The following is a 55830-nucleotide window of genomic DNA, read 5'->3' on the forward strand; positions in this document are numbered from 1 at the left end:
GTTTGCCGTCGCGAAGGCGACAGCACCGCCAGAACCGCCCTCGCCGATCACGACAGAGATCAGCGGAACTTTGAGCGACAGGCACTTTTCGGTTGAACGGGCGATAGCTTCGGACTGGCCGCGCTCTTCGGCACCTTTGCCAGGGTAAGCGCCTGGGGTGTCGACGAGCGTGATCACCGGAATGCCAAAACGGTCGGCAAGGTCCATAAGACGGATCGCTTTGCGATATCCTTCGGGGCGTGCCATGCCGAAATTGTGTTCAATGCGGCTCTTGGTGTCGCTACCTTTTTCATGACCGATCACCATCACCGAACGACCGTTGATGCGCGCGAGACCACCCAAAACAGCATTGTCTTCGGCAAAGTTACGGTCACCCGCCAGCGGGGTGTAATCGGTGAAAAGCGTCTCAATATAATCGCGGCAATGCGGGCGTTCCGCATGGCGGGCGACCTGACATTTACGCCAAGGTGTCAGCGAGCCATACAGCTGGCTCAGCATGTCTTCGGCCTTTTTTTGAAGGCCCGCAGCTTCTTTTTCGACGTCCATCTCTGGATTTGCACGGGCAAGGGCGCGCAATTCTTCGACTTTGCCCTCAATCTCGGCGAGGGGTTTTTCGAACTCGAGGTAAATCGTCATCTCTTGCCTCTCGGGACGTTGCGTTTCGTCTGGATATAAGGCCGCATGGCGGTGCTTTGCAACTCGCCTTGTCGTGTTGAGGCTGTTTGTTGCGCCGAGCACGGGCATTTGCAAAGGTGAGTTGATTGATTTTGGAGATTCTCATGCGAGTAGTTTTAGCAGCAGCGATTGCACTTTTGGCCGCGAGCCCTCTGGCCGCGCAGACCATCAACTTTGGAGATGATGCCAGCCAGTGGTCGAATGATGGCGAATGTGATGACCCTCGGTTCCAGGGTAAGGGGATGACGACAACTCCACTTTTGGACTCGGACATCATGCACGACGCGAGTGACTGCGAGGCCGCGTTTAACGCAGGTACGATTGCGCTGTCGGCTTCTGCACAAGCAGGCGTGAAGGGCGGACACGTCACCGCGCCGGAACCCGTGATCGTCGATGGTATCAACTTTGGCGATGATAGCGGCGAATGGTCGATGGATGGCGAATGCGACGACCGTCGGTTCTATGGATCAGCGATGGCTAGTAGCGTGAGCTGGACCTACCTCGGCGCCGATGCGACCGATTGTTCGGTGGCGTATCTGAACGGTGACGTAAAGCTGTGGGATTACAATGACGCGAAGGCCATGACCAATTGCGCGGCGGTCGATTTTGGTGACGATAATGGCGAATATCCGCAAGACATGGAGTGTGATGACCCCCGCTTCGAAGGGCCAGCGTCTGCTATGTCAGTCGCGATTGAAAACCTCGGACACGATGCAAGCGATTGTGCGAAACTCTGCGCTTTTGGTGTGGTGTTCATGCGCGACTACTAATCGCCGCAAAGTTCAAACAAAAACGGCCGGCTTCATCAGAGCCGGCCGTTTGCATTTTGTAGGTCTGCCTTAGCTGCCCGAAATCATCTCGGACTGACGGACAATGACTTCGGCTTGTTTGATCGACGCGATGTCGACCAGACGGCCTTTGTAGACTGTCGCGCCTTCGCCGCGGGCTTTAGCCTCTTCCATAGCCGCGAGGATTTCGCGGGCTTCGGTCACTTTGGCTTCAGACGGAGTGAAGACCTCGTTGGCCAGTGCGATCTGTTTCGGGTGGATCGCCCATTTACCGACCATGCCGAGCGTCGCCGAGCGCTTGGACTGCGCGATATAGCCTTCGTCATCCGAGAAATCGCCGAACGGGCCGTCAACAGGCAACAGGCCATGGGTGCGGCAGGCGGCGACGATGGCGGTCTGGGCCCAGTGCCACGGGTCCGACCAGTATTTCGCACCGTCGCGGAGCATGTAGTAGTCTTCCTGAGTGCCGCCGATGCCCGTGGTCTGCATGCCCATCGAGGCAGCAAAGTCCGCTGCGCCAAGGCTGATTGCCTGCATACGCGGCGAGGAGGCCGCGATGGCCTCAACATGGGCGATGCCAGCAGCGGATTCGATAATCACCTCGAACGAGATCGGCTTGGTGCGGCCTTTTGCGCGTTCGATGGCGGTTACCAGTGCATCCACCGCGTAAACGTCTTCGGCGCAGCCAACCTTGGGGATCATGATCTGGTCTAGGCGGTCGCCAGCTTGTTCCAACAGGTCGACCACATCGCGATACCAGTACGGTGTGTCCAAGCCGTTGATACGGACGGAGAGGTATTTGTTGCCCCATTCAACGGTGTTGATGGCCTCGATCGCATTGGCTCGCGCCATATCTTTGTCGGTCGGAGCAACGGAATCTTCGAGGTCGATGTTGATTACGTCTGCGGCGCTGGCAGCCATTTTTGCAAAAAGTTTGGTGTTCGATGCGGGGCCAAACAACTGGCAACGGTTCGGGCGAGCTGGAGCAGCAGGCTGGATACGGAAGGACATCTCGATTCCTCTCGGTAATGAAATTACGTTTGTCTTGTTTGATTGGTTAGGAAATTGCGTGAGGGTCTGCAAGGATATTCTGCAGTTGCAGCATGCGACTTTAGGGCGTTTTTTCTGCATTGCGATGTAAATATGTGCTGCGGTGCGGCTGTGGACTTGACGTAACGCGGGGCATGACCCAAGACCAAATCGTCATTTTCTGGAGGATCCCACCATGACCCGCACTGTATACGTCAACGGCGACTACGTTCCCGAAACCGAAGCCAAGGTTTCTATTTTCGACCGTGGGTTCCTGATGGCGGACGGCGTCTATGAGGTGACCTCTGTCATCGGCGGAAAGCTGGTAGATTTCGCGGGCCACGCAAAGCGTCTGGAGCGTTCGCTAAGCGAACTCGAGATGGCGTCTCCGGTGACTATGGATGAACTACTTCAGATCCACCGTGACCTGATCGAAAAGAACGACCTCGTTGAGGGGGGTATCTATTTGCAGATCACACGTGGTGCGCCTTCCGACCGCGATTTCGCTTGGCCTGATCCAGCAAAGGTTCCGTCGGGCATCGTGCTGTTCACATTTGCGAAGAACCTCGTTGATATGCCGTCGATCAAAACGGGGATCAAGGTGATCTCTATTGAAGATATCCGCTGGGGCCGACGTGACATTAAAACCGTTCAGCTGCTCTACCCGTCGATGGGCAAGATGATGGCGAAAAAGGCAGGTTGTGATGACGCGTGGATGGTTGAGGACGGCTTTGTGACCGAAGGTACGTCGAACAACGCCTATATCGTCAAAGGTAATAAGATCATCACTCGCGGCCTGTCGAATGACATCCTCCACGGTATCACTCGTGCTGCTGTCCTGCGGTTCGCCGCAGAAGCACAGATGGAAGTCGAAGAGCGCAACTTTACGATCGCAGAAGCTCAGGATGCCGATGAGGCATTTATCACCTCCGCGACCACTTTTGTGCAGCCAGTTGTTGAGATCGACGGCGCAAAAATTGGTGAAGGCGTACCGGGCAAAATGGCGCTTCGTCTGCGCGAAATCTATATCGAAGAGAGCCTGAAAACGGCCGTCTGATTAGACAGCTTCAGTAAGTGGGGGCACTTCTACGATATTTAGGTCGGCAACCGTAAAGGTTGCCGGCCCCTGCACCAAAAGAATCTGAACAGAGTTCAGTTCGACCATCCAGCCATCGGCTGTTTCGGTGATGTTCAGTGAGATCGGCGTGCCTTCTTCGACTGTGATGATAATGGCGTCTTCTGTCGGGTCATAGTCCGCAATTCCGACAGGCTGGTTCAGCCAATCGACCTCGACGTTGAATTCATCAGCACCAGAGCCTCCTGCAGCGACCGCCCCTCGCATCATGTAAAAGACGTCGTCGCCGTCGTCGCCGAACATCGCAGTTGATCCTGCGCCCCGAAGGATATCGTTGCCGTCGCCGCCGTGAAGTGTGTTCGTGCCATAGGTGTCGATCAGTTTGTCGTCGCCCGCGCCACCCTCAATCAGGTCATCGCCGCCGCCGCCAAACATGACGTCGTTGCCGTTGCCGCCGTAGATCCGGTCGTTGCCATTGCCGCCGCGGATAAGATCGTTGTCGTCGTCGCCAAATAGGGTGTCAGCGCCGTCTTGGCCGTTGATCGTGTCGTCACCTGCGCCGCCAGAAACCCAGTCTTGGTCTTTTCCTGCGTGGATAAGATCGCTGTCGTCACCGCCGAGCAACACGTCATCACCCAGTCCACCAACGATGATGTCGCTCCCTGCGCCACCGTCCGCGAAATCGTCACCTTCGCCCATGAATAGGCTGTCGTTGCCGTTTTCACCCGTGATGCTGTCGTCGCCAGCCCAAGTGCGCACGATATCGTCGCCCTCGGCTCCTATGCCGAAGTCGTCGGTTGTGTTGGTTTCAGCATTGGGGATAGCCACCCCGCTCAGCAGGGCAGCGCCGACCGATGCGAGGAGGAGCGCCAGTAGCATTTTTGCAAGCCTAATTACACTTTCATTCCCTTTAACGGCACGAAAGCGGGCTATCTGAGTCTCTGGCAGAAATTTATTTGTTAGACTTTTGTACCGACGTTTTCGGCAAATGATTTCTCGAACGCCTTTTGAGTTTCGGCTGTGGCTTCGGTTTGGAATTGATCGCGCCACTCGTCGTAGGGCATGCCGTAGAAAATTTCGCGGGCTTCGTCTTTGGTCATGTCGATGCCGCGATCGTTTGCGGCTTCTTGGTACCAACGCGACAGGCAATTGCGACAGAATCCAGCGAGGTTCATCATGTCGATGTTTTGGACGTCTGTACGTTTTTCCATGAGGTGGTGACGCATGGCGCGGAAGGCTGCTGCTTCGAGTTCGATACGGGTTTGGTCATCCATCTTAGCCTCCAAAGTCGAATTACTCCGACAAATTGCCTACATTTCGCAGGAATGTCACCGTCCGTTGATGTGAATATCGCGTGATTGCCAACAGAATAGTTGAGGAATGGAATGAATTCGGTAATAAGGGACCGAAATGAGCGTTAGCGGTAACGGGCGCTCCAGATGTTTAGAATGAGGACTGCACCATGAGACGCCAACGCAACGTAAAAATCGTTGCTACGCTGGGCCCTGCTTCCAGCAGCTACGAGATGATCCGTGCTTTGCACGAGGCGGGGGCCGACGTATTTCGCCTGAACATGAGCCATGGTGAGCACGCTGAAATTCGTGAGCGTCACGAAATCATCCGTCAGGTAGAGAAAGATTGTAATAGCCCGATTGGCATCTTGGCTGACCTTCAAGGGCCGAAATTGCGGGTTGGCAAGTTCGCAAATGGTGAAGAGCTGCTCGTGGAAGGTCAGGACTTCCGTCTGGATCTGAGTGACGAAGAGGGTGACATCAATCGCGTTCAGCTTCCGCACAAAGAGATCTTTGATGCGTTGGAACCGGGTGCAAACCTTCTGGTGAACGACGGTAAAATTCGCCTCCGCGTCAAAGACTGTGGTCGTGATTTTGCAAACTGCGAAGTAACCGTTGGTGGCGTGATCTCGAACCGCAAGGGCGTGAACGTGCCTGACGTGGTACTGCCTGTTGCCGCTCTATCTGACAAAGACCGCAAAGACCTCGAATTCGTTTGTGAACTCGGTGTGGACTGGCTCGCTCTGTCGTTCGTCCAGCGTCCTGCTGACGTTGATGAGGCGCGTGCACTGGCAAAAGGCCGCGCTGCTGTTCTGGCGAAAATCGAAAAGCCTGCCGCAGTTAAAGCCTTCGACGATATCCTTGCTGTGTCTGACGGCATCATGGTTGCGCGTGGCGACTTGGGCGTTGAGCTACCTGTGTCGAGCGTTCCGCCGATCCAGAAGCGTTTGATCCGCAAGTGTCGTACCGCTGCGAAGCCTGTGATTGTTGCAACTCAGATGCTCGAATCGATGATCGAAAGCCCGATGCCAACCCGCGCTGAGGTCTCAGACGTTGCGAACGCGATTTATGAGGGAACCGACGCGATTATGCTGTCTGCCGAATCGGCTGCTGGTCAGTATCCAATCGAAGCCGTCCGCACGATGAACAATGTGGCGATGGAGGTCGAATGCGATCCTAACTACACCGAGATCATCGAAGCGTCGCGCCGTATCGATCACTCGACCGTTGCTGACGGTATCGTGTCCGCTGCGCGTGAGATTGCGGAAAAGACCGACGTGAAAGCAATCTGCTGCTACTCCGAATCTGGCACCACCGCGCTGCGCGTCGCCCGTGAACGTCCCCGCGTTCCGATCATTGCTCTGACCACAAAGCCCAAGACCGCAGGCCGTTTGTGCCTCAGCTGGGGTGTGAACACTGTGATGTCGGGCGAAGTTGACCGCTTTAAGACTGCAGTTATTTACGCCGTTCGCGCCGCGAAGGCCGAAGGTCTTGCGACTGAACAAGACATGGTTGTCGTGACTGCGGGTGTTCCGTTCAACACGCCCGGCTCGACGAACATCCTTCGCGTTGCGCCCTGCGAGGAACGTTTGATTCATAGCTCTGAAACAGAGTAACGTTTCCCCAAAGCGATTTGTGGGAGAGTGAAACATGGATGCAGACCTTTATCTAACGATAGGGTTGGTGCTGTTGGCTTTCGCTCTCCCGCCCATTCTGGGTGCATTGACAGAGGGACGTGCGCCCCGCGCTGCTGCCATCGTTGTTTTGGTTGGTGGCACCCTCGTGGTGATGGCGTTGAACGATCGCCAATATACGCTCGATGATATTCCACATGCTTTTGTCCGCGTTGTGGGAAGATTCATAAACTAGCGCTTGCCATCATTCAGGATCAGCCCTATACGGCGCGCTCTAACCGTGCGACCGGCCGACAGTGGCATGCCGAGTCGTGCGAAAACCAATCCTCTTAAAGGAGACGGAAATGCCCAAGATGAAGACCAAGTCGAGCGCCAAAAAGCGCTTCAAGATGACTGCATCCGGTAAGGTAAAATGCGGTCAGGCCGGTAAGCGCCACGGCATGATCAAGCGCACCACGAAGTTCATCCGCGATGCACGCGGGACCACGACTCTGTCCGCTCCGGACGCGAAGATCGTTAAGTCCTACATGCCGTACGACCGCTAAGGAGGCCTGAACAATGTCGCGCACCAAAGGTGGTACCGTTACCCATCGTCGTCACAAGAAAGTCCTTGACGCTGCTAAAGGTTATTACGACCGTCGCAGCCGGACCTTCAAAGTCGCTCGTCAGGCCGTAGACAAGGCCAACCAATACGCAACGCGTGACCGTAAGGCACGTAAGCGTAATTTCCGCGCACTGTGGATCCAGCGTATCAACGCTGCTGTCCGTGCGTTTGACGAATCGCTGACATACTCGAAATTCATCAACGGTCTGGCAAAAGCTGGCATCGAAGTTGACCGCAAAGTTCTGGCCGATCTGGCCGTTCACGAGCCGGAAGCTTTCAATGCTATCGCTGCTAAGGCACGTGAAGCTCTGGCATAAGCCTTAGCGAATGAATTACGAAGGGCCGCTCCGAAAGGGGCGGCCTTTTTCGTTTGGGCAATTGGGCGGCTAATCGGGCGTCCAACGCTTGCCCCTCGCTGCGTGTCGCGGTAATTGCGGGCAAGCAAGATGCAAAGGGCATGTGATGGACGACCTCAAAGCCAAATATCTGGACCTGATCGCCAAGGCCGCTGACGAAGCGGCCATCGAAGAGGTTCGCCTCGCCGCGCTCGGCAAGAAAGGCGAAATTAGCCTTCAGATGCGTGAATTGGGCAAAATGACCCCCGAAGAGCGTCAGGTCGCTGGCCCAGCACTGAATGCGCTCAAGGATGAGATCAACGATGCTATCGTTGCGAAAAAGACGGCTCTGGCAGATGCTGCCTTGGATGCACGCCTGAAAACAGAGTGGCTGGATGTGACGCTCCCGACGCGTCCGCGCCGCACAGGCACCATTCATCCGATCAGCCAAGTGACCGAAGAAGTTATGGCGATTTTTGCAGACATGGGTTTTGCCGTTGCCGAAGGTCCGCAGATCGAATCCGATTGGTATAACTTTGATGCGCTGAACATTCCGGGTCACCACCCTGCACGCGCTGAAATGGATACCTTTTACATGAAATCTGAAGGCGATGAGCGTCCTCCGGTGCTGCGTACGCACACGTCGCCTGTTCAGATTCGTGCGTTGGAAAAAGAAGGCGCGCCGATCCGTATCATCGCGCCGGGTCGCGTGTATCGGGCGGACTACGACCAGACCCACACACCGATGTTCAACCAAGTAGAAGGTCTTTGCATCGGCAAAGACGTCTCTATGGCGAACCTGAAGTGGGTGTTGGAAGAGTTTCTCTCGGCCTATTTCGGCAAACGCGTGAAGACCCGTTTCCGTGCATCGCACTTCCCGTTCACTGAGCCGTCGGCTGAAGTCGACGTGCAATGCCAATGGAACAACGGTTCGGTCACCGTGGGTGAGGGCGATGATTGGCTCGAAATCCTTGGGTCGGGCATGGTTCACCCGAAAGTTCTACAAAACGCTGGCGTTGATCCGCAGGAATATCAGGGCTTTGCCTTTGGAATCGGCATCGATCGCATTGCCATGCTGAAATACGGCATCCCTGACCTGCGTGCGTTCTTTGACAGTGATCTGCGTTGGCTGCGCCACTATGGCTTTACGCCGCTGGATGTGCCGACCTTGCACGGTGGTTTGAGCCGCTAAGTTGGTTCCTAAAATACAAAGGCCGCGCTCCTCTGCGCGGCCTTCGTCAATTCTGCTCTAGGTATCGAACGTTAGTTGCCGATTTTGATAAAGTTCATACGCGGTGTCTCTAGCATTGCGACGACCGCTCCTGTGTCGTTTTTGTGGATCTGAACTTCTACGCCTTTCAGTGCGAAGGGCGACAAAAGCAGGGTCAGACCCATAACCAACAACATTTCTCCACGAATATACATTTACTTGCCTCAACTGTTTACTGTTACGTGACTAATGGCACTCTAGGTTTCCATTCGGGCAACAATTAGGCGCGAGTAGGGTCTTTTGCGTTCGGACTGCTTTCCCCGCTGCCACAGATGCGGTAAGAGCGCCTCAAATGTAAACGACGGGTTAAAGCCATGAAATTCACGCTGTCCTGGCTCAAGGAACATCTTGAGACCACCGCCACGGTTGACGAAATCTCTGAAGCCCTGACCGACCTCGGTCTCGAGGTGGAAGGTATCGAAAATCCTGCTGACCGTTTGAATGCTTTTACCATCGGTAAAGTGGTCAGCGCCGTTCAGCACCCAGATGCCGATCGTCTGCGTCTGTGCAAAGTCGCGACCGACGAAGGTGAATTGCAAATCGTCTGCGGGGCACCCAACGCCCGTGAAGGCATCACGGTCGTTGTTGCGAAACCGGGTGATTACGTTCCTGGCATCGACGTGACCCTCTCTGTCGGTAAAATTCGTGGTGTCGAATCCCACGGCATGATGTGTTCCGAGCGCGAGCTGGAACTGTCGGACGAACACAACGGAATCATCGAACTGCCGTCTGGTGAAGTTGGAGAACGTTTTGTCGATTGGCTCGCAAAACAAGATGCGTCCAAAGTCGATCCAGTGATCGAAATTGCGATCACGCCAAACCGTGGCGATGCTTTGGGCGTTCGCGGTATCGCACGCGACCTAGCAGCGCGTGGTCTGGGCAAGCTCAAAGACCGCACCGTGGACCCAGTGCCAGCATCGTTCGAGTCTGAACTGACCGTGACCATTGATGACGACACATTGGATGGCTGCCCGCTGTTCTGTGGTCGCCTGATCAAAGGTGTGAAAAACGGTCCGTCGCCAGAATGGCTACAGACATGTCTAAAAGCGATCGGTCTGCGTCCGATTTCGTTCCTCGTCGATGTCACCAACTTCTTTACCTATGACCTGAACCGTCCGCTCCACGTGTTTGACGCGGATAAGGTCGCGGGTAATCTGCGTGTTCACCGTGCGGCTGGTGGCGAAACCATCGTGGCGCTGGATGAAAAGACATATACATTGCCGTCGGGCGCTATGGCGATTTCTGACGACAATGGCGTTGAGAGCATCGCCGGCATCATGGGTGGTGCGCACACTGGCTGCACCGATGAAACTGTGAACGTCTTTGTCGAATCTGCGTGGTGGGACCCGATCCAGATCGCAACCACAGGCCGCGCGCTCAAGATCAACTCGGATGCGCGTTATCGCTTTGAACGCACTGTTGATCCTGAATTCACTGCCGAAGGTCTGGAACATGCGGTTCGCATGATCGTTGACCATGCGGGCGGTGAGGCGTCTGAGGTTGTTGTGGCGGGCGCTGTGCCGAACTTCTCGCGCTCGTACAAGCTCGACGCAAAGCGTGTGCAGAGCCTTGTTGGTATGGACATTCCAGAGAGCGAGCAGCGTCAGACGCTGACCGCGCTGGGCTTCCGCATGGATGGCGATCAGGCGCACGTGCCGTCGTGGCGTTCTGACGTTCAGGGTGAGGCGGACCTCGTTGAGGAAGTCGCACGTATTGCATCTTTGACGAAGCTTGAGGGCAAACCGTTGCCCCGCGCCACCGCAGGCGTGCCGAAACCTGTCCTGACGCCGCTTCAGGTGCGTTCCTCGGCTGCGCGTCGCACCACCGCATCGCTCGGCTACAATGAATGTGTGACCTACACCTTTATCGACCGCGATGCGGCTGCGTTGTTTGGTGGTGGCACCGAGGCGACCGAGTTGGAAAACCCGATTTCGTCGGACATGAGCCACATGCGTCCTGACCTCCTGCCCGCGCTACTTCGCGCGGCAGCACGCAATCAGGCACGTGGCTTTGCTGATCTAGCGCTTTTTGAGGTCGGTCATGCCTTTGCTGGCGGTAAGCCGGGTGAACAGCAGCTGCAGGTAAGCGGTGTTCTAATTGGTCGGACGGGGCCAAAAGACGTGCATGGCGCATCGCGTGCGGTTGATGTCTATGACGCCAAAGCCGATGCCGAAGCGATCCTCGCTGCGATGGGTGCGCCCGCCAAAGTGCAGATCATGCGTGATGGCCCAGCGTGGTTCCACCCCGGTCGTCATGGTAAAATCTGTCTCGGCCCGAAAAAGGTCTTGGGTATCTTTGGCGAACTTCACCCGAAAATCCTGCGTGAGATGGACATCAAAGGTCCTGCCGTTGCGTTCACTCTCTTCCCCGAAGAGATCCCGCTGCCGAAAAATGCATCGGCGAGCCGTCCCGCAATGGATATCTCCGAATTGCAGGCGGTTGAGCGTGACTTTGCGTTCGTTGTCGATGCAGAGGTTGAGGCGCTGACCTTGGTTAACGCCGCTGCGGGCGCGGATAAGGCGCTGATCGACGATGTTCGTGTGTTCGACGAATTCTCGGGTGGTAGCTTGGGCGAGGGTAAGAAATCCCTCGCGATTACGGTTCGTTTGCAGCCCAAAGAGGACACTCTGAAAGACAAAGACATCGAGGCCGTGAGCGCCAAGATCGTCGAGAAAGTGACCAAGGCGACGGGCGGCACTCTTCGCGGATAACAGAAAAAGGCGGCCTTAGTGGCCGCCTTTTTTGTTTGCCATCTCAGATGGGTTTGCACAGTCGGGTTTGGCGTGTCAGACATTCGCTATGACACACGAACCTACATTTTCGTTTTCTGGTTCGGGTTATGATCGCGCAGCCGAAGTGCGTGGCGATCTTGATCCGATCCGAAGTAACCCAACAGCCACAACAATCGTAACGTGGCGCGGTAAAGTCCTTATTGAAAACAATGCCTTGGTCCAGTTGCCGCTTGATCATGTCGCGTTGGTCAATCCAGTGATTGAGGTGTTTTTGGGCCGCACGTTGTCGGGCCCAGTCTTTGCGACCGACATTTCGAAATGGGAACCTGACACAGACCTGACAGAGCTCGGTTCGTTCTTTGATCAGTCGTTACAGCACCACCCTGACTTGCCCGACACAATGGGCTTTGCAGAAATACGTGCTGTGATGACGATGATGAGTGCGCTTGATGCGGAACTTGCCGCAACAGCACGGGCCGTAATCGGGTGGCATGAAACACACCGGTTTTGTTCCCGCTGTGGGGCGGAATCAAAACCTGTTATGGGTGGCTGGCAGCGAGGGTGCGACGCCTGTGGAGGGCAGCATTTCCCGCGTACGGACCCTGTCGTTATCATGCTAGTCACATATGGTGACCGTGTGCTTGTGGGGCGTTCTCCTGGCTGGCCTGATCGAATGTATTCCGTCCTAGCTGGTTTCATTGAACCTGGCGAAACGATGGAAGCTGCCGTTCGTCGTGAGGTGAACGAAGAAACGGGCGTGAAGGTTGGGGAGGTCCGCTATGTGGCGAGCCAGCCATGGCCATTTCCTGCGAATCTGATGTTTGGTTGCGAAGCAGAGGCTGAGACCGATCAAATCACGATCGATCCGAACGAATTGGAAGACGCCCTCTGGCTTGATCGCAGTGAACTGGCACAAGTGTTTGCGGGCACTCACCCTCTGATCAATCAGCCGAGAAACGGCGCTATTGCGGGATTTCTGCTCAAGCGGTGGTTGAGTAACGTAGATTAAACGGTCAAAAGAGCACAAAGTTCGAATGAACGATTCAATTTGAGGCAAGCAAGTGCGGTTTAGCGCTAGAGAAGATATTGAAGCACCGATCGACTACGTTTACGGCAAAATCACTGATTTTGGTGGATTTGAACGGTCGGCGATGCGCCGTGGCATTGATGTAGAACGCAAGGATAGCCTTGCGGGCGTTGAAGTTGGTGCGAATTGGCATGTCGGTTTCAAATTTCGCGGAAAATCGCGTGCGGCAGACCTGACCTTGCAGAAGGTCGACCATCCCAATGGCATTGACATCGGCTTTACCTCAGGTGGGGTTGAAGGGAGCACCAATATTGAACTGGTGCCGCTGTCGCCCGCACGCACGCGGTTGATCATTCGCCTCGATATGGCGCCGCGCACTCTTGCTGCTCGACTGCTGTTGCAATCGCTCAAACTGGCAAAGAACAACCTGACCCAAAAGTTCAAAACGCGGATCGCTGATTTCGCCGAAGATATCGAGACGTCCTACACAGGCGTTTAACGATTTTCGTGGCGTCGTGCCGCTGCGGGGAAGGTGCCGATTAAACGCACGTGGTCGGTGAAATAATCCAGCTCTTCCATGGCGAGTCGGACGTTCTCATCGTCGGGATGTCCCTCGATTTCAGCATAGAATTCGGTTGCAGTGAATTCGCCGTCGACCATGTAGCTCTCTAGCTTGGTCATGTTGACGCCGTTGGTCGCGAAACCGCCCATTGCCTTGTAGAGCGCAGCTGGGATGTTCCGAACGCGGAAGACAAAGCTCATCATCATGCCATTGTTGCCTCGGCGGGTCGTGTCAGGCTCGCGGGACATAATGATAAAGCGGGTCGTGTTGCGGGAGTGATCCTCGATGTGACGCGCTACAACGTCCAGCCCATAGATCTCGGCGGCGAGTTCGCTGGCGAGTGCGGCTTTGGTCACGTCTTTAGCTTCGGCTACTTCACGAGCGGCACGCGCGTTGTCGGTGCTGACTTTGCCCGTGATGTTGTGATTCTTTAGAAATCCAGCGCATTGCGGGAGTATGACGACGTGGCCATGGGCTTCTTTTATGTCCGACAGCGCTGCACCTTTGACGCCGAGAAGGTTCACGTGCACACGAACAAAGGCTTCATCCACGATATGAAGACCCGATTTTGGCAACAGGCTATGGACATCAGCCACGCGGCCATAGGTCGAGTTCTCAACTGCGATCATGCCTAAATCAGCCGCGCCAGACCGAACAGCCTCCATCGCGTCTTCGAAAGTGTCACAGGGAAGTGGGTCGAAATCGGGGCGTGCTTCGACGCAAGCCTGATGACCATAGGCACCGAGTTCTCCCTGAAACGCGATTTTCTGGGTCATTTCTGTCCCCTCCACTGTTCTTTTGTCTACTTTGGGCAATAAGTCGCGGTTCTACTGCTTGCAAGAGTGGACAAGAAACTTGTAGATAGCCGCGAAACTGTGAACGGAATGGAACGCGACATGTTCGACACAATGACGATGACCAAGGTGCTGGGCGGCGTTTGCGGCACTTTCCTCGTTTTCTTGCTTGGTGGCTGGGCTGCTGAAAGCATTTATTCTGCCGGCGAAGGTGCTGGCCACGAGGGCGAGCACGCTCAGGCGTATGTAATCTCGCATGGCGACGGTGAAGCTGCCGTTGTAGAAGAAGGCCCGTCCTTCGAAGAAATCTTTGCGAATGCTGATGCAGCTGCTGGTGAGCGTGTTTTCCGCAAATGTGCGGCATGTCACTCTGCTGCTGAAGGCGAGAACGGTACCGGCCCGTCCCTGTACGGCGTTGTGAACCGTCCTGTCGACTCGATCGCCGGCTTTGCATACTCGGGCGCTCTCGAGGCTGTGGCTGACGTTTGGTCGCCTGAGCATCTGAACGGCTTCCTTGAGAACCCCAAAGGCTACGCACCGGGCACCGCGATGTCGTTCTCGGGTCTGGCAAAGGTTCAGGACCGTGCAGACGTGATTGCGTATCTGCAGAGCGTATCAAACTAATTTAGTGAATATCACTTAGGCAAAGGCCGTCCCTAGGGGCGGCCTTTTGTCGTTTCACAATGCGATAACGCTTTCTCGTCTTGCCCTTTGTGTATTGCCCGCCGTAGCTTTGTCTCAGGGTTTCAAAGGGGAGAAAACCATGACGAATTTCACCACCAAAGCTTCTGTTCGTGACACCGATTTGCGTCGCGTTGTGCTTTTGGCAGGTGCAGCGCTGATTGCGGGCGCATCATGGGCAAGCTCGGTGTTTGCTGACACGCCCATCATTCAGACCCATGCCATTTCGACCTATGGCAATTTGAAATACCCTAGCCCTGATTTTGCGCATCTTGATTATGTGAACCCTGACGCGCCCAAAGGCGGTGAGTTCTCGACTTGGTTCACAGGCGGGTTCGACAACCTAAACCCCTATGCGACCCAAGAAGGTAAGCCTGCCTATCTGTCGTCGTCCATGTTCGAATCGGTGCTGCAGGGCACATCGGACGATGTGGACGGGAATTACTGTTATCTGTGCACGTCGATGGAATACCCCGAGACCAAAGATTGGGTGATCTTCCATCTGCGCGATGACGTCGTGTTTTCGGATGGCACCCCAATGACCGCGAACGATGTGGTCTTTAGCCATAATCTGATGATGGAGCAGGCTACCGAATCATATCGTTTCGCAGTCGCGCAAATGGTTGATAGCGTTGAGGCGCTGGACGATTACACCGTGAAATTCACCTTTGCCGCCGATTATCCAAAGCAATCCGTCATTGAACAAGTTGGTGGTCAGCCAGTGTTTAGCCAGAAATGGTATGAAGAAACGGGTGCGCGTTTGGATGAAAGCCGCCTCGAAACGGGACCGGGGACGGGGCCCTACATGGTCGGTAGTTTTGAGGTGAATCACCAGATCATCTATGTTCGCAATCCCAACTTCTGGGGCGCTGATCATCCGCTGAACATCGGACAGAATAACTTTGATTCGATCCGCATCGAATATTTCGCCGACACCACCGCAGCGTTCGAGGGGTTCAAGGCAGGTGAGTTCACCTTCCGACAGGAAAATTCCTCGCTGTCGTGGGCGACCTCATATGATTTCCCCGCGATTCAAAATGGTTGGGTCGTGAAAGAGACGCTGCCGAATGGAAATGTGCCCGGCGCGACGGGCTTTGTGTTTAATATGAAGTCGGGCAAATTCGATGATCTGCGTGTCCGTCAGGCCTTGGCCCTGATGTATAACTTCACGTGGACCAACGAAGAGCTCCAATACGGGCTGTTCAAACAGCGCGAGAGCTTTTGGCAAAATGCAGACCTCGCAGCGCGCGGGGTGCCTGAAGGCCGCGAGTTGGAACTGCTTCAAACCGTTTCTTCGTTTATCGACCCCTCGATCCTGACGGATGAAGTTACCGTGCCGCACGTCTCTGGTGAATCGCAGCTCGACCGTCGGAACCTCCGCCGTGCCTTGGCCCTCATGGAAGAGGCAGGCTGGGTGCCTGGTGCCAACGGGATGCTGGAAAAAGATGGTGAACCGCTGAAGGTCGAATTCTTGGGCTATAGCCCGACGTTTGATCGCATCATCTTGCCCTATGTCGATAACCTGCAGAAATTGGGCGTCGACGCAGAGTGGAACCGTATTGACCCTGCGCAATACACCGAACGTACCCGCAATTTTGACTTCGATATGATCTTTGATGGTTACCGCGTCGGTCCGATCGAGGGCGAAGGCTTGGGGCAGAAATTCGGTTCGGATGGTCTGGGCGATGTATTCAACCCCGCCCACTATTCAAACCCAGCCGTCGATCAATTGGCCGAGTCGATCAAGGATGTCGAAACCTATGATGACATGGTCGCGCATGTGCGGGCGATCGACCGCATCATGCGTCGCGACCTGTTCGTCGTCCCGACATGGTATCTGGGCGATTACTGGGTGGCCTATTACGACATGTACGAACATCCCGAAACTCTGCCACCCTATGCGCTGGGCGAGATGAGCTTCTGGTGGTATAACGCCGAAAAAGCCGAAGCACTAAAGGCCGCAGGGGCCCTCCGCTAAGGACTAATAAGGCAGGTAGATGGGCGCTTATATACTTCGCAGATTGCTGCTCGTGATCCCGACTCTGCTCGGGATTATGATCCTCAATTTCGCGATCATCCAATTCATGCCGGGTGGTCCGATTGAACAGGTCATCGCGCGGATGCAGGGCAATGGGGATGTGTTTGAAAACATCTCTGGCGGGGCAGGGGATGCTGAATTCCAAAGTGCGGGCGTTGAACTCCAAGGGGCCTATCCCGGCGCGCAGGGGCTGGATCCACGCTACCTCGCTGAGTTGGAAAAGCGGTTTGGGTTCGACAAGCCACCGCTTGAGCGGTTCCTGAACATGATGTGGAACTACGTCCGCTTTGACTTCGGAGAGAGTTATTTCCGAAAAATTTCTGTGCTGGATCTGGTTCTGGAAAAGATGCCTGTGTCGATCACACTCGGCCTTTGGTCCACGATCATTGCGTATCTTGTGTCGATCCCGCTAGGCATTCGTAAAGCCATCAAAGATGGGTCACAGTTCGACACTTGGACCTCTGGCGCGATCATCGTGGCCTACGCGATCCCTGGATTCCTTTTTGCAATTCTTCTGATCGTTCTCTTCGCGGGCGGTAGCTATTGGCGGATATTCCCATTGCGCGGCCTCACCAGTTCAAACTGGGAAGAACTGACCATGTGGGGAAAGGTGATCGACTACCTTTGGCACATCACGTTGCCTGTTCTGGCCTCAACGATTTCGGCCTTTGCAACGCTGACCTTGCTGACCAAAAACAGCTTCCTTGATGAGATCAAAAAGCAATACGTGATGACGGCCCGTGCCAAAGGGCTAACGGAAAATCGCGTCCTTTATGGGCATGTGTTCCGCAATGCGATGCTGATCGTGATTTCTGGATTTCCGGCGCTTTTCGTCGCGGTGTTCTTTGGGGGGTCGGTGATCATCGAAACGCTGTTCAGCCTCGATGGATTGGGGCGCATGGGATACGAGGCGGCGATTGCGCGGGATTATCCCGTGGTCTTTGGGACGCTCTACGCGTTTTCGCTGATGGGGCTGGTCGTCGGTATTATCACCGACATCACTTACGTGTTTATCGATCCACGGATCGATTTTGAAAGCAGGGGGTAGGGTATGCGTCTGTCTCCACTCAATCAGCGTCGCTGGCGTAACTTCAAGCGAAACCGTCGTGCAGTTTGGTCCCTGATTATCTTAGGTGCATGTTTCATTCTGAGCCTCTTCGCTGAGTTTATCGCCAACGATAAACCGATCCTCGTCAGCTACCGCGGTGAACTGCGCAGCCCCGTTTTGTCTTTCTACTCGGAAAAGGACTTTGGCGGCGATTTTGCGACCGAGGCTATTTACTCCTCCATCGAGGTGAAATGCCTGATCGTGTCTGGCGGCGCGGTGGAGTGTTTCGACGACCCCGAAGGTATCTATGAAACCGTAACGACAGGTAGCACGCCCGAGGTTGAGGATTTCTCTAAGGGTTGGATGGTCTGGCCCGTCATCCCTTATTCCTACGATACGATTGTTGATGTGCGCGGCGTCGCCCCCGCGCCACCTTCTGACACGAACCTATTGGGGACGGACGACACCAAACGCGATGTTCTGGCACGTGTGATCTATGGTTTCCGACTATCGATTTTCTTCGCCATGATGGTCGTCGGCGTGTCCTCGGTCATTGGGATCGTCGCTGGCGCAGTCCAAGGATACTTCGGCGGGTGGGTCGATCTCGGTTTTCAGCGGTTCATTGAAATTTGGGGTGGGATGCCATCGCTCTATGTGATGATCATCCTCGTCGCCATTTTGGGAAAATCCTTCTGGCTTTTGGTCTTTATCACCGTGCTGTTCGGTTGGCCTGCCTTGGTCGGTGTCGTACGAGCCGAATTTCTCCGTGCTCGCAATTTTGAATACGTGCGTGCCGCGCGTGCTTTGGGTGTCAGTGACAGGACAATCATGTTCCGTCATGTGCTCCCCAATGCGATGGTGGCAACGGTGACGATGTTGCCCTTCTTGGTCACGGGTGCAATTGCGACTCTGGCTAGTCTCGATTTTCTGGGCTTTGGCCTACCATCGTCTGCTCCGTCACTCGGTGACTTGACCCTTCAGGCCAAACGCAACCTTCAGGCGCCGTGGCTAGGCTTTACGGCGTTCTTTACCTTTGCATTCATGCTATCGCTCCTCGTCTTTATCTTCGAGGGCGTGCGCGATGCCTTTGACCCGCGAAAGACATTCTCATGAGTTTGCTCGAGGTCAACAAACTCTGTGTCGATTTCCGACAGGACAGTCAAACAACACGGGCTGTTCGCGGCGTGTCGTTTAGCGTCGAAAGGGGCGAGACCCTTGCCCTGGTCGGTGAGTCTGGCTCTGGTAAATCAGTGACGGCTTTGTCGACAGTGGACCTGTTGGCAGACAGTGCTCAGGTCTCGGGTTCGATCCGCTACAACGGCGAAGAAATGGTGGGCGCATCAGACGCCGCTTTGCGCCGCGTGCGGGGCAACGACATTAGTTTCATTTTCCAAGAGCCGATGACCTCGCTTAACCCGCTGCACACGATCGAAAAGCAGTTGGGCGAGTCCATCGAATTACACCAAGGCCTGCGTGGGCCAAAGGTGCGTGACCGCATCATCGAACTGCTCGACCGCGTGGGTATCCGTGATTCCGCGTCGCGATTGGCGAGCTATCCGCATGAGCTTTCGGGCGGGCAGCGCCAGCGCGTCATGATTGCGATGGCACTGGCCAATGGGCCTGACCTGCTGATCGCTGACGAACCGACGACGGCGTTGGATGTGACCATTCAGGCGCAAATCCTCGACCTGATGGAGGACCTAAAGCGCAAAGAGGGCATGGCGATGCTCTTTATCACGCACGACCTGACGATCGTTCGGAAGATCGCGGACAAGGTCTGCGTGATGAAGGACGGTGAGATTGTAGAAGCGGGACCAACGGCTGAGATTTTCAGTAATCCGCAGCATCCATATACTCAGATGTTGTTGGCGGCTGAGGCGGCTGGCGAACCAGCCCCTGTGCCAGAGAACGCGCCTGTTATTGCCGAAACCCAAAACCTCAAGATTTGGTTCCCGATCAAACGCGGACTAATGCGGCGCACGACGGGCTACGTCAAAGCCGTAAACGATGCGACCCTAACCGTCCACGCTGGAGAGACATTGGGGATCGTAGTGAATCGGGGTCGGGGAAGACGACGCTCGCTCTGGCAGTCATGCGATTGATCCGCTCTGAGGGACGAATTGTGTTCATGGGGCAGGCCCTTGATGGTTTGAACCAGAAACACATGAGGCCTCTGCGCAGCGGCATGCAGATCGTGTTCCAAGACCCCTTCGGTTCTCTCTCGCCGCGTATGACCGTCGAACAGATCATCGCTGAAGGACTAACCGTTCACGGTGTCGAACGTGGTCAGAGCCCGCGTGAAATGGTTGCGGAGATCATGACCGAAGTCGGGTTGGACCCCGAAATGATGCACCGCTATCCGCACGAATTTTCGGGTGGTCAACGGCAGCGGATCGCTATTGCGCGAGCGATGATTTTGCGTCCGAAACTTGTGGTCTTGGATGAGCCGACCTCTGCGCTGGATATGACGGTGCAAGTGCAAATCGTTGACCTGTTGCGCGAACTGCAGCGTAAACACGGTCTGGCCTATTTGTTCATCAGTCACGATCTCAAGGTCGTGCGCGCACTGTCCCACAAGATCATGGTGATGCGTGCTGGCGATGTGGTTGAGGCAGGCTCTGCGGCACAAATCTTTGATGCACCGCAGTCGGATTATACTCGTGCGCTCATGGCTGCTGCATTTGAAGGTCGGGCAGCGACTTAACCTTCGCTGCCGATCATAAAGCAGTTCTGGCCACGCGCTTGCAGGCGACGACAAGCGAGTTCAGCCGTTTCGCGTGACATGCCCATAAAGTTTGCATCAAACCCACGCGGGCTCTGCACCACGCGGCGCAGCGATCCATCGAGGGTCGCCATTTCGTTTAGGGCAACACGGACGAGGATCCGTTCCGCTTCATAGCGCGATCCAAAGCGACCTACATTGATGCCCCAGTGGCGGCCACCCGATGTCGAGACGCGGGTGACAACTTCAGGTCCTGTGGCGGCGGCTACAGCGACGGCCACATCGGCGGGATCAGTGATGACCTCTTCGATCTCAACTGGGGCTGAGGCTTGGATAAATGCAGCTGGGCGCGCTTCGGGGCGTGGTACCGCTTGGGCGACAACGACTTGCGGGGCTTCTTCGATGACTTCAGCCACTTGTTCGATTTCAGCGATTTCCATCGCCGCGGCCAGTGCGTTTTCGATATCTGCAGCGTCTGCGACAACGGCCACGACCGCTTGCTCAGATACAGGGCGTGGCGTTGGTCGTGGGCTGGATGTCACGGCACCGGTCACGCGAATGGTGCGTCCCGCTGCGCCCGGAACATCGGTCACGTTTGCTGCAATTAGCTGCGGTTCATCATTGGAGCTGCTGCCAGGCTGGTAGGCCGGCAGGGGCGGGCGTTGGATGCGAGCGTTACGCGGCGCTTGAGCAAAGCCCATGTCGAGCAGTTCAGCAGCACGGGCGTTGCGTGCTGCAACAGAGGACGCGCCAAAGACGGACGCGATGATGCGCACGTTGCCGCGCTGTGCAGAGGCGACGAGGTTATAGCCTGCAGCGCTGGTAAAGCCGGTCTTGATGCCGTCTGCGCCTTCATAGGCATTCAGGAAACGGCGGTTGGTGTTATACACTTCTGCCATGCCAGCATCGGTCGAGCGGCGCGAGAAGATGTTGTAGTACTGCGGGAAATCGTAGACGAGGTGACGTCCAAGAATGGCCATGTCGTGCGCGGTGGACATGTGGCCGTTCTGAGTGAGGCCGTTTGCATTACGGAACGACGACCGCGACATACCCATCGATTGGGCCATACGGTTCATTCTACGCGCAAATGCGGCTTCTGATCCTTCGAGCGCGATGCCGATTGCAGTCGCTGCATCGTTTGCCGACTTCACAGCCGCAGCGCGGATCAAATACCGAAGGCGAATTTCCTGACCTGTGCGCAGGCCGAGTTTACTGGGCGGTTCTGCTGCAGCCTCATACGTGATTTTGACCATCGTGTCTGGGCTGATCTCTCCGCGTTCGATGGCTTGGAACGCGATGTAAAGGGTCATCATTTTGGTGAGTGAGGCGGGGTGAAGCGGCGTGTCTGCGTTATAGGATTGGATCACTTCGCCAGTGCGCGCGTCCATCACATAGGTTGCCCCTGGGCCTGCCACAGCAGTCTGCGGAACCCACATCGCAAAGACCAATGCGATTGACACAAATAGACCCATTAGGGCCCGAAATTTCGGACGACCTGCCACGGTTTGCCTCATACTGCCTCACGGCTCCAATCTAACGCTGGATGCCTTATTGATTGAGGAGAGAGTAACACGGTCGGATTCAGCCGAAAACACCTTATTTCAAAGCACTTTCATCGGGTGGTTGAACTGCAACGCCATATCTGGTGGTCGAATATTTGTGATCCGCTATATCGGCGATTGTGGCGGAAATGGGGCGGCGCGTCAGGCGAGTTCGGCTATCAACTTGGGTAGGTCGCCCAGACTTTCGAGTCGGTGATATCTGACGTGTTCAGGCTCTTCGGCGTGTTCTAATTCCCACGTCAGCTCGTGTGGAACGTAAATTCCCCATCCGCCGGCCTCAATCGCGGGGATAATGTCAGACTTTAACGAATTGCCGACCATCATGACGCGAGGGGTCTCAAATCGTGCAAAAATACGTTGATACACGGCGGCGGTCTTGTCGCTGACAATTTCGACGGACGAGAAATAATCCCCAAGATTGGATTGGGCGAGCTTACGCTCTTGATCCAAGAGATCGCCTTTGGTGATCAGGACGATCTGCGTGGAATTCGCCAGTTCAGGGATCACCTTGTCAACGTGAGGCAGCAAATTGATCGGATGCGCCAGCATATCACGCCCCATATCAATCAGCGCCAAAGTGATATGCCCAGGGAGTTTAGCATCTGTTACAGCAAGAGCGGTTTCGATCATCGAGAGGGTGAACCCTTTGATCCCATACCCATAGAACCGAAGATTGCGACGCTCCGCAGCCAAAAGCCTCGCCCGAAGGTCGTGAGGATCGACATAATCTGCCAGTAATTCGGCAAATCTGTTTTGGCTCATTTGAAAGAATTTTTCGTTGTGCCAAAGGGTATCATCCGCGTCGAATGCAATTGTCCATCGATGTGGCATGCCTTGGCTCCTGCTGGGGGTTTTCTTAGGCTCCAATAAGATTATATAACGCAGTGGACAGTTACGACTAGTGAGAGCATGAAGCGAACTGACTTCTTTATGATGGCCGAGGGGAATGACGACGATAATGACATCGGCGTCAAACTTGACGTGCGGCCCAAGACCAAGCGTCCGCCGTTGTATAAGGTGCTCATCCTCAACGATGACTACACGCCAATGGAATTCGTTGTGCACGTGCTGGAACGTTTCTTTGGGATGAACCATGCCCAAGCGTTTGAGCTAATGCTCACCGTTCACAAAAAAGGTGTCGCCGTCGTTGGCGTCTATTCCTACGAAATTGCTGAAACCAAAGTGACGCAAGTGATGGATTTCGCGCAGCGTCATCAGCACCCGTTGCAATGCACAATGGAGAAAGAGTGACGCCTTGCGTCACCGTTCACACATGTCCAAATCCAGATTAGCTACTGCCCTGAATGATGGGCTTATCGTCCTGCCCGAAGGTCCAATTCGCGTCATGCGTCCCGCTGCGGATTACGACCTGTCGATGTTCGCTCGTGAAAACCTGTGGATTGATACGGGGTTCAAGCCAGATGCGGTTGCGTGGTCAGGGGCGGGCTACAGCCTCGATCCAGTTGATGCGCCTGTAACGATTGTCGTTGTGCCGCGAGCCAAGGCTCTCGCGCGTGCGATGGTTGCTGAAGCTGCTAAATCCACCTTGGTTCTTATCGATGGTCAGAAGACCGATGGGATCGATAGTCTGTTCAAAGAATGCCGCAAGTCGCTGGGCGATCTGCCAAGCGTGACCAAATCGCATGGCCGCCTGTTCTGGTTTGGTGGCGAAAACCAATTCACAGATTGGGCGCTGGGCGATCCGAACAAAGGCGAGAACGGGTTCTATACCAGCGCAGGCGTGTTCTCTGATGGTCAGGTGGATCGCGGGTCGAAACTGCTTGCCTCTGCTTTGCCAGAGAAATTGCCCAAACGGATGGCCGATTTTGGCGCAGGCTGGGGCTATCTGTCCGATACGGTTCTGAAACGCGAAGGCGTAGAAAGCATTGATCTGATCGAGGCGGAAAAAGTCGCTCTCGATTGTGCGCGTCTCAATGTGCCTGATGATCGTGCGGCGTTCCATTGGGCGGACGCCACAACGTGGAAAGCGCCTGACAGCTATGGTGGCATCGTCATGAACCCGCCATTCCACATTGGCCGTGAAGGGAGCCCCGCCTTGGGCCGTGCCTTTATCGCTAATGCCGCGCGGAACCTCACGACCTCTGGGCACTTGTGGATGGTTGCGAACCGTCACTTGCCTTACGAGGCTGCGCTCAATGACCATTTCAAAGAGGTCAAAGAGATCGGTGGCGATGGCGCGTTTAAATTGTTCCACGCCTTCCGCCCAATCCGCTAAGTTCTGACAGTCGACACTCAGGAGAGTCCAATGTCTTTTTCCATCGAAGGTAAAACCGCGATTGTGACGGGCGCCGCGAATGGCGTGGGTTTGGCAATCGGACGGCATTTCATCGAACAGGGCGCGAATGTGATGTTCGCTGACATGGACGAAGCCGCGCTTCAGCGCGAGATCGGGGTGGAGATTGAGGCCGACAGCGGGCCTGCCCGTATCTTTGCGGGTGATCTTCGCAAGAAACTGACGATCAAGAACCTGCTCTCTGCGACCGTGGATGCATTTGAACAGATCGATATCCTTGTGAACGCGGCCCGTCAGATCGTCCTGACGGATCCGCTGAACCCTGATGATGACAGTGTATCGATGTTGCTAGAGCAGAACATGCTCTCGGGTCTACGGTTGTCGCAGGCGGTAGCGCGTCGGATGGTGAAACTGGCTGAGGGGCAGGACAAACAGCAAGTTGGTACAATCATCAACTTGTCGTCGATTGCTGCGCGACGCACCCATCCTGATCTTCTCGCCTATTCGGTGTCGACGGCTGCGGCTGATCAAATGACACGGTCGCTGGCCGTTGCGCTGGCCCCGCATCGTATCCGCGTTAACTCTGTCGCCTTCGGCAGCGTTATGAGCGCGAGCCTTAAGGGTGCATTGAAAGAACACGATGGATACCGCGAAGATATCCTGTGTCACACGCCGCTGAACCGCATCGCAAGCGCCTCTGAGGTCTGCGATGCCGTTCAATATCTCGCGTGCGAGGCGTCTGGCTTTGTCACGGGTCAGATCATCACCGTGGACGGTGGGCGCACCCTGATCGATCCCGTTGGATGCGCCGCGCACTAAACCTGCTTATTCAGGGTGAATAGCAACGCACTGGTTGATGCCGTCTTGGACGGTTGAGGCCATGGCCTCTCGGCGCTGGAGAAGCGACTGCAGCTTTGCCTGTTCCGCGTTCAAATCGATTGCCACAGGTACTTTGTATTCGCGAGTCATCACCTCGTCGCAGGGGAAACGAACCTGTTCGCCAGACTCGAGCGTTTGCGTGCAAGTCCGATCAATCGTCACAACTTCGGACCGTTCAGCGAGCGCATAGCCGCGATCAATATTTGCTTGGGTTTCAGCGATAAGGGCGTTCAATGTCCGCTGGTTCGAGGTCACCTCGTTGATGCAACGTTCGCGAGGTGTGCCACAGGCTGCCAAAGCAACGAGTGGCAAAAGGATCAGGGCAGCACGCATATCGAATCTCCGTCAATTGGTCACACATCTGCGGTGTGGTTTCGCCCTCATATCAATGCTATGGCCGAGTGATATTCAATAGCACGACGAAAGGTGTCCCGATGACAGAGCAAATGGCTGATGAAAAAGCACGCGCATCCGCATGGTTCCGTCAACTGAGGGACGACATCGTCGCTGCCTTTGAAAACCTTGAAGACACCCAGACAGAAGGCCCTACAGCGTCGATGCCCGCTGGCCGTTTTGAAGTCACGGAAACGAAACGTCAGGGCGACGCAGGTGAGGATGCAGGCGGCGGTCTGATGAGTGTGATGCGCGGTGGTCGTGTATTCGAAAAAGTCGGAGTAAACGTCTCAACGGTTTACGGCTCGTTGGGCGTGGCCGCGCAAAAATCCATGGCTGCCCGTGGAGTTCCAGGTGTCGAAGAAGACCCTCGGTTCTGGGCGTCCGGCATTTCACTCGTAGCGCATATGCAGAACCCGCATGCGCCCGCCGTCCACATGAATACACGTATGTTCTGGACCCCTGCGGCGTGGTGGTTTGGCGGAGGGTCCGACCTGAACCCTTGCATCGAATATGCCGAGGACACTCAGCATTTTCATGATGTGCAAAAGCAGCACCTCGATCCGCATGGCGACCATCTTTATCCCGAACTCAAAGCATGGGCGGACGAGTATTTTTATGTGCCGCACCGTGGGCGTGCACGTGGCGTTGGTGGTATCTTTATGGACGACCGCAATTCTGGTGATTGGGAGGCCGATTTCGCGCTGACTCAAGACATCGGACGCGCTTTTTTGCCTGCGTATTTGCCTGTCACAGAAAAGCGCCGCAATATGCCTTGGAGTGAGGCGGATAAGGATAAGCAATTGATCCACCGTGGCCTCTATGCCGAGTATAATCTTGTCTACGATCGCGGTACCAAATTCGGCCTCGCTACCGGTCATGATGCCAACGCGGTTCTGATGAGCCTACCTCCGATGGCGAAATGGATTTAACCCAGTCTATTATTCAATTTGCCTTGGCGTCGTTCCTTATCGAGCTCACGCCAGGGCCGAACATGGCCTATCTCGCAGTCGTCGCCGCATGTGAAGGGCGGCGCTACGGATTTGCGGCTGTGGCGGGTGTTGCGCTCGGTCTGGCCTTGGTCGGGATCGCGGCGGCGCTGGGCGTCGGGGCGATGATCAATGCCTCGCCCGTACTGTATCAAACCTTACGCTGGGGTGGCGTGCTCTATCTGCTGTGGTTGGCCTATGACGGCTGGCGCGATTCTGATGAAGAGATCGAACATGCTGCGCTCGGCTCGCCGTTGCTGATGTTTTTTCGGCGTGGTCTGATTACGAACCTTTTGAACCCAAAGGCAGCCGTTTTCTATATCGCTGTCTTGCCGGGTTTTGTGGTTGATGGCGCCGCGGTGATGCCGCAGACAATCACATTGTCCGTTGTCTATGTAGTCGTTGCCACGGCAATCCATGCGGCAATTGTCGGCTTGGCTGGGACGGCACAGACCTTGCTCGAAAACCCGAGAAAAAGGCTGGTCCTGCGGCGTTTCTTGTCGGTCGCTCTGGCCTTGGTCGCGTTTTGGTTTGCGTGGAAAACCCAAGGCTAAAGCAAAACGGGGACCCGAAGGCCCCCGTCTGAAGTGTCTCTAACGATCAGATTACGCGCCGCGCACGGTGTCGATCATCAATTGGACGTTGTCAGGGCTTGCATCAGGCGTGATCCCGTGACCGAGGTTAAAGATGTGCGGCCCATTGGACAGCGCATCCACAACTTTGCGCGTTTCTCGGATCAGATCGTCGCCACCCGTAACCATGTGGTGAGAGGCGAGGTTGCCTTGGACGCAGCCGCCTGTTTGCACGTGAGCCGCGGCCCATTCAGGCGACACGCCGTCGTCGAGAGCAATGCAATCGGCGCCGATCTTTTCATGCAGTCCTTCATAGCGTTCACCGGCGCCGCGCGGGAAAGCGATGACTGGCAAATGAGGATGGCGATCTTTAAGCGCGGTAGTGATCCTACGGGCGGGTTCAACCGCGAAATCATAGAAGTCTTGTCCCTGAAGGCTACCGGCCCAGCTATCGAAAATCTTAATGACCTCAGCCCCTGCGACAACCTGTTTGGACAGGTATTCGATGGTCGCATCCGTCAGAAGGTCGATCAGCGCTGAAAAGGTCGCACGATCAGCAGATTTCAGCGCGTGCGCTGGGCCCTGATCCGGTGTGCCGCGACCTGCAATCATATAAGTCGCAACCGTCCAAGGAGCGCCAGCAAAGCCAATCAGCGTCGTTTCCTTTGGCAATTCGCGGGAGAGGATTTTGACCGTCTCATAAACAGGATTCAGAACTTCATCGATCTGATCAATCGGTTTGAGCGCCTTAAGTTCTGCAGGTGTTGTGACCGTCGTCATCCGCGGACCTTCGCCCGTTTCAAACCAAAGATCGACGCCCAAGGCCTGCGGCAATAGCAAAATGTCAGCAAAAAGAATCGCTGCGTCGAATCCGTAGCGGCGGATCGGCTGCAAAGTGACCTCTGCGGCGAGTTCCGAATTGTAGCAAAGTGACAGGAAATCCCCTGCTTGCGCACGGGTTGCGCGATATTCAGGGAGATACCGTCCTGCTTGCCGCATCATCCAGATCGGCGGGGTAGGCAGTTTTTCACCGGCAAGGGCGCGCAAGATCGTCTTTGTCATGGTCATTCCTTTTCGTTCCCGTGGTTGGTCGCCAATGACGCAGGGCAAGTCAAGCCATTGCTGGCACGCAAAGGCGCGGCTAGAAAGCGCATATGACCATGATTTTGCCCACACCCGCTGAACCGCTTATGATCGGAACCCGTGGTTCGCCACTGGCGCTGGCGCAAGCCTACGAAACCCGCGCCCGTTTGATGGCAGCCTTTGATCTGCCCGAGGGTGCCTTTGAGATCGTTGTGATTAAAACTACAGGCGATGATCGTTCCATGATCGATGCGGATCGTCCTCTCAAGGAAATCGGCAATAAGGGTCTGTTTACCAAAGAAATCGAAGAGGCAATGCTGGATGGCCGCATCGATATCGCGGTTCATTCGATGAAAGACATGCCTGTCGCACAGCCAGGTGGCCTTGTGCTCGATTGTTATCTCCCGCGTGAAGATGTGCGTGACGCCTTTGTTTCGTTGAAGGATGGTGGCTTGGCCGCTCTGCCCGAAGGTGCTGTGGTTGGGACGTCGTCCTTGCGCCGCAAAGCGCAGCTTCTCAATCGCCGTCCCGATCTGAAAATCGTGGAATTTCGCGGTAACGTTCAGACCCGTCTGAAAAAACTGGGCGATGGCGTTGCGGATGCGACTTTCCTCGCGATGGCCGGTTTGAACCGTCTGAACATGATCGATGTGCCGCGTTTGGCCATCGAAGTCGAAGAAATGCTGCCCGCCGTTGCGCAGGGCGCAATCGGGATTGAACGCCGCGTAGATGATGAACGCGCCGCCACGATGCTGGCTGCAATCCATCACACCCCCACTGGGCAGCGACTCGCTGCTGAGCGGGCGTTTCTGGCAGCTCTGGATGGATCGTGTGAAACTCCAATTGGTGGACTGGCCGAATTGCAAGGCGACACGCTGCGCCTTCGCGGAGAGATCTTGCGCATCGACGGTTCGCAATCCCTGAGCGATGAAGTCTCTGGTCCAATCAGCGAAGGTCCCGCACTGGGCCAAGCCCTGGCTAAAACCTTGCTGGATAGGGCAGGCGGACGCTTCTTTTAATAGAGTTTCAAGGCCGCCAGAAATGGCGGCTTTGTTTTTTCGTCGGTCGGAATGAAAAAAGCTGGCTTTGCCTCTTGACGCGGACCCCAGCCAATAATATTCCGCCCGCACTTTCGGCGGTGTAGCTCAGTTGGTTAGAGCAGAGGAATCATAATCCTTGTGTCCGGGGTTCGAGTCCCTGCACCGCCACCATATCCCCCAGATATCAATGGAAATTCGCCGAATAGTGATCGGGTAAACCGTTATCCGTTCAGGCTATAGCGGCGAATGGTTTCAAATCGACCGTCAGGGCGTTCGCCGACCAGCGCGATAGCGTCGATGAAGAACGGGCGCGGGAGTGTGCCGAGGCTCAGCTCTTCAATCGCTGCCATCGAACGGGTCGCTGTTTCGGGGTCCAATTTGCCAGAAAGCGTCATGTGGAATTTGAACTCCTCCATGACATAGGGATAGCCCCATTGCATCAAAAGCTCTGTCTGTCGTTCGGTGAGGCCCGCTGCTTTACGGCGTTCTGTCTCTGACGCGCTGGCGGGGGCGCGGAAGTGGTCGAGTTCGCGGACGCAAGCTGCCGCTAATGCATTGAGGCCCGACTGGGATCCTTCGACTGTAAAGGCGAGGAAAGAGCTGATCTGGCTTAGTTTGAGGCCGTCGGGCGCCACTGGAGCCAATACATCCGCGAGGTCGGCCACTGCGGCTTGCAGTTCGACTTCACCATGCGACTCGGCCAGTCGGAAGGGTGGCTTCAGTGTCGCGTGAAACCCGTATTTCCGTGGCGCATCTGTGACGGCCTCAAGGTCAAGGTCGTCCACATGCGGGTGTGGAACGGCGCTGCCCGAGGCGATATCCCATCCCAACCATGCTGCGCCGAATTGCTCGAGCGGTCCCGCAGGTGGAACATAGTAGATGGCGAAACGAGTGTAATCGGACATGGCTTGTTCCCTTTTTAACGGGGGATTTCGCAGAGTTGCGTGAAACCTTAATGACATCGACTGGAGTGTAAACCGATGCACAAAAAGGTGTTCACGGTCCGTTTAGTCGGCAACTTCAGCGTCAAATCCAATCACATCGAGGGCGTCGATGACTTCGGCAGAGGTCTTATCGGTCGCGACTGTGATCTTGCGCGCATCCATATCGAATTCGACGGTTGCTGCACCATCTAGGCCAGCGATTGCTGCCCCAATGGATGATTTACAGTGACCGCAGCTCATTTCGGGAACGTAAAGTTTCATTCTAGTCTCCAAGCTGTGCACATTAGATGGCGCTTCCACCTGCTGGAAGGTCAAGGGGCTATTGACCTTCCAGTTACTGGAGGAACTAAATAAAGCCAAGACCAAGGAAAGAAGGTGACCCATGGCCCGCCAAATGACCATCTCGGTGAGCGGAATGACATGTGCGGCATGTGTTGCACGAGTCGAGAAAATTCTCGGCCGCGCTGATGGCGTTGAAACGGTGTCGGTGAATTTGGCCAAAGAAACGGCGACGATTGCCTACTCGGACAACACCGTGCCATCGACCGTTTTAGAGATGCTCAGCCAAGCGGGATATCCAGCACGAGTCGAAAGCGTATCACTCGACGTATCGGGCATGACCTGTGCCGCCTGCGTTGGTCGTGTGGAAAAACTGCTGACCCGTCAGGCAGGGATCGTATCGGCTCAGGTGAACCTCGCGACGGAAACTGCGCAGGTTGAAACAGTCTTGGACGATTTGACGCCTGTTCTCGATGCGTTGGGCAAGGCGGGTTATCCAACTCAGCTTTCTTCTGGTGGACGCAAGGCAGTGTCGGAACGCAAAGCTGAAGAAGCCGCAGCCATTCGGTCGCAATTCACCACGGCATTGCTGCTGACGCTGCCCGTTTTCGCCTTGGAAATGGGCGGGCATTTGGTCCCGCAGGTCCATCACTGGGTCGATATGGTGATCGGACAGTCCATGTTCCGTCGCATCCAGTTCCTCTTGGCGACTTTGCTGATGGCTGGTCCGGGGCAAGGGTTTTACCGCCTTGGTATCCCAGCGTTGTTCAAAGGCTCGCCTGATATGAACAGCCTTGTCGCCTTGGGGGCAGGTGCTGCATGGTTGTACTCGACTATCGTTACCTTTGCTCCGGGCTTTGTGCCCATTGAGGCACGCGCCGTCTATTTTGAGGCGTCGATGGTGATCATCACGCTGATCCTGCTCGGTCGCTATTTCGAAGCGCAGGCAAAGGGGCGGACGGGCGCCGCTATAGAAGCCTTGGTCAAACTACGCCCGACAACTGCCAGTGTTCTAAGAGATGAAGGGGAGGTGCAAACCCCAGTCGAAAAACTGGTTCCCGGGGACATTTTGCGCATTCGTCCAGGGGAGCGGGTGCCTGTCGACGGGATTGTCGTTGATGGCAGCTCGTATTTGGATGAATCGATGCTGACCGGCGAACCTGTTCCCGTGCTCAAGTCGTTGGGTGATCAGGTTATCGGCGGGACGATGAATACGGACGGGTCGATCTGCATGGAGGTGCGGGCCATTGGTGCCAACACCGTCCTGTCGCGGATTGTTCAGATGGTCGAGCAAGCGCAGGTCGCGAAGCTCCCGATCCAAGGTTTGGTCGATCGGATCACGGGCATTTTCGTGCCCGTTGTGATTTTGATTGCTTTGGTCACCGCGATAATTTGGCTGATTGCTGGGCCAGGGGTGTCTTATGCCGTGGTCGCGGCGGTCTCTGTCTTGATCATCGCATGCCCCTGCGCCATGGGCCTTGCTACTCCAACCTCAATCATGGTCGGCACGGGCCGTGCTGCTGAATTGGGTATTTTGTTCCGTCGGGGTGATGCCCTGCAGCGATTGAACGAGGTCACAACGGTTGCCTTTGATAAGACGGGCACGCTGACCGAAGGTCATCCGCAGGTCGTCACAATCTACGCGCAAAACCGTCGTGAAGCTCTTCGGTTCGCCGCGTCCGTCGAGGCACAATCCGAACATCCAATGGCGAGGGCTATTCTGCGTGAGGCGACGTCAAACGGTGTCCTTTTGGCGGCTGCCGAGTCATTCAAAGCAACCGCTGGCAAAGGTGTCTCGGGCATCGTTGATACCCATCGGGTTTTGGTAGGGTCGGAACGGTACTTGACCGAGAATAACGTCTCGGTTGCTGCATATTCGGCGAGAGCGGCGTCCCTCGCCCAAGAAGGCCAGACCCCGTTCTTTGTTGCCGTGGATGGCGCAATGGCCGCTCTTATCGGTGTTGAGGACCCGATCAAAGCTGGTGCCAGAGATGCTATTTCTGCCTTTCAAGAACGTGGGATGCGTGTGGCGATGGTCACGGGCGATAACATCGCTACAGCTGAGAGCATTGCGCGGCGGCTCGGTATTGATACGGTCGTTGCCGAAGTTCTTCCCGAAGGTAAAGTCGAGGCGGTCAAGGATCTTCAAGTGAACGGTCCTGTGGCGTTCTTTGGCGACGGGATCAACGATGCACCCGCTTTGGCGCAGGCAGATGTTGGTATCGCCATGGGTACAGGGACAGACGTTGCCGTCGAAACAGCGGACGTTGTGCTGATGCGGGGGGACCTCAGTGGTGCCGTTGCATCGGTTCGAATGAGCCGCGCAGTTATGCAAAACATTCGGCAGAACTTATTTTGGGCTTTTGCTTATAATATCGCATTGATCCCCGTTGCTGCTGGGGTGCTTTATCCAGCATTCGGCATGCTTATGTCACCCATGCTCGGGGCGAGCGCGATGGCATTTTCGTCGGTCTTTGTGGTCAGTAACGCGCTACGTCTTCGTAGCTATTCAGCAGGACGGAAAGTGCGCCGATGAATATCAAAGAAGCTTCGGCCAGAACCAATCTCCCCGCGAAAACGATCCGTTATTACGAGGATATCGGCCTCGTGCAACCGGGTCGCAACGCAAATGGCTATCGTGCATTTGAAGAATCCGACATTCACAAACTTGCCTTTATCGGGCGGGCGCGTGGACTGGGCTTTACCGTCGAAGAATGTCGGACCCTGCTGCATCTCTACGAAGACACGACCCGCACAAGCGCAGAGGTGAAATCCATAGCGCGGGATCATCTGTCGCGGATCGATCAGCGGATTTCTGAAATGAAGGAAATGCGCAAAACTTTAGCTCATCTCGTGTCATGTTGTGCGGGCGACGATCGGCCCAACTGTCCAATCCTAGATAGCCTCGCCGCGGATCAGAGCGTCAAATCGGGGTGACGGTGGACGTCTTTGTAGAGCAGATATCGGAATGGTTCGTTGCTGGTTGCAACGCAGGCCTGAGGGCAGAACGCGCGCAGCCACATGAAATCGCCAGGCCCAACATCAACCCAGCGTTCATTCAGAAGATACCGCGCTGTGCCTTGTAGGACATATAGTCCATGTTCCATCACGTGCGTTTCGGCAAAGGGGATGCGGCCGCCTTTGGTAAAGGTCACGATGTTGACGTGCATATCGTGTCTTAAATCGGTTTGATCGACAAACCGCGACGTTCCCCAATCCTTGGTCTCTGACATCCAACTGATCGGAGTGTCGTAGTCGCTCGTGATATACGGCATTGGCGCATCATAGCCGTGCGCATGGACATATTGACGGCGGATCCAGTGGAACCTCAGCGGGTCATCGCCCGCATTGCGTAGGGTCCAGCGGGTATGAGGCGGAATGTAGGCGTAACCGCCCGCCATCAGAATATGGGTCTGGCCCGCAACGATCAGCTCCATAATACCATCTGCGATGAACAACACCGCCTCGGCATTTCGGTTCGGCTCTGGCGTGTCGGAGCCGCCGTTTAGTCCTACCTCGACCGCATATTGCGCAAAGGTCTCCGCAAAGCCACTAAGCGGGCGCGCCAAAATCCAGCACCGTGTGTCAACCCACCCAGGCAGCAGGCTAGCGGTAATGTCACGCATCGTTCCGGCTGGGATCAGCGCATAGCTCTCGGTGAAATGAGCACCATTCTTCGCTGGATCATCATCCAGAGAGGGCATCCCGCCCAACGGAAAGGCATATGACATCAAAGTTCTTTCAGCTGTGTGAACCCTACGCCGAAGAAAACGACGTTAGGCCGATAATATCATAAGCGGCTTATTCCCGAGAACTTTTATCGTTCAGCGCAATTTTTCCGAAGGTTAGTTATGCCAGATGTTCGAACCGCCACTCGACTTCTTGCGTCCAAACCTCGCCCGCTTTGACGGTGATCTTTGGGAAGGACGGTTCATGTGGTGCGTTCGGCCAGTACTGCGGTTCAAAGGCGAGCGCGGCGTAATCGGCAAACCCCGCGTTCGATGCCGTACGGCCATCATAGACCTGAAGCCCGGGCATGTCGGTCGCGATGGTCATCCGAAGATCACCCCCTTCGAGGGTAACGACATCGCGCAGATCCAGCTTGATCCGTGATAGGCAGAAGTTGTGATCAATCGGCGGGTTGGCAGGAACGACATCGCGCAAGGTGCGAAAATCGTAGTCAGTGCCCGCAACCTCTGTCACTTCGGTCGGAATGTTTTCGGCGTCTGTGGGCAGATAGTTCTGCGCTTTGATCTGCAATTTGTGACCCGCAAAGGTCGGATCGCCTGTTAGGTTCCAGTAGCTGTGATTGCAGATGTTGATCATGCTCAGCTCATCCGTCGTCGCAGTGATCTCCATCCGCATAACGTTGTCGGGCAGAATGGCGAAATGGGCCATGACGCGCTGGTTACCGGGGAAACCAGCCTCACCATCCGCGCAAAGCACGGTTAGCGTGACGGTATCGGGTGTTTGATCCTCAACAGTCCAAAGTTTGAACTGGCTGCCTCCTTCGGCAGAATGAAGGATATTGCGTCCCTCATTCGGGGTCAGCATATGCTCGATCCCGCCAAAGGTCGCTCGCGCGCCTTTGATCCGATTGCCGACGGGCGCGATGATCGGGCCGTAGTGCTTCATCGACGTGAGGTAGTCGTTGATATCGTTGGACCCTAGCGTGAGGTTATAATCATGACCTTTCAGCCGCACGTCCTGCACGATCGCGCCATAGGTCAGGATGCTGACCGAAAGATCACCGTTCGAAATGGTGATCCGGTCCACAGTGCGTCCATCAGGAAGAGTGCCGAAAGTCATTGAGATAGTCCTTTGTAAGCGGCCACAAGGCCAGCAAGTGTTGTGTCGGGCATCTGTAAAACTGGAACCGATTGAGCGATCAGGGCGCGGGTATATCCGTCAGCGATCACACCGTCGCCAATAACGGCAACACGCTGGCCGAGCCAGTAGGCCCGGCTGCCTTTGAGGTCGGCCCCAATCAGCAGGCCCAAAATTCGGCTCACAGCGTCGCCACCAGCAACGCGGGCTGATGCGATATGGGAAAGGATGCGTTCTGGTCGATCCATCGCTTGGGCCAGACCCTCGTCGAACGCGGCCGTGGACATCGCGCCTGACGCGAAGACGGCAAAGGTTTCGGGTGTTACAGAGCTATGAAAACTCACGATTTCGCCCGCACTGACGTGGACCCAGTGCACTTGCGTGGACACCAAACAGATCACGCCGTCCCAATCATCCTGACTGGCCAGAAAACCTGCAATCGCCGCAGAATGGGGGAGCCGATGCGCGGGGCTGTCCTGAACCACAGGCCCGAATTGTCCTGACGGGGGTAATGCCTTGCATGGCACATGGCTCAAGGCCGCATCAGGTAGCCCAGCGATCACTTGCGGACCGTGCCAGTCGCCGATCAATGCCTCAGGCGTCGTGCCCTTGCGCTGGGCCAACGGAATGTGATCGTCCATCAGCCATGATCGGCCAGATGTCAGGTCAATTGCGATCCAAGTCATGTGTCACCTCTTACCTTCTTCAACCATGAAACGGCCCAAAGGCAAAGAGGGTAGGCCTCAACCTACTTGCCGCGTGGTGCGATTTTGGGTAGCTCCGCAGACTTTGATGACGTTGGAATATCCTATGACCGCTCCCACTCTCGCTATCGACTTTGGAACTTCGAATTCCGCCGTCGCCATTGTTGAAAATGGCGTCTTGCGTCGACTTCCGATCGAGGATGGCGCGGACACCTTGCCGACTGCGGTGTTCTTTCCTGCTGACCGTGGTGAAATGGTGATCGGCGCCGCTGCGGCTGAGGCTCTGATTGCGGGTGATGAAGGGCGCTATATGCGTGCGCTCAAATCTGTCCTCGGCACATCGCTGTTTCACGAACAACGCCCGATTGGTGGGCAGAGACGCACGCTGGCCGACATTGTGACTGCGTTCTTGGTTGAGGTGAAAACCCGTGCTGAGGCGCAGATCGGTCAGACCTGCTCGCGCGTTTTGTCTGGACGTCCCGTCCGGTTCCACTCTGCCGATGTGGAACGCGATCAAAAGGCCGAGGATGACCTACGGGCCTGCTATCATGCGGCGGGCTTTACCGACGTTGAGTTCATGTTCGAACCAGAGGCCGCCGCTTGGGCTAGTCGCGCCTTTGGTGGGGTTGGGCAAACGGGGCTGATCGTAGACATCGGCGGTGGCACATCCGACTTTTCCGTGTTCCAGAGCGATGATGATCGGTTGGATATTCTGCACAGCCACGGCATCAGACTTGGTGGCACCGATTTTGACCACGCGATTTCCATGGCCCACGCGATGCCCTATTTCGGATATGGCGGAGAGTTGCGGCGCACCTTTGGCGAAGGTCTACTGCCCGTACCCAAATCGCTCTACGTCGATCTCTCTACTTGGGCCAAGATCCCGTTTCTCTATGCTAGCGAAACGCTTCGTCTAATCGAAGATATGCAGCGTCACGCGGTTGATAGCGACGCGATGGATCGACTTCATGCCGTGATCGAAGACCAGTTGGGTCACGAAATCGCCTTTGCGGTCGAGGCGGGAAAGATCGCTGCAAACTCGGGCGAACGATCGGCGAAAATTGATCTGGGCTCTGTTGAAAAGGGCCTGAATGTCCCGATTTCGGCAGGGTCGATGGGCGACGCGCTGTCCGAATTTCAGATGCAGTTGCGCGAGGCGATCTATGCGACGATTTTCGGTGCAGGCCTCACGCCAGATAAAATCACATCTGTGGTATTGGTCGGCGGGTCGAGCCTCATGAACCTTGTTCAATCCGAGGCCCGCGCCGCCTGTCCAATGGCGCGTATCAACCGAAACGAGGCCTTCACCGCTGTTGTCGACGGTTTGGCGCTCGCTTCGGTTGGTTGATTAAGCCATCACACGTGTCAGAGCCTGATCGACCGCATCGGTGATCTGGTCGATATCGTCCGCAGTCGCGATCAGTGCGGGTGCGAACAGGAGTGTGTTGTTGAAGCCGGGCATGGAGCGGTTAGACGCCCCGATAATCACGCCGTTTTTCAGACAGTCTGCAACGACCGCCATCACACGTTTTTCGTCCATTGGTTCGCGGGTTTCACGGCTTTTGACCAGCTCGGCACCTTGGAACAGGCCCATGCCGCGGACTTCGCCGATGCATTCGTGTTTGTTCATCAGGTCGAGCAGGTTCTGGTGCAGACGGTTGCCCATCGCTGCAGAGTTCTCGCAGAGGTTTTCCTCTTCGATGATGCGCATGTTTTCGAGCGCTGCAACCGGGCCAGCCGTGCAGCCGCCGAAGGTTGAAATATCGCGGAAATAGCCGAGCGGGTCGTCGGCATCTTTGAATTTCTCAAAGACTTCGTTTGTAGTGACACAGCAAGAAATTGCCGCATAGCCAGATGCAACGCCTTTGGCCATCGTGACGATATCAGGTTTGATTCCGAACTGCTGATAACCGAACCAAGTCCCCGTGCGACCAAGGCCACACACCACCTCGTCGATGTGCAGTAGGATATCGTATTTTTTACAGATTTCCTGAACGCGTTCCCAATACCCTTGCGGAGGCACGATGATGCCGCCACCAGCGGTAATCGGCTCTAGGCAAAGTGCGCCAATGGTATCTGGACCTTCGCGCAGGATCACGTCTTCAATCGCTTGCGCTGCGCGTTCGCCATAACCCTCGCCCGGCTGGTCAGCACGGTATTCGAGGCAATGTGGAACCTCAACAAAGCCAGGTGCGAACGGGCCATACTGCGCGTTGCGTTCCTGCTGACCACCTGCGGAAAGGCAGGCAATCGTGGTGCCATGGTAATCGCGGTCGCGGTAGAGGATTTTGTGTTTCTTACCGCCGTAGTGTTTGTGCGAAATCTGACGAACCATTTTAAAGGCTTTCTCGTTCGCCTCGGATCCAGAGTTCGCATAGTAGACACGGTCGAGGCCTGGCATCTTTTCGATCAAGCGCTGCGCGAATTCTGCGCCTGGAATGGTCCCCTTTGCACCAGCGAAGTAGCACATTTTTACCAGCTGATCGCGGACGGCATCAGCGATTTCTGTACGGCCATAGCCGACGTTTACGGTCCATACGCCGCCTGACACCGCGTCAAGGTGTTCTTTGCCAGTGATGTCCCAAACGCGCATCCCTTTGCCTTCGACGATGATCTGCGGATCGATCGTTTCAAAGGGTTTGTGTTGCGCAAGATGGTGCCACACATGCGCGCGGTCAGATTCGATGACCGAAGCAGGGTCGTTATGATATTGAGACATGGAAACCTCCGAAGACGGGACCGCAAAGGCTCCCGATAATTTGATCATATTGATCGGAGGGTGCGCTGGATTTTGGCTTTCGTCAACCTGTACGAAAAGGACAATCGACTTATTGCGAGACGTTTTCTGAGGCGATTTCCTCTAGAGCATTGCGGGTCATAGACCAACATTGCGGTAGGTCGGATAGCTTAGCACGCATTTCGTCGGCGCGGCCCGATTTTCCCAACACTTCGAGCTCGCGCAGCAAATCACTGAATTGCAGCGTGCCAAAGAGAGACGCCGAACCAGCCAGTTTGTGAATGTCGCCGATCAGGATGTTGTCGTCGCTGTCAGGTGAGGTCGTGAACATGTCCACCAAGCTATCGGTTTCGGTCAGGAACGCGTTCAGCAGTTTCGACGATCTTTCGGCGCCAAGGTCGCTCAAAAGGCCACGCACGGCCTCGGTATCTAGAAGGGCGGGCAGTGCGCGAGCGGCTGCAGATACGATAGTTTCAGGACCTTTGATGCTCAGAGCCTTGGCGAGCTTTGCACGCGAAATTGGTTTGACCAAAACGTCGTTCATGCCTGAGTCTTTGAACCGTTCGATATCGTCGGGCAGTGCGTTTGCGGTTAGCGCAACAATACGTGTATCGCGGCAACGTCCGTCACCGTTGCGAATGGCAAGGGTCGCCGCGACGCCGTCCATGCGCGGCATCGAAATATCCATCAAGATGACATCGTAATGACGCAAATTCGCAGCTGCGACGCCCTCTTGACCGTCGTTGGTGAGGGTCACGGTGTGACCTTCTTTGCGCAACATCTCTTCGACTACCAACTGGTTGATTTGGTTGTCTTCGACCACAAGAATTTGGAGCGATTGTTCTGGCTTTGGGCGCGGCGCGGGTTTTGTTTCGACTTCGACGGTTTCGGCGGAACCTTTGGACAGGATTGGCAGAGGTAGGCGGAACCAAAACAGGCTGCCGTCGCCCAGTTCGCTCTCTGCGCCGATGGCGCCATCGAGAGATTCAATCAGACGTTTCGCAATCCCGAGCCCAAGGCCCGTGCCGCCATATTCACGCGCGTAGGTCGTGTCGAGCGTCACAAAGTCATCAAAGATCCGATCAAGATCGTCTTCGTTGATGCCGATCCCGCTGTCGATAATGCGGAATTCGACCATATCACTATCGCCCAGCTTTTCGGCCTCAATTCGAACGACGCCGTCACGAGTGAACTTGATCGCGTTTGATACGAGGTTCAGCAGCACTTGCCGCAATCGTTGTTGGTCGCCCAGAACTGTAGGATTACCGAGCGTTTCGAGATCGATTTCGAGTTCCGTGTGGTTCGCATGTGCAAGGCTGCGCTGACCGTCGGCTACTTCGCTTACGAGGACAGACAAATTAAACGGCCGCTTCTCAGAACCCGTCCGACCCGCATCTAGTCGCGCGATGTCCAGCACGTCATTGACGTGGTGCAAGAGCAACCGACCAGAGGTTTCGATGATCCGCAGGTAATCGCGCTGACGCGGGTTGAGGTCGGTTTCAGCGAGCAGCTCCATCGTCCCAAGCATCCCGTTGAGTGGGGTGCGCATTTCGTGGCTCATGACGGCCATAAATTCAGCTTTGGTCCGTTCCCCCGCTAAAGCCTCGTCACGTGCTTTAAGCAGTTCTTGCTCTGCGGCGACCTGAGCGGAGTTGTCACGAAGGAATGACACGAACAAAATGCGGTTCGATGCTGGCGCACGTGCGATCGAGAATTCGCAGGGGAACAGCTCACCGTTTTTGCGCAGGGCTTCCATCTGGATGCGCCCACGGCCAACCACATGAGTGCTGCCGTCGCGAAGGTGGCGTTTCATGCCCTCAAGGTGCGCTTTGCGGTATTTCAGAGGAACGATCATATCGACCATCGGTGACCCGATGGCCTCGGTCCTGCTGTAGCCAAATATGTATTCCGCAGCGCCGTTATACTCGACGATCAACCCCGCCTCATCGATTACAATGACAGCGTCGAGGGTTGACGACACCATGGCTTCGAGGCGAGCGGATGTCGTTCGTGTCACTTCGGCATTTCGTTGGGCAACGCGGTACAGCTGGAAGAGAACGATCGCGAGGATCACAAGTGCCATGACGAGCGCCATCGTCAGCGCCGCGACGCGCATCAAGGTGAGCCAAACCTCAGACCGGCTTCGGTCTGAAACGCCAGCAAAATAATCGATGCCGATCAATGCGATTTGGCGAACGGCAGTCCCGACGATTTCGACTTGGTCCGATAGTTCCGGCAACTGAGCGCGTAGTTCTTCGTCCGGCCCATCAATTAGTGGGATCATGTCGTCGATGGCTGCGTTTAGTCCCGCAAGGAGGTTCGCAAACGACAGTTCGCCCCTCAGCGTTTCATAGGCTTGGCCTGTACGGAATGTCGCCACGCGGCTGTAAAGGATATCGAACCGTCGCCGAACGTCCCTTACGTCGCCATCTAGTTGCGCTTCGGTGATTGCAGCGTCGAAGCTAAGATATTCAACTTCCAACTGGGACAGGACCCATTGCACGTTGTCCGAACTCGCGGTCGCTTGTTCCTTGATCTTACGGTTCACCTCAAAGCCGAGGATGGCAATCGCGCCAAAGCACACCAAGAGAACCACACCAAGTATGCCAAAGCGGGCCCATCTTAGGGGCTGTTGTTTGTTGCCTTGAGCCGTCACGACCCATCCGTGTTTTAGTTACTAATGAACTAACGGATCACTCCGTTATTTCGATACGATCTAGTTGCCAAATACTGCGCGAATATACGACTTCGGTCTGAAATTGAGGTGCCTCGTCGTAGGGATATACAATCCAGAGGGGCCCCTTGTCACGAAGTGTCATCACAGAACCGTTATTTTCGTATGCGATCAGCGCAGCCGTGCTGGTTGGATCATCAAGCGGGATTTCGATTGCATAATCGTTAACTGCAGTCGCCTTGATGACAGTTCCTTCGGCTTCAACAGCTTCAAGTAGAGCAGTCAGTGGGACGCCAACGAAAGATTGAACGCCGTCAGTCCAAATTGTTGTCGTCTCGATCGATGTCGTGCCGAGCTCTTTGATCATGTCGAGATCAAAAACTGCCGTGTCATCGGCGTTTGTCGAGGCGATTCCACCAGAGACCGTCAGGATAATTTCACTTTTTGGTTGCGCCAAATCTGCAGCAGAGGAGGTGGTTGAAAATGATACAAAACAAATGGTTGCTACAATTTTTCCTAGTTTTACTAACGACTGTTCCATTTGCTTTCGAATCTCCTCTGGGTGGATTGGTATCGTTGGACTCTGAGATTGCACCTTTTGAAGTATGTTGCATTCAAGTATAGGGGTATTGGTGTATGCTAAAGTATATATTATGTTGCCGTGAGAACGTTAAAGTATACGTACGCAAGTATACGACATCGTCTGGTTGTGCGGTAACCATTCCTTAGTAGCGAAGTTTGATTTCTTCGGGTTGAATGGTGAAATGATGTATAATCAAAATGTACAAGGCGTCGTTAAAGGCGCGAAATTAGGTGGGACAACTCCCTTAGCACAGGGCGGATACTCCACAAAATTGACGGAGCAAACCATGCGGGTACTTATCGCAGACGACCATGATCTGGTTCGAGAGACTGTTGCGGCCTTTTTGATGGCTGAAGGGGTCGTTGAAGTTAAGACGGCTGCGTCATTGGATGAGGCTGTGAAGATCACAGAAGAAACCGGCAGCTTTGATGTGGTTCTCCTTGACTACAACATGCCTGGGATGAATGGCCTCGAAGGTTTGACCAAAATGCGTGCGTCGAACGATGGTCGTCCTGTTGCGATCCTGTCGGGCACCGCGACCCGCGATGTTGCTGACGCCGCTCTGAAGGCCGGTGCGGCAGGGTTTGTTCCGAAAACGCTTGCTTCGAAATCGATGGTAACCGCGATCCGCTTTATGGCGGCTGGTGAAACCTACGCGCCGTTCGGCTTCATGCAAGAAGCTCCGGCTGCGGGTGACGGTCTGCTGACCAAACGCGAAACTGACGTTCTGCGTGGCATTTGCGAGGGTAAATCTAACAAAGAGATCGCTCGCGACCTCGACCTTCAGGAAGTGACCGTGAAACTCCACGTCAAAACACTAAGCCGCAAGCTCGATGCGCGGAACCGTACGCAGGCTGCAATGATCGCACGCGATCGTAACCTCGTCTAAGACTTTAAACGCCACTCACGGCATAAAAGGGCGGTCCGAGAGGGCCGCCTTTTTTAATCGTCCATGTCGTCGCCGAAGCTGCCGCCTAACTGATCAAAGAGAGCACTGCCGCCGCTTAGAGCTGAGAGGTCGGTGGTGGGAACGCCTTTTTTCGCTTTGACTGGTTTGGGTGCCTCTGCTTCGAGTTCGTTGACATCGGCCTCTTCGACAAATGCGGTTTCAGATGGCTCCGTTTCATCGGCGTCTGCAAAAGGGTCCCAGTCAACGTCGGACTGACTTGTGCCGCTTTCGTCGGATGGGAACACGAGTTCCGACGCCGAAAAGGTGTTCGGGGTTGCTGGTGCGAGCGATGTAAAATTGGACGCATCAAGCGCGTCGCTCTCGTCTTCGGCGAGGGCGGAGACGACTTCCCCCAGAACCTGTTCGTCCGTTGGGGCGTCTACGGCGCCATCTAACGAAATGCCATTTGCGTCACTGCTATCTGCTTCGCTCTGGTCCTCTTCTTGCTCTTCGACAGCGTCGTTACCACCAAATTGCAGAAGCATTGTAGCGTCCGACAGATCCAACGACATCATGGAAGATGCCTTCTTGGGTTTGGTCTTCGCTGGCGGAGCTTCCTCAGCGACTTCGGCTGTCTCAATCGGCTCTTCGATCACTGGCTCGGGTTTTGGTAGTTTTTTCGGGATGAATTTGGCGGGTTTAGACGGCTCAGCCGTCAAAATTTGCATACGTACGGCCCGCAGCAAACGTCGCGTTTCACGGTCGCTCGCTCGGTCGTAGAGTTCGTTCAGCCGCGCAATGTCTGGGCTATTTGGCTCAGTCGAGACTTTGCGCATGATCGCGCGGACTGCTTTTTTTGCGGCGTTTGATCGCGGAAGGAGATTTTGTTTCGACATGCGCTGCTCCGGCTTTGGGCAGTTGGCACAGCCCTTGCAGTTTCCGGTCTGATTGGCGGTCGCCGCCCGAGAACCGGATAGCAACTATGACGACAGGATTGAGAGAAGGTTTAGGTATCCACGCGCAAGCATTGGCTTTGCGCGGACAGCGGAACAACGTTTTGGCATCCAACATCGCCAACGCGTCCGTGCCAGGATTCAAAGCTAGAGACTTTGATTTTGAAGCAGAACTATCGCGCCAAACCCAATTGGGCGCGCCGTTACGGACCTCGTCGTCGCAACACATGGCGATGCCGACCACTGGGCCTGCGGGCGAAAACGGATACCGCGTGGCTGTGATGCCGTCGATGGACGGGAACACAGTCGATATGGCGCTGGAACAGATGGAATTCGCGGAAAACACGGTTCGCTACCAAACCAGCCTAGAGCTTCTGAACCGTCGGATTTCCGGACTTATGACTGTGATTAGAGGTGAATGATGAGCGGTCCTAGCAACATTTTTGACCTCGGCAAAACGGCGATGTCTGCGCAGATGGTGCGGATGAACACCTTGGCGTCGAACATCGCGAACGCTGGGTCTGTCGCGTCTTCACCAGAAGAAGCCTACCGCGCGATGCGGCCAGTGTTTGAGACAGAATATTCCGGTCGGATTGGCGATCTGGGCACCTTGGCGACCTCGCGCGCTGTGGATGTGGTCCAACTCGACCGTGAACCCGAGTCCAAATTCCTACCGGATCACCCGTTGGCTGACGCCAATGGCTTTGTCTACGCCTCAACCGTCAACGTCGAAGAAGAGATGGTCGAGATGATGGAAGCCAGCCGCGAGTATCAAAACACCCTCGAGGCGGTGTCGACCATGCGGACGCTCATGTCGCGCACTGTCGCGATGGGCAAATAAGGAAGGGCCGACGATATGACGACGATTGATGGGTCGAACCCGTTCTACACTGGCAACTTGGGTCAGGTCACAACCGACAAACAGGCCAATTCGTTGGGCCAACAAGAATTCCTAGTTCTGCTGACCACCCAGCTTCAGAACCAAGACCCGCTGTCCCCGATGGACAACACTGAATTCATTTCACAGATGGCGCAGTTCTCGACAGTTGAAGGCATCGACCGTGTGAACGCATCGGTCACATCGCTCGGTGATATGCTCGGTGGGAACCGCGTGTCGACTGCCGCTAGCCTGCTCGGGCACTCTGTTCTGGTCCCCGGCAACATGGCGCGGGTCGATGATCAGGGCGAAATTCACGGGATGGCTGAATTGTCGTCGAACGTGTCGTCGATGACCGTCACCTACACCGATCCCAACACCAACCAACCGATCCATGTCCAAGAGCTGGGCGCACAGGTCGGTGGCATGATCGAATTCGGCTGGGACGAGGTTCCAGCCGCCATTCAGGCCGTCAACGGGCAGGTCCGCGTGTCCATTATGGCCGAAACCGAAAACGGAACGATCAGCGTTCCTGCCTCGGTCTTTGCGCGCGTCGACTCTGCTCTGGGCGGACCGTCGAGCGACACAATCACTCTTCTCGTCGAGGATTACGGAGCCCTCGATACGACCGAAGTCACAGCGTTCCGTTAATCCCAATAATCGGAGGTTCTTGAAACATGAGTATGACCACCGCCCTGTCCGGCCTGATGGCAGCACAATCGGACATCGCCACCACATCGCACAACATCTCGAACGCGGGCACTAACGCGTTCCGCAAAAGCCGCGCTGAATTTTCGGATGACTACTACTCTGCTCCGATGAACGCGTTCCGTACCGTGACGGGTTCTGGTACCCACCTGTCCCGCGTATCGACACAGTTTGGTCAGGGTAACTTTGTTGCCACGGGTCAGACACTCGACATCGCGATCCAAGGCGCGGGCTTCTTTGCTGTATCGCCGCAATTGTCGGACCGTGATGAGGTGGTCGACATTAACTACACCCGTAACGGCGCGTTCTCGATTGATGCGGATGGTCTGGTCGCAGATAGCTCGGGTCGAGCACTGCTGGCATACCCCGTAGCGGATGACGGCAGCATCCTTGAGATGTCTGCGCAATCGCTCAGCCCCGTTTCTATCCCATTGAGCTTTGGTGAAGTCGCTCGCACGACCGAAATCAATCTCGCTGTGAACATGCCTCGTGGTGAAGATATGTTGGGTCAACAGGCAGCGGTTCCCTCGACGGCTGCGTTCGACAGCACCGATCCAACGACCTATGCCTTCTCAACCCCGATCCCCATGATGGACGAAAGTGGTCAGACGATTGAGGCACGCGCCTATTTCGTTCGTTCGAAATCCCCTGACGCAACCGATCCGACCACTGAATACGAGATGCATATGTTCGTGGACGGTAGCGAATACCCGTCGACCGGCGCGACGACACCCGCAACTATGGTCTTTGACGAAGCTGGTGAAATTGATGCGACGACCCCACTGACCTTCGCGCTTGCCGGTGTTGACTACACCGTAAACACCGATGGTTCGCGTCTTCGCGATCTGCCGTTCTCGGTCGCGAGCGTTCAAGAAAACGGCGTCCGTGAAATCGGTCTTTCCAGCCTCGAAGTTGACGCTGGCGGTGTGATCTGGGGCAGCTACGGTTCGCAGGCGCGTCTTGCGCTTGGCCGAATTGCATTGGCTGACTTCGCAAACCCGCAGGGTCTGCGTCAGGGCGGGAACACCAGCTTTGAAGAAACCTCTGACTCGGGTCGCCCGAACTTTTCGGCGGCAGGTGAATCTGGGTTTGGGCGTCTTCAGTCGGGCATGCTCGAACGTTCGAACGTCGACCTGACCGAAGAACTGGTGAACCTGATTTCGGCACAACGGAACTATCAGGCGAACGCAAAAGCGATGGAGACGTCATCCTCGCTGATGCAGACCATCCTGCAAATCCGCAGCTAATTGACCTAAGGAGACGCCGTTATGGATCGTATGGTTCACACCCTTATGAACTCTATGCAGACCGTTAAGGATCTGCAGGCCATTTCGGCGCAAAACCTCGCGAACATGAACGTGCCGGGCTACCGGCGCGATCTTCCTGCCCAAGCCAATTCTTATGTGCTGCGCGACGATCAGAGCTTTGAGGCACGTATGTTTGCCTCAGAAACTGAGTTTGGTAGCTTTGCGAGCGAAGTTGGCTTTATGGATCAAACAGGCGATCCGTTCGACGTCGCGATCATGGAAGAAGGTTACTTCTTCGTGAAAGAAGGCAACGGTGAGGTCGGTCTTACTCGTCGCGGCGACTTGCGGACGGACAGTGCGGGGCAACTGGTGAACGGCGGTGGCGAAATGGTGCTCGACACCAACATGTCGCCAATCACTTTGCCGCCATATCGGACCATGCAAATCACCGAGGTCGGTCAGATCGTGATCGAACCAATTGATGGCGCTCCTGGCGAGATTGTCGAAATCGCGACGATCGGCACCGTGGTGCCTGACCCGAACACAACAATGGTCAAAGGATTAGATGGCCTGATCCGTAACCTTGATGGGACTTTGCCCCAGCCGAACCAGATGGCTTCTGTTCGTCAGGGCGTTCTTGAAGGTGCAAACGTGAACGCGACCGAAGAATTGATTTCGTCAATCACCATTCAGCGCAGCTTTGAAAGGAACATGCGCATGATCAATACGGCCAAGGAATTGGACGAGGCGGGCACTGAAATTATGCGGGCCCCCGCATAACATTTCTTTGCACTGACATCTGGCACGGCGCTTGCACCATTTAGGGTAAGTGAGCCACCGAGAGGAGCCCAGATGTCTACCAATGCAATGCACGTCGCGAAGACGGGTTTAAACGCCCAACAGACGCGGCTTCAGGTCATTTCGAACAACCTTGCCAACGTTAATACGACGGGCTTCAAGCGCGACCGCGCAAACTTTGAATCCCTTCTGTATCAAGTGTCGCGCCCCGGCGGTGACCAAACGTCGGAAAACACAAACCTGACCTCGGCTCTGGCCATCGGTACTGGTGTTCGTGTTGTCAGCACTGACAAACTTCATACCCAAGGTGCGCTGTCTGATACGGGTAACGCCCTCGACGTTGCCATCAACGGGCAGGGTTTCTTTCAGGTTCTGCTGCCTGATGGCCGCATCGGATACACGCGCGACGGGACATTTTCGATGAACCAAGAGGGCACGCTCACCACGGCGAGCGGCTACGTTATTCAGCCTGAAATCCAGATTCCCCAAGGGGCGAACCAGATCAACATTTCGGCGGACGGTATCGTCAGTGTGGTGATGCCTGGTGACACCCAGAACCAAGAAATTGGTCAGATCACATTGGGCAATTTCCCGAATCCGCGCGGTCTAGAGCCGATCGGCGAGAACTTCTTTGTTGAAACGCTCGCGAGCGGTGCCCCCATCGTGGCGACACCCCAAGCCGAAGGTCTGGGGCAGTTGACCCAAGGGATGCTCGAAACGTCGAACGTCAACGTGGTTCAAGAACTCGTCGACATGATCGAGACCCAGCGGGCCTATGAAATCAACTCCAAATCGATCTCTGCGGCAGAAGAGGGCGATTAACGCGCCCTCGGCCATTCTCACATGTTGAACGCTGGCATGACCATTGCGCCAGCCGCAATGCGACGTGCCCATTGATCAACGTCATCTTTGAAGTACTCGCGTGCATCTGGCACCGCGACCATAATTGCGTTGACCGCGATTTTCCCGAGGTCCTCTTCGATATCTAGGCCGTCGATGTTCACAGGCTCCCAGTTACGGCCTTCTACGCGGGTAAAGCAGCCTTGGTCGTCGATGCGAATGAACCACTCAAATCCATAAAGGTCGAACAGGCGGATGTTGTCGCCGACGTTTACGTTGCGACGGTGGATCATGTGCATGCGAATGTATTCGCGCGTGGTGTCACGGGTCGCTGCGATGATTTCAGCCGCGATAGAGGACCAGCCATCTTCGACGGTGTTGCTTAGGTGATGCCACTCGCCACCGCTTTCCAGACGGAACGCCAGCATGTCGAGAGCAGCAAGCTCGCCGATCACATAGTTGGTGCCACCGATGTTCAGGCGTGCAACAGGTTCGGGTGCGTCGGTCTTGAGGTAATCGGTCTCTTCCGCTTCCTCTTCTTTCGCGGCCACGTTTTCACGGTAGCGACCTGGGCGCACATTGCCCGAATAGTCACCCGTCGAGAAATCATAGAGCAGGTCTTTGGCCGCATCCGTCAAAACAAAGTTTTTGGATTGGATATCCCCCAAACCAGCAATGCGCAGCGCGGTCTGTTCAACAGGCGTCGCGGTGTTTTCACTCGCCATGCGCAGCAAACCGACCAGCGTGTGCGATGCCGCACCCGGATCGAATTCGCGAAGCGCGTTGATCAGATCGACAAAATCGCCCGTGGTATAAAAGCGGGTCGGTACGTTCGGGGCCGGGGACGGCGACTTTGCCGTATCAGTCTTGGTCTGCATGTCTGCTCGTCTTCCATCAAAAAGTGAGAGGTCGACACTAAAACGAAGCAAACTTAGCAGAGTTTAGGGGCGCGGCGTCGAAAGTCTGGAACAAAGTCGTTTCAGCATGGTGATGCATTGATCCAATTGGTCGAGGCTGATGTATTCGTCGGGCTTATGCGCCTGTGCGATCGAACCGGGTCCGCAGACCACGACATCCATCCCGATCGACTGGAACAGCCCCGCTTCTGTCCCAAATGGCACCACATCGCAGCCGTTCGCCCCCGTCAGTTCAGTGATCAGATCACGCGCCGCGTTCTCTGTCATGGGCTCTAGCCCGACCACTTCGGCAATCGTGTGAGTGTGCACGCCAGCATCAGGATGCACGGCCTTCATCTGTTGGTTCAGATGCTCGACATGGGTCGCCAGCTCGCCCTTAACAAAGTCCGCGTCCGACACCTGCACAGGCCGCATTTCCCATTGCACGGTTGCCTTGCCCGGAATGACATTATGGGCGACGCCACCGATAAGGCTGCCTGTGTTGATCGTGGTCCACGGTGGGTCAAAACGGCTGTCCTCGGGCGCCTTGGACTTCAGGGCGTCCTTCAATTCTAGAAGTTTCGAAATGAACCGTACCGCATATTCAACAGCATTCACGCCAAGGTCGGGCGCAGAGCCATGTCCTTCCGAGCCGTGAAAATGCGTTGTGTATTCGTAGCACCCTTTGTGACCTTCGATGATCCGCATTTCGGTCGGCTCCCCGACGATCCCGATAGACGGGCGCAGGCCGCGTTCGCGCAAAACTTCGACCAAGGCCTGACCGCCAAGGCAGCCAGTTTCCTCGTCATAGGTAAAGGCGAAATGGACAGGGCGGGCGGTGGCGTGTTTCGCAAACTCAGGCGCCATGGCGACAGCGGCGGCGATAAACGCCTTCATGTCGCAGGTGCCACGTCCAAAAAGTTTCCCGTCCCGTTCAACCAATTCAAACGGATCACTTGTCCAATCCTGATCGGCAACGGGCACCACATCGGTGTGACCAGATAGAACGATCCCGCCGTCCCCTTCGGGTCCGATTGTCGCCCAGAGGTTCGCCTTTTTGCCAGTTTCATCCCCAAATATCTCAACCCTCGCGCCCGCATCCTCAAGCTTGGCCGCGAGGTAGTCGATGCAATGGCGGTTCGGCAGGATCGAGGTCGTGTCGAATGCGATGAGGTTCGAAAGGATGGCGCGGGTGGTGTGCAAATCAGTCATGCCGCGACCATGGCAGAACCTTTCGTGATGCGGTAGAAGGAAAACGACACATTTTCGCCGAGGCTCGAATGATAAAGCTGGACGACCGCGACATTGCCATACTGCGCATCCTTGCCACCGATGGCAGGATCACTAAGGCGGCGTTGGCAGAAAAGGTCGGCCTGACCCCGACGCCCTGCTGGGACCGTTTGAAGAAACTGGAAAAGGCGGGGCTGATAGACGGCTATGGGGCGCGGTTCAATCTGCGAAAGATCGCTCCGCATGTGACTGTATTTGTCGCTGCAGAACTTGGGGATCATACGGCTGCGCGCTTTCGCGCCTTTGAAGACGCAATGAACCGCTACGATGAGGTCGTCGCATGCTGGGCGTTGGGCGGCGGGTTCGACTATATTTTGCAGATCGTGACCAAAGACATTGACGCCTACCAAAGGCTTATCGACACAATGCTCGATGCGAAAATCGGTTTGTCGCGGTACTTTACTTATATCGTGACCAAACCTGTCAAAGGTGCCGGCGCGCCGCCACTTGCCGCTTTGCTGGGGGACTAATTCGGTCTGATCTTGCCTTGATTTGCAGCCAATTCTTCTGCATTGGGTTTGAACTTCAGCCACCTATTCTGTGATGAACAGGCACGATCCTCTGGAACACAAGGGGACGCCTCATGACAATTTCTGCACTCTCAGCCAGATCTGACATCACTGACAAAGCGCTGATCCGCTCATTTTCTTATATCAATGGGAAATGGTGCGCGGCCCTTGATGGAACGACCTTCCCTGTGACGGACCCTGCAAATGGTTGCGTCATTGGTGATGTGGCGCGCCTAAATGCAGAGCAATCGTCTGCCGCAGTGGATGCCGCTCAATCAGTATTTCCAGCCTGGGCCGGTTTATTGCCTCAACAACGTTCTGCGATTTTGCGGCGGTGGTTCGAACTTCAGCTTGAGCATAAGGACGATCTCGCGCGAATTATGGTGTGCGAACAAGGCAAACCCTTGTCTGAGGCGCGTGGTGAAATCGAATATGGCGCGGCCTTTGTCGAATTTTACGCCGAAGAAACCAAACGCCCGAACATCGAAGGCGTCACCAGCCATCTCGCCGACGCGGAGGTAGAGCTTTGGCGCGAACCAGTTGGTGTTGCGGCACTCATCACCCCGTGGAATTTTCCCTCGGCAATGCTGACCCGTAAGGCTGCCGCGGCATTGGCGGCGGGGTGTACAGTTGTGGCGCACCCATCAGCGGAAACACCATTTAGCGCCCTAGCGCTTGCGGAACTGGCTGAGCGCGCAGGCTTCCCTGCTGGTGTGTTCAATGTCGTAACAGGGGACGCACCGACCATTGTGAAGCCGTGGACTGAGGATAACCGCGTCCGAGCCTTGTCGTTCACAGGCTCAACCGCGGTTGGAAAATTGCTTTATCGTCAATCTGCCGACACAATGAAGCGGTTAGTGATGGAACTGGGCGGACACGCGCCGGTGATCGTTTTTGACGACGCAGACCTTGATCGCGCAGTCGCTGAGACAATAAAGGCCAAATTTGCAACGTCAGGCCAAGACTGTCTTGGTGCGAACCGGATATATGTGGAGCGGTCGATCTACACCGAGTTCTGCAACCGTTTCATTTCGGCGACAAAGGCACTGACTGTTGGCGTTGGTCTAGACGATCCAGACATCGGACCACTGATGAACGAAAACGCGGTCCGTAAACAAGAAGAACAGGTTGCTGATGCAATCGCACAAGGCGCAACACTTGCCTGCGGTGGGGAGCGCCTGCCGCTCGGCCCCTTGTTCTATGCGCCAACCGTGCTGACCGACGTGCCTGATACAGCGGCAATTATGCGCGACGAAACTTTCGGGCCTGTTGCGGCAATCACGCCGTTTGACACAGAGGCAGAGGTAGTCGCGCGTGCAAATGCCACCGAGTACGGCCTCGTTGCGTATGTTCACGTTCAAGACCCCCGCCGGATTTATCGGCTCAGCAGAGCGCTTCAATTTGGAATGGTCGCTGTAAATCGGACCAAAGTTACAGGGGCGCCAATTCCGTTTGGGGGAACAAAGCAATCTGGACTGGGCCGCGAAGGATCGCGCCTTGGCATGGAAGAATTCACAGAAATTAAATACGTTTGCCGCGACTGGGCATAAGAAAGGACGACCAATGCTAACGAACGACCAACTGGCCCAATGGGACCGCGAGAACTTTTTCCACCCCTCGACCCATCTGGCTCAACACGCCCGTGGCGAAACCCCGACCCGCATTATTAAAACCGCGAGCGGCTGCCATATCGAAGACCGCGATGGCAAAAAACTTCTCGACGCGTTTGCGGGCCTCTACTGCGTGAACGTTGGCTACGGTCGTCAGGACATCGCCGAAGCGATCGCCGACCAAGCCCGTGAATTGGCTTATTACCATGCCTATGTCGGCCACGGCACTGAGGCATCGGTTACCCTGTCGAAAATGGTTCTCGACCGCGCGCCCGATCACATGTCGAAAGTCTACTTTGGCCTTTCGGGGTCGGATGCAAACGAGACGAACATCAAGCTCGTTTGGTATTACAACAACATCCTTGGTCGCCCCGAAAAGAAAAAGATCATCTCGCGGTGGCGCGGTTATCACGGGTCCGGCCTGATGACGGGGTCGTTGACGGGCCTTGGTCTGTTCCATGCGAAATTCGACCTTCCGCTCGAACAAGTCATTCATACCGAGGCGCCGTATTACTTCCGCCGTCCCGACGCCAATATGACCGAGGAGCAGTTCACTGCACATTGCGCTGCAGAACTCGAAGCGCTGATCGAACGCGAAGGCGCAGACACCATCGCGGCCTTTATCGGCGAACCTGTCATGGGCACAGGTGGCATCGTTCCGCCGCCCGCTGGTTATTGGGCTGCTATTCAGGCGGTTCTGGAAAAACACGACATTCTGCTCATTGCGGACGAGGTAGTCACGGGCTTTGGTCGTTTGGGGTCAATGTTCGGGTCGCATCACTACGACCTGAAACCTGACCTGATCACCATCGCCAAAGGCCTGACCTCTGCCTACGCGCCGTTGTCTGGTTCGATCGTCTCGGATCGTATGTGGAAAGTGCTCGAGCAGGGCACCGACGAAAACGGCCCGATCGGCCACGGCTGGACCTATTCTGCCCACCCGATTGGTGCTGCTGCAGGTGTCGCGAACCTCAAACTGCTGGATGAATTGAACCTGGTTCAAAACGCCGGCGAAATGGGCGCTTATCTGAACGCCCAGATGAAAGCCGCCGTCGCGGATCACCCGAATGTTGGTGAGGTGCGCGGCGAAGGGATGCTCTGCGCGGTAGAGTTTGTAGCAGACCGCGACAGCCGCACCTTCTACGATCCGTCGCAGAAAATCGGCCCGTCGCTGTCAGCTGCGATGGCGTCTCGTGGTGTGATCGCGCGTGCTATGCCCCAAGGTGATATCCTCGGCTACGCGCCGCCGTTCTGCCTGACCAAAGACGAGGCGGACACCATCGTCGCTGCCACCGTCGACTCGATCAAAGAAGTCCTCGGTTAAGATGACAACGGGCCGCAGTTCGCTGCGGCCCTTTTCGTCAAAGCGGGATCATCATCCCGTCGGTCCCGACAAACAGCGGTCCGCTGTAATGCGGTGCGATTTCTGCGTGCCAATCCTTCAAGGTGAAATCGGGGTCGTCGCTCGGGATCAGGTGGTTCAGGGCGAGCTGCTTCACCCCTGCCGCCGATGCGATTTTAGCCACCTCACCCGCGGGGGAATGTGACCGTTCGAGGTGAACCCTTAGGCGGTCATCCCCATTTCCAACACGTTCGCACAGGGCATCAATACCCGCGCTTAACATCGCCTCATGAACGAGGAGGTCGGTATCCTTGGCAAAGTCGATCATCGCGTCGATTGGTGCCGTATCACCCGAAAGCGTCGCGGATTTCCCATTACCCGTTAGGCGCAGCGCAAAGCTGTCGATCAGGGGTGGATGCTCATTGCGGATCGCGTCGATTGTCACGCTACCGATGGTAAATTGGCCTGCATCTAACAGTCGAATATCGGCCAGAGGCTCCAACGCCGGGCGACCCTCATCCGCGATACGCAAGGAAATATCGGCCTCCATCGAAGCAAGGAAGCCTTGCCAATAGGCGGTCAAACCTGCGGGGCCGTAGATCGGCACGACACGCTTCAGTCCAGCGGTCCACGCGGTGTGCATCAACGGTCCCAACTCTAGATAATGGTCGGAATGCATATGCGTCACGATAATCGCGTCGAGGTCGGTCAGCGCGACGCCCGCATCACAAACAGCACGCGACACACCAAGGCCCGCATCAACGAGGATCACTTGACCCGCCAGCCGAACAAGGATCGAGGTCGGCATCGGCGTTCCAGGTCTGATCGCAGGTCCGCCTTTTGTGCCCACGAGAGTGACGCAGTTGTCCATGCTATGCCCTTATGAAAAGGGCGGCCCGAAAGCCGCCCGATGTCCTTAGATCGTGTCCTTGTAGTTCACGTTCTTAATGTCATCACCCGGTGCGGATTTTTCGCGCCGCACGATCAAACGGTTGATCGCGTTGATATAGGCCTTGGCCGATGCAACCACGGTGTCCGTATCTGCCGACTGACCCGTCGCAATGCGGCCGTCCTCTTCGAGTTTGACCGAAACGGTAGCCTGCGCGTCCGTCCCTTTGGTCACAGCGTGCACTTGATACAGGTCCAAACGGCCACCATGCGGGAAAATCGCCTTAACCGCGTTAAACGTCGCATCAACAGGGCCGTCGCCCGTCGCGTGAACCGATTTTTCTTCGCCACCGACCAGCAGGGTCAGGTCAGCGGTCTGCGGACCCTCGGTGCCACAAACAACACGGAGCGATTTGAACTTGATGTGGTCCTCGACCGTGTCGTTCTGACGGATCAGAGCCACGATATCGTCGTCGTAGACTTCCTTCTTGCGGTCCGCGAGGTCTTTGAACCGTACGAACAGGTCGTTCAACTGGTTGTCGGCCATATCAAAGCCGAGCGTTTCCAGTTTCGCCCGCAGTGCTGCACGACCAGAGTGTTTGCCCAGCGGCAATGATGTGCCCGCCAAACCTACGTCCTCTGGGCGCATAATCTCGAACGTCTCTTTGTTCTTCAGCATACCGTCTTGGTGGATGCCGGATTCATGCGCAAAGGCGTTCTTACCAACGATCGCTTTGTTGAACTGCACAGGGAAGCCCGACGCGGTCGCCACGCGACGCGAGATGTTCATGATCTTCGTGGTATCAACGCCAGTGGTATAAGGCATAATGTCGTTGCGCACTTTGAGCGCCATGACGACTTCTTCCAATGCGGTGTTCCCTGCGCGTTCGCCCAGACCGTTGACGGTACATTCGATCTGACGTGCACCACCAGCCACAGCAGCCAGCGCGTTGGCCGTCGCCATGCCGAGGTCGTTGTGGCAGTGCGTCGCAAAGATAACGTCATCCGCACCCGGAACGGTTTCGATCAAGCGTTTGATCAAGTCCGCACTTTCCATCGGGGCGGTGTAGCCCACGGTGTCAGGGATGTTGATTGTGGTCGCCCCCGCTTTGATCGCAATTTCGATCACGCGGCAGAGGTAATCCCACTCGGTGCGG

The 55830-nt window shown here is 55.7% G+C and carries 56 protein-coding genes, 1 tRNA gene and 1 pseudogene (2 of these 58 running past the window's edge); 35 read left to right on the forward strand and 23 right to left on the reverse strand.

Features of this window, described 5'->3' with window-relative positions:
• Positions 1-636: the 5' portion of an acetyl-CoA carboxylase carboxyltransferase subunit alpha gene (locus tag BSK21_RS02025; protein ID WP_067550224.1), read on the reverse strand. Its footprint begins 327 nt before the window's first position; the window shows 636 of its 963 coding nt (coding positions 1-636); it begins with the start codon at positions 634-636; the stop codon falls past the left edge of the window.
• A gap of 143 nt (positions 637-779) precedes the next feature.
• Between BSK21_RS02025 and BSK21_RS02030 the strand changes: the two genes are divergently transcribed.
• Positions 780-1445, forward strand: a complete 666-nt coding sequence (locus BSK21_RS02030; protein WP_067550564.1) for a hypothetical protein — start codon at positions 780-782, stop codon at positions 1443-1445.
• A gap of 69 nt (positions 1446-1514) precedes the next feature.
• On the opposite strand, the gene BSK21_RS02035 is transcribed toward BSK21_RS02030, so the two are convergent.
• Positions 1515-2474 carry an L-malyl-CoA/beta-methylmalyl-CoA lyase gene (locus BSK21_RS02035; RefSeq protein WP_067550222.1) on the reverse strand — a complete coding sequence of 320 codons (960 nt, stop codon included), beginning with the start codon at positions 2472-2474 and terminating at the stop codon, positions 1515-1517.
• Positions 2475-2688: 214 nt separating this feature from the next.
• Here BSK21_RS02035 and BSK21_RS02040 point away from each other — a divergent pair, with 214 nt between their 5' ends.
• Positions 2689-3549: a D-amino-acid transaminase gene (locus tag BSK21_RS02040; RefSeq protein WP_067550220.1), complete on the forward strand. Its 861-nt coding sequence runs from the start codon at positions 2689-2691 to the stop codon at positions 3547-3549.
• On the opposite strand, the gene BSK21_RS02045 is transcribed toward BSK21_RS02040, so the two are convergent.
• Together BSK21_RS02045 and BSK21_RS02050 are read right to left on the reverse strand one after the other, a co-directional pair.
• Positions 3550-4446: a calcium-binding protein gene (locus tag BSK21_RS02045; protein WP_067550218.1), complete on the reverse strand. Its 897-nt coding sequence runs from the start codon at positions 4444-4446 to the stop codon at positions 3550-3552.
• Positions 4447-4526: 80 nt separating this feature from the next.
• On the reverse strand, positions 4527-4841 hold the full coding sequence (locus BSK21_RS02050; protein WP_067550216.1) for a DUF1244 domain-containing protein: 315 nt from the start codon (positions 4839-4841) through the stop codon (positions 4527-4529).
• A gap of 188 nt (positions 4842-5029) precedes the next feature.
• On the opposite strand from BSK21_RS02050, the gene pyk reads away from it, so the two are divergent.
• From pyk to pheS, 5 genes are all read left to right on the forward strand, one after another.
• Complete coding sequence (gene pyk / locus BSK21_RS02055; protein WP_067550214.1) at positions 5030-6475, forward strand: pyruvate kinase; 1446 nt, start codon at positions 5030-5032, stop codon at positions 6473-6475.
• Between the two features lie 34 nt (positions 6476-6509).
• Positions 6510-6728: a hypothetical protein gene (locus tag BSK21_RS02060; RefSeq protein ID WP_067550212.1), complete on the forward strand. Its 219-nt coding sequence runs from the start codon at positions 6510-6512 to the stop codon at positions 6726-6728.
• Between the two features lie 109 nt (positions 6729-6837).
• The gene (rpmI, locus tag BSK21_RS02065; protein ID WP_067550210.1) at positions 6838-7038 is read left to right on the forward strand and encodes a 50S ribosomal protein L35; all 201 of its coding nucleotides are present in this window, start codon (positions 6838-6840) and stop codon (positions 7036-7038) included.
• 13 nt (positions 7039-7051) lie between these two features.
• A complete protein-coding gene (gene rplT / locus BSK21_RS02070; protein WP_067550208.1) occupies positions 7052-7414 on the forward strand; it encodes a 50S ribosomal protein L20 in 363 nt (120 codons plus the stop codon).
• Positions 7415-7559: 145 nt separating this feature from the next.
• Complete coding sequence (gene pheS / locus BSK21_RS02075) at positions 7560-8624, forward strand: phenylalanine--tRNA ligase subunit alpha (RefSeq protein ID WP_067550206.1); 1065 nt, start codon at positions 7560-7562, stop codon at positions 8622-8624.
• Between the two features lie 71 nt (positions 8625-8695).
• On the opposite strand, the gene BSK21_RS15820 is transcribed toward pheS, so the two are convergent.
• Complete coding sequence (locus BSK21_RS15820) at positions 8696-8857, reverse strand: hypothetical protein (RefSeq protein ID WP_156529577.1); 162 nt, start codon at positions 8855-8857, stop codon at positions 8696-8698.
• A gap of 159 nt (positions 8858-9016) precedes the next feature.
• Between BSK21_RS15820 and pheT the strand changes: the two genes are divergently transcribed.
• The 3 genes from pheT (at position 9017) to BSK21_RS02090 (ending at position 12960) form a co-directional block, all read left to right on the forward strand.
• Positions 9017-11413: a phenylalanine--tRNA ligase subunit beta gene (gene pheT / locus BSK21_RS02080; protein ID WP_067550204.1), complete on the forward strand. Its 2397-nt coding sequence runs from the start codon at positions 9017-9019 to the stop codon at positions 11411-11413.
• Positions 11414-11501: 88 nt separating this feature from the next.
• Positions 11502-12443: an NAD(+) diphosphatase gene (nudC, locus tag BSK21_RS02085; protein WP_067550562.1), complete on the forward strand. Its 942-nt coding sequence runs from the start codon at positions 11502-11504 to the stop codon at positions 12441-12443.
• Between the two features lie 52 nt (positions 12444-12495).
• Positions 12496-12960 carry an SRPBCC family protein gene (locus tag BSK21_RS02090; RefSeq protein WP_067550202.1) on the forward strand — a complete coding sequence of 155 codons (465 nt, stop codon included), beginning with the start codon at positions 12496-12498 and terminating at the stop codon, positions 12958-12960.
• On the opposite strand, the gene BSK21_RS02095 is transcribed toward BSK21_RS02090, so the two are convergent.
• A complete protein-coding gene (locus tag BSK21_RS02095) occupies positions 12957-13799 on the reverse strand; it encodes a prephenate dehydratase (protein ID WP_067550200.1) in 843 nt (280 codons plus the stop codon). The two genes, BSK21_RS02090 and BSK21_RS02095, sit on opposite strands and share 4 nt — an antisense overlap.
• Positions 13800-13919: 120 nt before the next feature.
• Between BSK21_RS02095 and BSK21_RS02100 the strand changes: the two genes are divergently transcribed.
• The 5 genes and pseudogenes from BSK21_RS02100 to BSK21_RS02120 all read left to right on the forward strand — a co-directional run bounded on the left by BSK21_RS02100 (position 13920) and on the right by BSK21_RS02120 (position 20288).
• Entirely contained in the window at positions 13920-14441 is a 522-nt protein-coding gene (locus tag BSK21_RS02100; RefSeq protein ID WP_067550560.1) for a cytochrome c family protein, read from the forward strand.
• A gap of 139 nt (positions 14442-14580) precedes the next feature.
• Positions 14581-16476, forward strand: coding sequence for an extracellular solute-binding protein (locus BSK21_RS02105; protein WP_067550198.1), 1896 nt, complete (start codon positions 14581-14583; stop codon positions 16474-16476).
• A 19-nt stretch (positions 16477-16495) separates the two neighbouring features.
• The gene (locus BSK21_RS02110; RefSeq protein ID WP_067550196.1) at positions 16496-17584 is read left to right on the forward strand and encodes a microcin C ABC transporter permease YejB; all 1089 of its coding nucleotides are present in this window, start codon (positions 16496-16498) and stop codon (positions 17582-17584) included.
• A 3-nt stretch (positions 17585-17587) separates the two neighbouring features.
• Entirely contained in the window at positions 17588-18697 is a 1110-nt protein-coding gene (locus BSK21_RS02115) for an ABC transporter permease (RefSeq protein ID WP_067550194.1), read from the forward strand.
• Positions 18688-20288 (forward strand): annotated as a pseudogene (locus BSK21_RS02120) (ABC transporter ATP-binding protein). Before BSK21_RS02115 ends, BSK21_RS02120 begins: the two are co-directional and overlap by 10 nt.
• Here BSK21_RS02120 and BSK21_RS02125 read toward each other — a convergent pair.
• Positions 20285-21742, reverse strand: a complete 1458-nt coding sequence (locus BSK21_RS02125) for a D-alanyl-D-alanine carboxypeptidase family protein (RefSeq protein ID WP_082959441.1) — start codon at positions 21740-21742, stop codon at positions 20285-20287. The pseudogene BSK21_RS02120 and the gene BSK21_RS02125 sit on opposite strands and share 4 nt — an antisense overlap.
• A 267-nt stretch (positions 21743-22009) precedes the next feature.
• The gene (locus tag BSK21_RS02130) at positions 22010-22699 is read right to left on the reverse strand and encodes an HAD family hydrolase (RefSeq protein WP_067550191.1); all 690 of its coding nucleotides are present in this window, start codon (positions 22697-22699) and stop codon (positions 22010-22012) included.
• A 78-nt stretch (positions 22700-22777) separates the two neighbouring features.
• On the opposite strand from BSK21_RS02130, the gene clpS reads away from it, so the two are divergent.
• The 3 genes from clpS to BSK21_RS02145 are packed head-to-tail and all read left to right on the forward strand — an operon-like array spanning position 22778 to position 24941.
• Positions 22778-23119, forward strand: a complete 342-nt coding sequence (clpS, locus tag BSK21_RS02135) for an ATP-dependent Clp protease adapter ClpS (RefSeq protein ID WP_067550189.1) — start codon at positions 22778-22780, stop codon at positions 23117-23119.
• Between the two features lie 22 nt (positions 23120-23141).
• Entirely contained in the window at positions 23142-24104 is a 963-nt protein-coding gene (locus tag BSK21_RS02140; RefSeq protein ID WP_074038944.1) for a class I SAM-dependent methyltransferase, read from the forward strand.
• Between the two features lie 30 nt (positions 24105-24134).
• The gene (locus BSK21_RS02145) at positions 24135-24941 is read left to right on the forward strand and encodes an SDR family NAD(P)-dependent oxidoreductase (RefSeq protein ID WP_067550187.1); all 807 of its coding nucleotides are present in this window, start codon (positions 24135-24137) and stop codon (positions 24939-24941) included.
• Positions 24942-24947: 6 nt separating this feature from the next.
• On the opposite strand, the gene BSK21_RS02150 is transcribed toward BSK21_RS02145, so the two are convergent.
• Positions 24948-25334, reverse strand: a complete 387-nt coding sequence (locus tag BSK21_RS02150) for a hypothetical protein (protein ID WP_067550185.1) — start codon at positions 25332-25334, stop codon at positions 24948-24950.
• 101 nt (positions 25335-25435) lie between these two features.
• On the opposite strand from BSK21_RS02150, the gene hemF reads away from it, so the two are divergent.
• Positions 25436-26326 (forward strand): oxygen-dependent coproporphyrinogen oxidase, encoded by an 891-nt coding sequence (gene hemF / locus BSK21_RS02155; protein WP_067550183.1) that lies wholly within the window; start codon positions 25436-25438, stop codon positions 26324-26326.
• Positions 26327-26388: 62 nt separating this feature from the next.
• Positions 26389-26937 (forward strand): LysE family translocator, encoded by a 549-nt coding sequence (locus BSK21_RS02160; RefSeq protein ID WP_197498175.1) that lies wholly within the window; start codon positions 26389-26391, stop codon positions 26935-26937.
• Between the two features lie 51 nt (positions 26938-26988).
• Here the strand turns inward: BSK21_RS02160 and hemE are convergent, their stop codons facing one another.
• The gene (gene hemE, locus BSK21_RS02165; protein WP_067550179.1) at positions 26989-28023 is read right to left on the reverse strand and encodes a uroporphyrinogen decarboxylase; all 1035 of its coding nucleotides are present in this window, start codon (positions 28021-28023) and stop codon (positions 26989-26991) included.
• Positions 28024-28109: 86 nt separating this feature from the next.
• On the opposite strand from hemE, the gene hemC reads away from it, so the two are divergent.
• Both hemC and BSK21_RS02175 read left to right on the forward strand, forming a co-directional pair.
• Positions 28110-29057, forward strand: a complete 948-nt coding sequence (gene hemC / locus BSK21_RS02170) for a hydroxymethylbilane synthase (protein WP_067550177.1) — start codon at positions 28110-28112, stop codon at positions 29055-29057.
• A gap of 115 nt (positions 29058-29172) precedes the next feature.
• A tRNA-Met gene (locus tag BSK21_RS02175) sits at positions 29173-29249 on the forward strand.
• Positions 29250-29299: 50 nt separating this feature from the next.
• Here BSK21_RS02175 and BSK21_RS02180 read toward each other — a convergent pair.
• Together BSK21_RS02180 and BSK21_RS02185 are read right to left on the reverse strand one after the other, a co-directional pair.
• Positions 29300-29983 (reverse strand): DUF1045 domain-containing protein, encoded by a 684-nt coding sequence (locus BSK21_RS02180; protein ID WP_067550175.1) that lies wholly within the window; start codon positions 29981-29983, stop codon positions 29300-29302.
• Between the two features lie 102 nt (positions 29984-30085).
• Positions 30086-30283 carry a heavy-metal-associated domain-containing protein gene (locus BSK21_RS02185; protein WP_067550173.1) on the reverse strand — a complete coding sequence of 66 codons (198 nt, stop codon included), beginning with the start codon at positions 30281-30283 and terminating at the stop codon, positions 30086-30088.
• Between the two features lie 121 nt (positions 30284-30404).
• On the opposite strand from BSK21_RS02185, the gene BSK21_RS02190 reads away from it, so the two are divergent.
• Together BSK21_RS02190 and cueR are read left to right on the forward strand one after the other, a co-directional pair.
• Positions 30405-32837: a heavy metal translocating P-type ATPase gene (locus BSK21_RS02190; protein ID WP_067550171.1), complete on the forward strand. Its 2433-nt coding sequence runs from the start codon at positions 30405-30407 to the stop codon at positions 32835-32837.
• The gene (gene cueR, locus BSK21_RS02195) at positions 32834-33238 is read left to right on the forward strand and encodes a Cu(I)-responsive transcriptional regulator (protein WP_067550169.1); all 405 of its coding nucleotides are present in this window, start codon (positions 32834-32836) and stop codon (positions 33236-33238) included. Before BSK21_RS02190 ends, cueR begins: the two co-directional genes overlap by 4 nt.
• Here the strand turns inward: cueR and BSK21_RS02200 are convergent.
• The 3 genes from BSK21_RS02200 to BSK21_RS02210 form a co-directional block, all read right to left on the reverse strand.
• Entirely contained in the window at positions 33217-34032 is an 816-nt protein-coding gene (locus BSK21_RS02200; RefSeq protein ID WP_067550167.1) for a bifunctional allantoicase/(S)-ureidoglycine aminohydrolase, read from the reverse strand. The two genes, cueR and BSK21_RS02200, sit on opposite strands and share 22 nt — an antisense overlap.
• 118 nt (positions 34033-34150) lie before the next feature.
• Complete coding sequence (locus BSK21_RS02205; RefSeq protein ID WP_082959424.1) at positions 34151-35110, reverse strand: aldose epimerase family protein; 960 nt, start codon at positions 35108-35110, stop codon at positions 34151-34153.
• Positions 35107-35814 (reverse strand): 2-dehydro-3-deoxygalactonokinase, encoded by a 708-nt coding sequence (locus BSK21_RS02210; RefSeq protein WP_067550163.1) that lies wholly within the window; start codon positions 35812-35814, stop codon positions 35107-35109. Before BSK21_RS02210 ends, BSK21_RS02205 begins: the two co-directional genes overlap by 4 nt.
• Positions 35815-35938: 124 nt before the next feature.
• Between BSK21_RS02210 and BSK21_RS02215 the strand changes: the two genes are divergently transcribed.
• Positions 35939-37180 carry an Hsp70 family protein gene (locus tag BSK21_RS02215; protein WP_067550160.1) on the forward strand — a complete coding sequence of 414 codons (1242 nt, stop codon included), beginning with the start codon at positions 35939-35941 and terminating at the stop codon, positions 37178-37180.
• Here the strand turns inward: BSK21_RS02215 and BSK21_RS02220 are convergent, their stop codons facing one another.
• The 3 genes from BSK21_RS02220 to BSK21_RS02230 all read right to left on the reverse strand — a co-directional run bounded on the left by BSK21_RS02220 (position 37181) and on the right by BSK21_RS02230 (position 41784).
• Positions 37181-38551, reverse strand: a complete 1371-nt coding sequence (locus BSK21_RS02220; RefSeq protein WP_067550158.1) for an aspartate aminotransferase family protein — start codon at positions 38549-38551, stop codon at positions 37181-37183. It lies immediately after the preceding gene.
• Positions 38552-38660: 109 nt separating this feature from the next.
• Positions 38661-41225 (reverse strand): ATP-binding protein, encoded by a 2565-nt coding sequence (locus BSK21_RS02225; protein WP_067550156.1) that lies wholly within the window; start codon positions 41223-41225, stop codon positions 38661-38663.
• A 37-nt stretch (positions 41226-41262) separates the two neighbouring features.
• A complete protein-coding gene (locus BSK21_RS02230; RefSeq protein ID WP_067550154.1) occupies positions 41263-41784 on the reverse strand; it encodes an oxidoreductase in 522 nt (173 codons plus the stop codon).
• 328 nt (positions 41785-42112) lie between these two features.
• On the opposite strand from BSK21_RS02230, the gene BSK21_RS02235 reads away from it, so the two are divergent.
• Entirely contained in the window at positions 42113-42715 is a 603-nt protein-coding gene (locus BSK21_RS02235; RefSeq protein WP_067550152.1) for a response regulator transcription factor, read from the forward strand.
• A 53-nt stretch (positions 42716-42768) separates the two neighbouring features.
• On the opposite strand, the gene BSK21_RS02240 is transcribed toward BSK21_RS02235, so the two are convergent.
• On the reverse strand, positions 42769-43611 hold the full coding sequence (locus BSK21_RS02240) for a hypothetical protein (RefSeq protein WP_067550150.1): 843 nt from the start codon (positions 43609-43611) through the stop codon (positions 42769-42771).
• 86 nt (positions 43612-43697) lie between these two features.
• Here BSK21_RS02240 and flgB point away from each other — a divergent pair, with 86 nt between their 5' ends.
• The 6 genes from flgB to flgG all read left to right on the forward strand — a co-directional run bounded on the left by flgB (position 43698) and on the right by flgG (position 48120).
• Complete coding sequence (gene flgB, locus BSK21_RS02245; protein WP_067550148.1) at positions 43698-44090, forward strand: flagellar basal body rod protein FlgB; 393 nt, start codon at positions 43698-43700, stop codon at positions 44088-44090.
• Positions 44090-44509 (forward strand): flagellar basal body rod protein FlgC, encoded by a 420-nt coding sequence (gene flgC / locus BSK21_RS02250; protein WP_067550146.1) that lies wholly within the window; start codon positions 44090-44092, stop codon positions 44507-44509. The genes flgB and flgC overlap by 1 nt, the downstream gene beginning before the upstream one ends.
• A 15-nt stretch (positions 44510-44524) precedes the next feature.
• Positions 44525-45196, forward strand: a complete 672-nt coding sequence (locus tag BSK21_RS02255; RefSeq protein WP_067550144.1) for a flagellar hook assembly protein FlgD — start codon at positions 44525-44527, stop codon at positions 45194-45196.
• Between the two features lie 26 nt (positions 45197-45222).
• Positions 45223-46500, forward strand: a complete 1278-nt coding sequence (locus BSK21_RS02260) for a flagellar hook protein FlgE (RefSeq protein WP_067550142.1) — start codon at positions 45223-45225, stop codon at positions 46498-46500.
• A gap of 21 nt (positions 46501-46521) precedes the next feature.
• The gene (locus BSK21_RS02265) at positions 46522-47280 is read left to right on the forward strand and encodes a flagellar basal body rod protein FlgF (protein ID WP_067550140.1); all 759 of its coding nucleotides are present in this window, start codon (positions 46522-46524) and stop codon (positions 47278-47280) included.
• Positions 47281-47352: 72 nt separating this feature from the next.
• Positions 47353-48120, forward strand: coding sequence for a flagellar basal-body rod protein FlgG (gene flgG, locus BSK21_RS02270; RefSeq protein ID WP_067550138.1), 768 nt, complete (start codon positions 47353-47355; stop codon positions 48118-48120).
• 17 nt (positions 48121-48137) lie between these two features.
• Here flgG and BSK21_RS02275 read toward each other — a convergent pair whose 3' ends face one another.
• Positions 48138-49016, reverse strand: coding sequence for a hypothetical protein (locus tag BSK21_RS02275; protein WP_067550136.1), 879 nt, complete (start codon positions 49014-49016; stop codon positions 48138-48140).
• A gap of 63 nt (positions 49017-49079) precedes the next feature.
• Complete coding sequence (argE, locus tag BSK21_RS02280; protein WP_067550134.1) at positions 49080-50246, reverse strand: acetylornithine deacetylase; 1167 nt, start codon at positions 50244-50246, stop codon at positions 49080-49082.
• 71 nt (positions 50247-50317) lie between these two features.
• Between argE and BSK21_RS02285 the strand changes: the two genes are divergently transcribed.
• From BSK21_RS02285 to BSK21_RS02295, 3 genes are all read left to right on the forward strand, one after another.
• Positions 50318-50794: an Lrp/AsnC family transcriptional regulator gene (locus BSK21_RS02285; protein ID WP_067550556.1), complete on the forward strand. Its 477-nt coding sequence runs from the start codon at positions 50318-50320 to the stop codon at positions 50792-50794.
• 113 nt (positions 50795-50907) lie between these two features.
• Positions 50908-52383 (forward strand): NAD-dependent succinate-semialdehyde dehydrogenase, encoded by a 1476-nt coding sequence (locus BSK21_RS02290; protein WP_067550132.1) that lies wholly within the window; start codon positions 50908-50910, stop codon positions 52381-52383.
• Between the two features lie 13 nt (positions 52384-52396).
• Positions 52397-53767: an aspartate aminotransferase family protein gene (locus BSK21_RS02295; RefSeq protein ID WP_067550130.1), complete on the forward strand. Its 1371-nt coding sequence runs from the start codon at positions 52397-52399 to the stop codon at positions 53765-53767.
• 37 nt (positions 53768-53804) lie between these two features.
• On the opposite strand, the gene BSK21_RS02300 is transcribed toward BSK21_RS02295, so the two are convergent.
• The gene (locus BSK21_RS02300) at positions 53805-54656 is read right to left on the reverse strand and encodes an MBL fold metallo-hydrolase (protein WP_067550128.1); all 852 of its coding nucleotides are present in this window, start codon (positions 54654-54656) and stop codon (positions 53805-53807) included.
• Positions 54657-54701: 45 nt separating this feature from the next.
• On the reverse strand, positions 54702-55830 hold the 3' portion of the coding sequence (locus BSK21_RS02305) for a 2-isopropylmalate synthase (protein ID WP_067550126.1). The gene runs 431 nt beyond the window's last position; the window shows 1129 of its 1560 coding nt (coding positions 432-1560); its start codon lies beyond the right edge, outside the window — the gene reads right to left on this strand; it ends in the stop codon at positions 54702-54704.

This window comes from Marivivens sp. JLT3646, assembly GCF_001908835.1.
Lineage (GTDB): Bacteria > Pseudomonadota > Alphaproteobacteria > Rhodobacterales > Rhodobacteraceae > Marivivens > Marivivens geojensis.

Bases quoted from the DNA above. Each gene is read 5' to 3' on its own strand.
- BSK21_RS02030 (WP_067550564.1), top strand. From the start codon at position 780: ATGCGAGTAGTTTTAGCAGCAGCGATTGCACTTTTGGCCGCGAGCCCT.
- BSK21_RS02035 (WP_067550222.1), bottom strand. From the start codon at position 2,474: ATGTCCTTCCGTATCCAGCCTGCTGCTCCAGCTCGCCCGAACCGTTGC.
- BSK21_RS02040 (WP_067550220.1), top strand. From the start codon at position 2,689: ATGACCCGCACTGTATACGTCAACGGCGACTACGTTCCCGAAACCGAA.
- BSK21_RS02045 (WP_067550218.1), bottom strand. From the start codon at position 4,446: ATGCTACTGGCGCTCCTCCTCGCATCGGTCGGCGCTGCCCTGCTGAGC.
- BSK21_RS02050 (WP_067550216.1), bottom strand. From the start codon at position 4,841: ATGGATGACCAAACCCGTATCGAACTCGAAGCAGCAGCCTTCCGCGCC.
- pyk (WP_067550214.1), top strand. From the start codon at position 5,030: ATGAGACGCCAACGCAACGTAAAAATCGTTGCTACGCTGGGCCCTGCT.
- BSK21_RS02060 (WP_067550212.1), top strand. From the start codon at position 6,510: ATGGATGCAGACCTTTATCTAACGATAGGGTTGGTGCTGTTGGCTTTC.
- rpmI (WP_067550210.1), top strand. From the start codon at position 6,838: ATGCCCAAGATGAAGACCAAGTCGAGCGCCAAAAAGCGCTTCAAGATG.
- rplT (WP_067550208.1), top strand. From the start codon at position 7,052: ATGTCGCGCACCAAAGGTGGTACCGTTACCCATCGTCGTCACAAGAAA.
- pheS (WP_067550206.1), top strand. From the start codon at position 7,560: ATGGACGACCTCAAAGCCAAATATCTGGACCTGATCGCCAAGGCCGCT.
- BSK21_RS15820 (WP_156529577.1), bottom strand. From the start codon at position 8,857: ATGTATATTCGTGGAGAAATGTTGTTGGTTATGGGTCTGACCCTGCTT.
- pheT (WP_067550204.1), top strand. From the start codon at position 9,017: ATGAAATTCACGCTGTCCTGGCTCAAGGAACATCTTGAGACCACCGCC.
- nudC (WP_067550562.1), top strand. From the start codon at position 11,502: ATGACACACGAACCTACATTTTCGTTTTCTGGTTCGGGTTATGATCGC.
- BSK21_RS02095 (WP_067550200.1), bottom strand. From the start codon at position 13,799: ATGACCCAGAAAATCGCGTTTCAGGGAGAACTCGGTGCCTATGGTCAT.
- BSK21_RS02100 (WP_067550560.1), top strand. From the start codon at position 13,920: ATGTTCGACACAATGACGATGACCAAGGTGCTGGGCGGCGTTTGCGGC.
- BSK21_RS02105 (WP_067550198.1), top strand. From the start codon at position 14,581: ATGACGAATTTCACCACCAAAGCTTCTGTTCGTGACACCGATTTGCGT.
- BSK21_RS02110 (WP_067550196.1), top strand. From the start codon at position 16,496: ATGGGCGCTTATATACTTCGCAGATTGCTGCTCGTGATCCCGACTCTG.
- BSK21_RS02115 (WP_067550194.1), top strand. From the start codon at position 17,588: ATGCGTCTGTCTCCACTCAATCAGCGTCGCTGGCGTAACTTCAAGCGA.
- BSK21_RS02125 (WP_082959441.1), bottom strand. From the start codon at position 21,742: ATGTGGGTTCCGCAGACTGCTGTGGCAGGCCCAGGGGCAACCTATGTG.
- BSK21_RS02130 (WP_067550191.1), bottom strand. From the start codon at position 22,699: ATGCCACATCGATGGACAATTGCATTCGACGCGGATGATACCCTTTGG.
- clpS (WP_067550189.1), top strand. From the start codon at position 22,778: ATGAAGCGAACTGACTTCTTTATGATGGCCGAGGGGAATGACGACGAT.
- BSK21_RS02140 (WP_074038944.1), top strand. From the start codon at position 23,142: ATGTCCAAATCCAGATTAGCTACTGCCCTGAATGATGGGCTTATCGTC.
- BSK21_RS02145 (WP_067550187.1), top strand. From the start codon at position 24,135: ATGTCTTTTTCCATCGAAGGTAAAACCGCGATTGTGACGGGCGCCGCG.
- BSK21_RS02150 (WP_067550185.1), bottom strand. From the start codon at position 25,334: ATGCGTGCTGCCCTGATCCTTTTGCCACTCGTTGCTTTGGCAGCCTGT.
- hemF (WP_067550183.1), top strand. From the start codon at position 25,436: ATGACAGAGCAAATGGCTGATGAAAAAGCACGCGCATCCGCATGGTTC.
- BSK21_RS02160 (WP_197498175.1), top strand. From the start codon at position 26,389: ATGGCCTATCTCGCAGTCGTCGCCGCATGTGAAGGGCGGCGCTACGGA.
- hemE (WP_067550179.1), bottom strand. From the start codon at position 28,023: ATGACCATGACAAAGACGATCTTGCGCGCCCTTGCCGGTGAAAAACTG.
- hemC (WP_067550177.1), top strand. From the start codon at position 28,110: ATGACCATGATTTTGCCCACACCCGCTGAACCGCTTATGATCGGAACC.
- BSK21_RS02180 (WP_067550175.1), bottom strand. From the start codon at position 29,983: ATGTCCGATTACACTCGTTTCGCCATCTACTATGTTCCACCTGCGGGA.
- BSK21_RS02185 (WP_067550173.1), bottom strand. From the start codon at position 30,283: ATGAAACTTTACGTTCCCGAAATGAGCTGCGGTCACTGTAAATCATCC.
- BSK21_RS02190 (WP_067550171.1), top strand. From the start codon at position 30,405: ATGGCCCGCCAAATGACCATCTCGGTGAGCGGAATGACATGTGCGGCA.
- cueR (WP_067550169.1), top strand. From the start codon at position 32,834: ATGAATATCAAAGAAGCTTCGGCCAGAACCAATCTCCCCGCGAAAACG.
- BSK21_RS02200 (WP_067550167.1), bottom strand. From the start codon at position 34,032: ATGTCATATGCCTTTCCGTTGGGCGGGATGCCCTCTCTGGATGATGAT.
- BSK21_RS02205 (WP_082959424.1), bottom strand. From the start codon at position 35,110: ATGACTTTCGGCACTCTTCCTGATGGACGCACTGTGGACCGGATCACC.
- BSK21_RS02210 (WP_067550163.1), bottom strand. From the start codon at position 35,814: ATGACTTGGATCGCAATTGACCTGACATCTGGCCGATCATGGCTGATG.
- BSK21_RS02215 (WP_067550160.1), top strand. From the start codon at position 35,939: ATGACCGCTCCCACTCTCGCTATCGACTTTGGAACTTCGAATTCCGCC.
- BSK21_RS02220 (WP_067550158.1), bottom strand. From the start codon at position 38,551: ATGTCTCAATATCATAACGACCCTGCTTCGGTCATCGAATCTGACCGC.
- BSK21_RS02230 (WP_067550154.1), bottom strand. From the start codon at position 41,784: ATGGAACAGTCGTTAGTAAAACTAGGAAAAATTGTAGCAACCATTTGT.
- BSK21_RS02235 (WP_067550152.1), top strand. From the start codon at position 42,113: ATGCGGGTACTTATCGCAGACGACCATGATCTGGTTCGAGAGACTGTT.
- BSK21_RS02240 (WP_067550150.1), bottom strand. From the start codon at position 43,611: ATGTCGAAACAAAATCTCCTTCCGCGATCAAACGCCGCAAAAAAAGCA.
- flgB (WP_067550148.1), top strand. From the start codon at position 43,698: ATGACGACAGGATTGAGAGAAGGTTTAGGTATCCACGCGCAAGCATTG.
- flgC (WP_067550146.1), top strand. From the start codon at position 44,090: ATGAGCGGTCCTAGCAACATTTTTGACCTCGGCAAAACGGCGATGTCT.
- BSK21_RS02255 (WP_067550144.1), top strand. From the start codon at position 44,525: ATGACGACGATTGATGGGTCGAACCCGTTCTACACTGGCAACTTGGGT.
- BSK21_RS02260 (WP_067550142.1), top strand. From the start codon at position 45,223: ATGAGTATGACCACCGCCCTGTCCGGCCTGATGGCAGCACAATCGGAC.
- BSK21_RS02265 (WP_067550140.1), top strand. From the start codon at position 46,522: ATGGATCGTATGGTTCACACCCTTATGAACTCTATGCAGACCGTTAAG.
- flgG (WP_067550138.1), top strand. From the start codon at position 47,353: ATGTCTACCAATGCAATGCACGTCGCGAAGACGGGTTTAAACGCCCAA.
- BSK21_RS02275 (WP_067550136.1), bottom strand. From the start codon at position 49,016: ATGCAGACCAAGACTGATACGGCAAAGTCGCCGTCCCCGGCCCCGAAC.
- argE (WP_067550134.1), bottom strand. From the start codon at position 50,246: ATGACTGATTTGCACACCACCCGCGCCATCCTTTCGAACCTCATCGCA.
- BSK21_RS02290 (WP_067550132.1), top strand. From the start codon at position 50,908: ATGACAATTTCTGCACTCTCAGCCAGATCTGACATCACTGACAAAGCG.
- BSK21_RS02295 (WP_067550130.1), top strand. From the start codon at position 52,397: ATGCTAACGAACGACCAACTGGCCCAATGGGACCGCGAGAACTTTTTC.
- BSK21_RS02300 (WP_067550128.1), bottom strand. From the start codon at position 54,656: ATGGACAACTGCGTCACTCTCGTGGGCACAAAAGGCGGACCTGCGATC.